The 45,874-nt window shown below is 55.6% G+C and carries 40 protein-coding genes (1 of these 40 only partly in view); 26 read left to right on the top strand and 14 right to left on the bottom strand.

Annotated elements, in window-relative coordinates:
- Positions 1 to 16: 16 nt before the first annotated feature.
- Together cobF and ACM6IO_RS02365 are read right to left on the bottom strand one after the other, a co-directional pair.
- The gene (gene cobF / locus ACM6IO_RS02370; RefSeq protein WP_223415183.1) at positions 17 to 772 is read right to left on the bottom strand and encodes a precorrin-6A synthase (deacetylating); all 756 of its coding nucleotides are present in this window, start codon (positions 770 to 772) and stop codon (positions 17 to 19) included.
- Positions 772 to 1,344, bottom strand: a complete 573-nt coding sequence (locus ACM6IO_RS02365; protein ID WP_223449696.1) for a histidine phosphatase family protein — start codon at positions 1,342 to 1,344, stop codon at positions 772 to 774. The genes cobF and ACM6IO_RS02365 overlap by 1 nt, the downstream gene beginning before the upstream one ends.
- Positions 1,345 to 1,887: 543 nt before the next feature.
- Here ACM6IO_RS02365 and ACM6IO_RS02360 point away from each other — a divergent pair.
- The 7 genes from ACM6IO_RS02360 (at position 1,888) to ACM6IO_RS02330 (ending at position 7,228) form a co-directional block, all read left to right on the top strand.
- The gene (locus ACM6IO_RS02360; protein WP_414910835.1) at positions 1,888 to 2,904 is read left to right on the top strand and encodes an arginine N-succinyltransferase; all 1,017 of its coding nucleotides are present in this window, start codon (positions 1,888 to 1,890) and stop codon (positions 2,902 to 2,904) included.
- A 61-nt stretch (positions 2,905 to 2,965) separates the two neighbouring features.
- Positions 2,966 to 4,000, top strand: coding sequence for an arginine N-succinyltransferase (gene astA, locus ACM6IO_RS02355; protein WP_008026743.1), 1,035 nt, complete (start codon positions 2,966 to 2,968; stop codon positions 3,998 to 4,000).
- Positions 4,001 to 4,146: 146 nt separating this feature from the next.
- Entirely contained in the window at positions 4,147 to 5,016 is an 870-nt protein-coding gene (locus tag ACM6IO_RS02350) for an isocitrate lyase/PEP mutase family protein (protein ID WP_008026744.1), read from the top strand.
- A 261-nt stretch (positions 5,017 to 5,277) separates the two neighbouring features.
- Entirely contained in the window at positions 5,278 to 5,457 is a 180-nt protein-coding gene (locus ACM6IO_RS02345) for a hypothetical protein (RefSeq protein ID WP_192228750.1), read from the top strand.
- A gap of 48 nt (positions 5,458 to 5,505) precedes the next feature.
- Positions 5,506 to 5,694: a hypothetical protein gene (locus ACM6IO_RS02340; RefSeq protein ID WP_192228749.1), complete on the top strand. Its 189-nt coding sequence runs from the start codon at positions 5,506 to 5,508 to the stop codon at positions 5,692 to 5,694.
- A gap of 119 nt (positions 5,695 to 5,813) precedes the next feature.
- Positions 5,814 to 6,593 carry a hypothetical protein gene (locus tag ACM6IO_RS02335; RefSeq protein WP_192228748.1) on the top strand — a complete coding sequence of 260 codons (780 nt, stop codon included), beginning with the start codon at positions 5,814 to 5,816 and terminating at the stop codon, positions 6,591 to 6,593.
- On the top strand, positions 6,590 to 7,228 hold the full coding sequence (locus ACM6IO_RS02330) for a transposase (protein WP_414910834.1): 639 nt from the start codon (positions 6,590 to 6,592) through the stop codon (positions 7,226 to 7,228). Before ACM6IO_RS02335 ends, ACM6IO_RS02330 begins: the two co-directional genes overlap by 4 nt.
- A gap of 111 nt (positions 7,229 to 7,339) precedes the next feature.
- On the opposite strand, the gene ACM6IO_RS02325 is transcribed toward ACM6IO_RS02330, so the two are convergent.
- Positions 7,340 to 8,413 (bottom strand): diguanylate cyclase, encoded by a 1,074-nt coding sequence (locus tag ACM6IO_RS02325; RefSeq protein WP_008026745.1) that lies wholly within the window; start codon positions 8,411 to 8,413, stop codon positions 7,340 to 7,342.
- Between the two features lie 185 nt (positions 8,414 to 8,598).
- Here ACM6IO_RS02325 and ACM6IO_RS02320 point away from each other — a divergent pair, with 185 nt between their 5' ends.
- The 3 genes from ACM6IO_RS02320 (at position 8,599) to ACM6IO_RS02310 (ending at position 12,518) form a co-directional block, all read left to right on the top strand.
- Positions 8,599 to 10,053, top strand: a complete 1,455-nt coding sequence (locus ACM6IO_RS02320; RefSeq protein ID WP_207286166.1) for a flavin-containing monooxygenase — start codon at positions 8,599 to 8,601, stop codon at positions 10,051 to 10,053.
- A gap of 22 nt (positions 10,054 to 10,075) precedes the next feature.
- Entirely contained in the window at positions 10,076 to 11,032 is a 957-nt protein-coding gene (locus ACM6IO_RS02315; RefSeq protein WP_414910833.1) for an alpha/beta fold hydrolase, read from the top strand.
- 109 nt (positions 11,033 to 11,141) lie between these two features.
- The gene (locus ACM6IO_RS02310) at positions 11,142 to 12,518 is read left to right on the top strand and encodes a VOC family protein (RefSeq protein ID WP_414910832.1); all 1,377 of its coding nucleotides are present in this window, start codon (positions 11,142 to 11,144) and stop codon (positions 12,516 to 12,518) included.
- Positions 12,519 to 12,619: 101 nt separating this feature from the next.
- Here ACM6IO_RS02310 and ACM6IO_RS02305 read toward each other — a convergent pair whose 3' ends face one another.
- A complete protein-coding gene (locus tag ACM6IO_RS02305; RefSeq protein ID WP_414910831.1) occupies positions 12,620 to 13,297 on the bottom strand; it encodes a type 1 glutamine amidotransferase domain-containing protein in 678 nt (225 codons plus the stop codon).
- 410 nt (positions 13,298 to 13,707) lie between these two features.
- On the opposite strand from ACM6IO_RS02305, the gene ACM6IO_RS02300 reads away from it, so the two are divergent.
- From ACM6IO_RS02300 to ACM6IO_RS02230, 15 genes are all read left to right on the top strand, one after another.
- Complete coding sequence (locus tag ACM6IO_RS02300; RefSeq protein WP_007918282.1) at positions 13,708 to 14,223, top strand: Hcp family type VI secretion system effector; 516 nt, start codon at positions 13,708 to 13,710, stop codon at positions 14,221 to 14,223.
- A 131-nt stretch (positions 14,224 to 14,354) separates the two neighbouring features.
- The gene (gene tssI, locus ACM6IO_RS02295; RefSeq protein WP_414910830.1) at positions 14,355 to 16,397 is read left to right on the top strand and encodes a type VI secretion system tip protein TssI/VgrG; all 2,043 of its coding nucleotides are present in this window, start codon (positions 14,355 to 14,357) and stop codon (positions 16,395 to 16,397) included.
- The gene (locus ACM6IO_RS02290; RefSeq protein WP_414910829.1) at positions 16,390 to 17,277 is read left to right on the top strand and encodes a DUF4123 domain-containing protein; all 888 of its coding nucleotides are present in this window, start codon (positions 16,390 to 16,392) and stop codon (positions 17,275 to 17,277) included. Before tssI ends, ACM6IO_RS02290 begins: the two co-directional genes overlap by 8 nt.
- Positions 17,278 to 17,446: 169 nt before the next feature.
- The gene (locus ACM6IO_RS02285; RefSeq protein ID WP_414910828.1) at positions 17,447 to 20,887 is read left to right on the top strand and encodes a toxin VasX; all 3,441 of its coding nucleotides are present in this window, start codon (positions 17,447 to 17,449) and stop codon (positions 20,885 to 20,887) included.
- On the top strand, positions 20,880 to 21,932 hold the full coding sequence (locus ACM6IO_RS02280) for a hypothetical protein (protein WP_414910827.1): 1,053 nt from the start codon (positions 20,880 to 20,882) through the stop codon (positions 21,930 to 21,932). The genes ACM6IO_RS02285 and ACM6IO_RS02280 overlap by 8 nt, the downstream gene beginning before the upstream one ends.
- Before the next feature lie 26 nt (positions 21,933 to 21,958).
- Complete coding sequence (locus tag ACM6IO_RS02275; RefSeq protein WP_414910826.1) at positions 21,959 to 23,053, top strand: DUF6708 domain-containing protein; 1,095 nt, start codon at positions 21,959 to 21,961, stop codon at positions 23,051 to 23,053.
- A gap of 400 nt (positions 23,054 to 23,453) precedes the next feature.
- Positions 23,454 to 24,551, top strand: coding sequence for a DUF6708 domain-containing protein (locus ACM6IO_RS02270; protein ID WP_414910825.1), 1,098 nt, complete (start codon positions 23,454 to 23,456; stop codon positions 24,549 to 24,551).
- A gap of 22 nt (positions 24,552 to 24,573) precedes the next feature.
- Complete coding sequence (locus ACM6IO_RS02265; protein ID WP_414910824.1) at positions 24,574 to 25,626, top strand: hypothetical protein; 1,053 nt, start codon at positions 24,574 to 24,576, stop codon at positions 25,624 to 25,626.
- Positions 25,627 to 25,652: 26 nt separating this feature from the next.
- The gene (locus ACM6IO_RS02260; protein WP_414910823.1) at positions 25,653 to 26,756 is read left to right on the top strand and encodes a DUF6708 domain-containing protein; all 1,104 of its coding nucleotides are present in this window, start codon (positions 25,653 to 25,655) and stop codon (positions 26,754 to 26,756) included.
- Between the two features lie 86 nt (positions 26,757 to 26,842).
- A complete protein-coding gene (locus ACM6IO_RS02255; protein ID WP_414910822.1) occupies positions 26,843 to 27,676 on the top strand; it encodes a hypothetical protein in 834 nt (277 codons plus the stop codon).
- Between the two features lie 102 nt (positions 27,677 to 27,778).
- The gene (locus tag ACM6IO_RS02250; RefSeq protein WP_414910821.1) at positions 27,779 to 28,765 is read left to right on the top strand and encodes a hypothetical protein; all 987 of its coding nucleotides are present in this window, start codon (positions 27,779 to 27,781) and stop codon (positions 28,763 to 28,765) included.
- Between the two features lie 18 nt (positions 28,766 to 28,783).
- On the top strand, positions 28,784 to 29,743 hold the full coding sequence (locus tag ACM6IO_RS02245; protein ID WP_414910820.1) for a hypothetical protein: 960 nt from the start codon (positions 28,784 to 28,786) through the stop codon (positions 29,741 to 29,743).
- 40 nt (positions 29,744 to 29,783) lie between these two features.
- Positions 29,784 to 30,719: a hypothetical protein gene (locus tag ACM6IO_RS02240; protein ID WP_414910819.1), complete on the top strand. Its 936-nt coding sequence runs from the start codon at positions 29,784 to 29,786 to the stop codon at positions 30,717 to 30,719.
- A 195-nt stretch (positions 30,720 to 30,914) separates the two neighbouring features.
- Positions 30,915 to 32,018 (top strand): DUF6708 domain-containing protein, encoded by a 1,104-nt coding sequence (locus ACM6IO_RS02235; protein WP_414910818.1) that lies wholly within the window; start codon positions 30,915 to 30,917, stop codon positions 32,016 to 32,018.
- Positions 32,015 to 33,100 carry a DUF6708 domain-containing protein gene (locus tag ACM6IO_RS02230; protein ID WP_414910817.1) on the top strand — a complete coding sequence of 362 codons (1,086 nt, stop codon included), beginning with the start codon at positions 32,015 to 32,017 and terminating at the stop codon, positions 33,098 to 33,100. The genes ACM6IO_RS02235 and ACM6IO_RS02230 overlap by 4 nt, the downstream gene beginning before the upstream one ends.
- Before the next feature lie 32 nt (positions 33,101 to 33,132).
- On the opposite strand, the gene ACM6IO_RS02225 is transcribed toward ACM6IO_RS02230, so the two are convergent.
- The 6 genes from ACM6IO_RS02225 to ACM6IO_RS02200 form a co-directional block, all read right to left on the bottom strand.
- The gene (locus ACM6IO_RS02225; RefSeq protein WP_414910816.1) at positions 33,133 to 33,954 is read right to left on the bottom strand and encodes a VanW family protein; all 822 of its coding nucleotides are present in this window, start codon (positions 33,952 to 33,954) and stop codon (positions 33,133 to 33,135) included.
- A gap of 355 nt (positions 33,955 to 34,309) precedes the next feature.
- Complete coding sequence (locus ACM6IO_RS02220) at positions 34,310 to 34,888, bottom strand: hypothetical protein (protein ID WP_008043603.1); 579 nt, start codon at positions 34,886 to 34,888, stop codon at positions 34,310 to 34,312.
- A 168-nt stretch (positions 34,889 to 35,056) separates the two neighbouring features.
- Positions 35,057 to 36,124: a lipocalin-like domain-containing protein gene (locus tag ACM6IO_RS02215; protein WP_414910815.1), complete on the bottom strand. Its 1,068-nt coding sequence runs from the start codon at positions 36,122 to 36,124 to the stop codon at positions 35,057 to 35,059.
- Entirely contained in the window at positions 36,114 to 38,585 is a 2,472-nt protein-coding gene (locus tag ACM6IO_RS02210) for an FtsX-like permease family protein (RefSeq protein ID WP_414910836.1), read from the bottom strand. The genes ACM6IO_RS02215 and ACM6IO_RS02210 overlap by 11 nt, the downstream gene beginning before the upstream one ends.
- Before the next feature lies 1 nt (position 38,586).
- Positions 38,587 to 39,255, bottom strand: a complete 669-nt coding sequence (locus tag ACM6IO_RS02205) for an ABC transporter ATP-binding protein (RefSeq protein WP_008034147.1) — start codon at positions 39,253 to 39,255, stop codon at positions 38,587 to 38,589.
- Positions 39,256 to 39,417: 162 nt separating this feature from the next.
- Positions 39,418 to 40,224 carry a class I SAM-dependent methyltransferase gene (locus ACM6IO_RS02200; RefSeq protein ID WP_414910814.1) on the bottom strand — a complete coding sequence of 269 codons (807 nt, stop codon included), beginning with the start codon at positions 40,222 to 40,224 and terminating at the stop codon, positions 39,418 to 39,420.
- A 169-nt stretch (positions 40,225 to 40,393) separates the two neighbouring features.
- On the opposite strand from ACM6IO_RS02200, the gene ACM6IO_RS02195 reads away from it, so the two are divergent.
- Positions 40,394 to 40,789, top strand: a complete 396-nt coding sequence (locus ACM6IO_RS02195) for a hypothetical protein (RefSeq protein WP_414910813.1) — start codon at positions 40,394 to 40,396, stop codon at positions 40,787 to 40,789.
- Here the strand turns inward: ACM6IO_RS02195 and ACM6IO_RS02190 are convergent.
- The 4 genes from ACM6IO_RS02190 to ACM6IO_RS02175 form a co-directional block, all read right to left on the bottom strand.
- Positions 40,780 to 42,207 carry a sigma-54-dependent transcriptional regulator gene (locus tag ACM6IO_RS02190; protein ID WP_008043613.1) on the bottom strand — a complete coding sequence of 476 codons (1,428 nt, stop codon included), beginning with the start codon at positions 42,205 to 42,207 and terminating at the stop codon, positions 40,780 to 40,782. The genes ACM6IO_RS02195 and ACM6IO_RS02190 overlap by 10 nt on opposite strands.
- A complete protein-coding gene (locus tag ACM6IO_RS02185) occupies positions 42,176 to 43,672 on the bottom strand; it encodes a sensor histidine kinase (RefSeq protein ID WP_008034155.1) in 1,497 nt (498 codons plus the stop codon). The genes ACM6IO_RS02190 and ACM6IO_RS02185 overlap by 32 nt, the downstream gene beginning before the upstream one ends.
- A 104-nt stretch (positions 43,673 to 43,776) precedes the next feature.
- Complete coding sequence (locus ACM6IO_RS02180) at positions 43,777 to 44,793, bottom strand: SCO family protein (RefSeq protein ID WP_008043625.1); 1,017 nt, start codon at positions 44,791 to 44,793, stop codon at positions 43,777 to 43,779.
- Between the two features lie 17 nt (positions 44,794 to 44,810).
- Positions 44,811 to 45,874: the final stretch of a multicopper oxidase domain-containing protein gene (locus tag ACM6IO_RS02175; protein WP_223480509.1), read on the bottom strand. It continues 1,744 nt past the right edge of the window; only the last 1,064 of its 2,808 coding nucleotides appear in the window; its start codon lies beyond the right edge, outside the window; it ends in the stop codon at positions 44,811 to 44,813.

The following is a 45,874-nucleotide window of genomic DNA, read 5'->3' as shown; positions in this document are numbered from 1 at the left end:
GCCCGCGAAGGCGGTTTCATGGCTTACGCAAAAGGTACGTATCCATAATCCACCCATTAGCCAGCCGCGCCGCCTTGCGCACTCGCTCGATCTCGTCCGCCACGTCCTTGAGCTTGCCGCTGATGAGGATTTCATCCGGTGTCCCCAGGTAAGCCCCCCAGTAAATCTCTGTCTCCTGATCCGCCACCTGATGGTAGGAATCTTCCGCATCGAGCATCACCACCAGGCTGTCGGCATCGCTCACCTGCCCTGCCGCCAGCCGCCGGCCCGTCGTGATTTCGAATGAGCGCCCAATCCGGTTCAGGGGCACTTTATGCTGGGCTGCCAACGCCTGAACGCTGGTGATACCGGGGATCACGTCGAACTCGAAGACGCAGCGGCCGGACGCCAGAATCGCCTGCAAGATCCGAATGGTGCTGTCGTACAACGCCGGATCACCCCACACCAGAAATCCGCCACACTGGCCGTCGGACATTTCCTCATTGATCAGCCGTTCGAAGGTCATCTGCTTGGCAAGGTTCAGGTCTTCCACACTGGCCTTGTAGTCCACCTCTCCGCGCTCGCGCTCCGGGCTGTGGGCTTCAACGAAACGGTAGGTGTGATCAGTGATGTAGCGCTGGCAAATCTCACGGCGCAGGTCGATCAGTTTGTCTTTGCTCTGGCCCTTGTCCATGAGGAAAAACACATCGACGAGGTTCAGAGCCTTCACGGCCTGCATCGTGATGTAGTCGGGGTTGCCGGCACCGATGCCGATGACCATCAGTTTTTTCATCAACAGGCTCCCTCAAGGTCTGTGCCCAACACACGTAAGCGCCAGCGACCATTGAAGCGCAATTCGATGGCTGACAGCGGTTCGACATCGATCAGATTGAACGCGGGACTTTGCAGCACATGGGTCAGCGCCGCGCGAATGACAAAAGGGTGAGTGATGGCAACGCAGTGCCCCGGTGTTGCCTCCAGGGTTTTCAGCCAGGCGGCCACCCGCTCGCCGAGTTGCGCTACCGACTCGCCACCGTGAGGCGCCGAATGCGGATCATCGAGCCAGCTCTGCAAGGTCTCGGGTTCGGATTGCTGCAGGTCGTCGATCCGCAAGCCATTCCAGCGCCCGAAATCACACTCCCTCAGCGCCTCGACAATCTCCACGTCATCGGCGAACAACCCGGCGGTTTGCCGGGTCCGCAATTCCGGACCGCAGAACAGGCGCGATGCCTTCTTGAGTCGGGAACCCAACGAACCTCTTGCCGATTGCCAATCCATCTCCACCGGCTCATCCGTAGGAAAACGCGCCAATTTCTGTGCGACGGTTCGAGCGTGGCACATCAGGGTCAAACGGGTCGCCTGCACGAAGGATCACTCGGTAAAAGGAAAGAAAAACAGCGTCACGCCGCCAACAATCACGCAATTGTGCCGTAAGAAACACGATTGGGGGCGTTTCGTTTTACCCCTTGCCAACGCTTGTCGCCCTTAAAAAACCGCTATCTCCGACACCCCTGTAAGCGAGGACCTACAAGGCTGAGCGACTTTGGTGTAGCCCCCGACATACGGGCATTTCGCCCCATTTTAGGGCCAGAAATGGCCGAGTAAAAATTCACTAGACATGGGGCGATCGTTCCATAAATACTGCCGTAACGGCTAATCTAAACAACACCCTCATCCAGCAGGAGCCCGGATGCCCGCTTCCAGCAACATGCACCACCGCCTCCGCACCCAGAACCCGACCGACAGTGTCAGCATGACGCTGCCTGCGGCAAGCAGCGACTGACTGGATAAGAAAAAGAGTGGCGCCTGGCAAACAGCATCAAGCGACCGCCGATTCAATGCGTGGAAACCGACAGTGATAGTCAGGTTCGTGCCAACCGCCGAACCCTTTGATACAGGAGTGCATCCATGCTGGTCTTACGCCCAGTGGAGTTAACCGACCTGCCCCAGTTGCAGCGACTGGCGCAAGAAAGCCTGGTCGGCGTGACGTCCCTGCCGGACGACACCGAATGCTTGCGCGAGCGGATTCTCGACTCCTGCGCCTCGTTCGATAAAAACGTGCAACAGCATGGCCCGGAAAACTACTTCTTCGTGCTGGAGGACCTGACCACCCGGCGCCTCGCGGGCTGTTCGGAAATCCTCGCCACTGCCGGTTTCGGCGAACCCTTCTACAGCCTGCGCAACCGGCATTTCACCAGCGCCTCGCGAGAACTGAACATCGAGCACGGCGTGCCGGCGTTGTCGTTGTGCCACGACCTCAGTGGCCACACCTTGCTGCGCGGGTTTCACATCGATGCGGCACTGGTGCGCACACCGTCCTCGGAATTGCTGTCACGGGCGCGCCTGATGTTCATCGCCGCGCACCTGCCGCGCTTTGCCGAAGCGGTCATCACCGAAATCGTCGGCTTCAGCGATGAAGAAGGACGGTCGCCGTTCTGGGATGCGCTGGGCAAACACTTCTTCGACCTGCCCTACACCGAGGCCGAGCGCCTTTGCGGGCTGGAGAGCCGGACATTTCTTGCCGAACTGATGCCGCAATATCCGATCTACGTGCCGATGCTGCCCCAGGCCGCGCGGGACTGCATCGGCCGTATTCACCCCGATGGCCAGGAGGCCTTCGATATCCTTGAGCGCGAGGGGTTCGAGACCAACAGCTACATCGACCTGTTCGACGGCGGCCCGACCCTGTATGCACGTCTGGCCAACATCCGCTCTATCGCGCAAAGCCAGAATGGCACCGCCACACCGGGCTCGACCATCGATGCCCGCGGACGCTATCTGGTGAGCAACGATTCACTGCGAAACTATCGCGCCATCGTCGCCGATCTGGACTACACCGCCGGGCAACCCGTGGTCCTCAGCGCCGAGATGTGCGAGGCACTGAATGTCACCGACGGCAGCCCGATCCGGGTGATCGCGCTGTGAGCATCCTCGCGTCCAGTGCCCAACGACAGCGCTCGAGCCTGCGCGTAGAAGGAGCTGCATCATGATTGTCCGTCCGGTCCAGATCACCGACCTGCCCGCCCTGTTGGCGCTGGTCCGGCAGGCCGGTCCCGGGTTTACCACCCTGCCCGCCAGCGAGGACCGCCTGGCGCACCGGGTGCGCTGGGCGCAACGGACTTTCGCGGAACAGGTTGAACGCGCCGATGCCGACTACCTGTTCGTGCTCGAAGACGACGATCAGCAAGTGGTGGGTGTCAGCGCCCTGACGGGGGCCGTTGGCCTGCGTGAGCCCTGGTACAACTATCGGGTGGGGCTGACAGTCAGTGCGTCACCGGATCTGGGCATCCGGCGGCAAATCCCGACACTGTTCCTGAACAACGAAATGACCGGGCAATCGGAGATTTGCTCCCTGTTCCTGCGTCACGATCAACGCCACGGCAGCAATGGTCGATTGTTGTCGTTGGCGCGCTTGCTGTTTGCTGCCGAGTTTGCGCACCTGTTCGGCGAGAAGCTCATCGCCGAACTGCGTGGCAGCGCCGACGAGCAAGGCTGCTCGCCATTCTGGGACAGCCTGGGCCGGCACTTCTTCAAGATGGATTTCAACCATGCCGATCACTTGTCGGGGCTGGGCAGCAAATCGTTCATTGCCGAACTGATGCCACGCCAACCGCTGTATACCTGCCTGCTCACCGAACAGGCCCAGGCCGTGATCGGCAAGGCTCACCCGAATACCGAACCGGCATTGAAAATCCTCACCGCCGAAGGTTTCACGCACAAGGGTTACATCGACATCTTCGACGCCGGCCCGGTCATCGAAGCACCGCTGTCGAAAATCCGCACGGTGCGCGACAGCCAGGCACTATCGCTGGTCATCGGCACGCCAGACGACCAGGCGCCGGTCTGGCTGATCCACAACCGCCGACTGGAAAACTGCCGCATCACCGCCGCCCCCGCCAGGCGCGTGGGCAACAGCCTGATCGTCGACCGGCTCACCGCCAAACGCTTGCAACTGCAACCCGGCAACTCGGTACGCGCGGTGCCGCTGCTCAATCAACAGCAGCAGGCTGCGGCGGCTTGAAGCAACCTCACGCCTCTCAATGGCGGTTTCGATCAGGCCCGCTCTGCAAATTCGTCATCATTCTTCCCCCCTTAGCGTGATAGCCTTTTGTTTTTTCGGCGTTGACACTTTTGCTCAAGCCCTTCCATTCCATTGGTGGAACTCATATGTCCAGGCTTTCACATCAAGATTTGCGCCGTAACTTCCGTGAACTGTTCGCTTCCAAAACCTGCTATCACACCGCGTCGGTTTTCGACCCGATGTCGGCACGCATTGCCGCGGACCTGGGTTTTGAAGTGGGGATCCTGGGTGGTTCTGTCGCGTCGCTACAAGTGCTGGGCGCACCCGACTTCGCCCTGATCACCCTCAGTGAATTCGCCGAGCAGGCCACTCGCATCGGCCGTGTCGCCCAATTGCCGGTGATCGCCGATGCCGACCATGGCTACGGCAACGCCCTTAACGTGATGCGCACCATCGTCGAGCTCGAACGTGCCGGCATCGCCGCCCTGACCATCGAAGACACCCTGCTGCCGGCGCAATTCGGCCGCAAGTCCACCGACCTGATCGGCGTCGCCGAAGGTGTCGGCAAGATCCGCGCAGCGCTGGAAGCCCGGGTCGACTCGGAAATGGCCATCATCGCCCGCACCCACGCGGGCATCCTGCCGGTGCAGGAAATCATCAGCCGCACCCAGCAGTACCAGAAGGCTGGTGCGGACGGGATTTGCATGGTGGGCGTGCGCGACTTCGACCACCTCGAACAGATCGCCGAACACCTGAGCGTGCCACTGATGCTGGTCACTTACGGCAACCCGCTGCTGCGCGACGACAAACGTCTGGCAGAGCTGGGCGTGCGGGTCACCATCGACGGTCATGGCGCTTACTTTGCGGCGATCAAGGCGACTTACGACAGCCTGCGCGAGCAGCGGCAGATCCTCACCCAGACCTCGGACTTGAGCGCTACGGAACTGACGCATACCTATACGCAGCCTGAGGAATACATCCGTTGGGCAGAAGAGTTTATGAGCGTCAAGGAATGAGTCCTTTCTGATTTCGGCTCCTGAAGCGACTTGTGATTCGGCCGGTAGACGCAATGTTACCGGCAGGATTGCAAGGGGTCTGGAACCATATGGCTGTTATCTGTTTCCGCCAAGAAATACACACCCAAAAACAAACATCAATATTTAATAACAACTCCAGAGTTGATATTAACCATCGCCCCCTCTAATCTAAAAACCGTTAAATAACAACAATATTTAACCCTGATCGCTCACTCAATCTATAATAACAAGGAAGTACTTATGAAAAACACCACTAACAACTGGCAAAATGCTCCTCTGTTACGCGCTGGAGCCAAAGTTATCACTACACCGACAAAAACCGACCATGCGACCAACTGTCCCGGCTATGATGGGCTTCGCTTTAACATAGGTAACATTCATGAAATCAAGGCATTCTGGAACATGCCTACCAAGGATTAATAGCTAATAGCGATTTCCGGGTTTGCAGCCAGACAGAACGAGGTCGTAATGAAAAAAACAAACAACAACTGGTCCAGAACACCGCTCTTTCATGCGGAAAAAAACATCATTCCTGCATCAACCAGAAAACACCACGACATGAACTGCTGGTTAAACACACCTCGACTCAACGTCGGCAATCTCCAGGCAATCAAGCAATACTGGCAGTTTATCGAGACTGCTGAATTCGCTCAGTAACACTGCCTTTCATCAGTAATGGCAGACGTCAGCGGCCACAGCACACAGCCTCTGACGCCTGCTTACAACCGCCTCCGCTGCGCCTGATCAAAAAACATAAAAAACAAAGGCGAACTCATATGATAAAAAACCTGCTCAATTCCGATTTGCAACCCTCCCAAATTATCACCAACATCAAAAAACTGAATATGACTGCCGAAGTAAAAAAACTGGCCGACCAAATATTTCAGCAAACAGCCAGCACTTCCGAGGTATCTTACCGCGCCGCGGTCATGAAGCAGACAAACACCCACACCCGCACATTAACATTACACTGCAACCAGAATGGCAATATCAGCCTAAAAGCACCTGACAATGCAACGGCATCTGAACAACTCTATTCCGTACCCGGCAACAGTATTTTGTTTGCAATCAATGCAGAAGCTTTTTCCATTCAACTTTACGGCATTGAAGGTGAACATCTGATTCTCGGAGAACACGTTATTGTAGATGCCAGCAATCCGTTGTTCATCGACGGTACGAAAACCCTGTTTGACAGCAATCCGAACGGCACTGGACATTGCGCATTTATCGGCAGTCTTAACTTTCCTGACAGGAGTGCCGACATTCACGTATTCGATCGTACGTCATTGCAAAAAATTGCCTGGTTCCCCCATGACGACAGCGCCGCCCGCTACCTGGTCAGCCTGGAATTGCTGCAAGCAGCCAAAGATCCCGGGGCCGGCAAAGTGGCCGAAGAACTGATTTATCACTATCACCCCGCCGTCGCATGGAAAGCGTTCCAGATGATTCATGGGGTAAATCCCGTTAAAGCGCTGGGTTATGCGCCTCTTTTAAGAAACCTGCAAAACACTCGACTCAATGACTTACTGGATCAACACGTGGGTGAGATAGCATGAAATTGGCCACCTTTGTTGAACGCATGGACACGTACGACCTCCATCAAGATAAATCACACATCATTGCGGACCTGCGCGAACTTGCCACCAACAGAACATTGCTGAGCGAGCATCTTTACAACACCCTTCAACGTGACGGGTACAGCACCAAAAACAGCTTGTATAACGCCTACGCCTTTGTGCTGCATTACTCGGATGCCTACACCGTCCGCCTCGGTTTTTGGGCTCCGGTGTCGAGCAAGGACGAAAGCGAAACGTTCATCTACCACCTGAACCACACCCACGATTTCGAGATTTATGCGGTGGGCTACAGCGGCGATGGCTACACCACCGTCAAGCGCAACATCCTCGATCAGACGCAATTAAGCACTGGTATTCGCCCTCCCTTGGGTGAAGAAACAACTTTTAAACTCGCCCAAGGCCAAGTGCTGCACATGCAACCCTATTACGAAGTGCATCGACAACTGCCTCCCCGGGAAATGTCTGCTTCACTAAGCCTGATCATTCATGCGCCGCCAACGACCAGTGCCCAGGCCTGGTGTTTTGACGAGGACTACTTGCCCACATATCCCGGCATCGCAACGCAAGAAACAGCATTCTACGAACACACGTTGTCATTACTGGGGGCGGAGTAGCCTGAACAGAAGGCAGGCAGGGTGACATCCCGATATGAAAACATTTGTCACCCTGCCCGCGTGTCAATCAGTCGCCGCATCACGGCTCCTACAAGGGATTTGTGCAGGCTTTCAAACCGGGTCGAACAGTTCGTGACGAGGCTCGCCCTCGCCGCTACAGATAACGCGATTGCGGCCGGTGGTCTTGGCCTGGTAGAGCGCCTGATCGGCGTCGTTGAGCCAGAGTGTCGCGTCTGTGTGCGCCTGGGTGAAAGCGGCCAGGCCGATGCTCAGGCTGACTTTCAGCGCCGGGCTCTGTTCGTAACTGAGGGTGGCGAAACGATCCCGCAGAGCATCCATGGCCGCCGCGGCGCTGCCAAGCGCAAGGTCCGGGAGAATCACACAGAACTCGTCACCGCCGTAGCGGCCGGCCACGTCAGTCGCCCGAAGGTTCTGTTTGAGCACCTTGCTCAACTGCCGCAAGACGATATCCCCGGCGACATGCCCGTAGGTGTCGTTGATGGCTTTGAAGTGATCGACGTCGATCAACGCAATAGCCCCACCCCGATTCTGTCGTTTACAGCGCTGGAATTCGACTTCCAACTGGTCCTTCCAGGCACCATGGTTGAGCAGGCCGGTGAGGCTATCGGTGCGACTCAGGGCGAGCAGTTCGCGCTTTTGCCGGCCAAGCGTGGTGGCCTGGCGAAAGCAGATCCAGCCCAGCGCCAACGGATACAGGCACAGCAAGGGTAAACAGGCGTACAGCTGCAGCTGACTGGTTTCAGGAATGAAGGCCGGCGCAAACAGAAAGTATCCGACGCAAACGCCCAGAAGTTGCGCAACCGTGCCCACCAGCAGGAATCGCAAACCGCCAATGGCCACATTGTTCATCGCCATCATGGCAATGGTGGTTGCGCTGGGCAGCGGATTGAATTGCATGGCGGCGACCCAGAAGCCGCCGAGAAAGGCGTCGACCAGCAGGTTGCGGTGTTCGGCGTGGTAGGGAACCTTCGCCCGACGCGCCCATTGGTAGGCCACGTGTGGCCAGAAGATTCCGTTGAAGAGCATCATCGCCCAGACCCACAATGGCGGATCAAGCGGGTACATCGCGGCGGCCACACACACCAGTCCCGCGGCTAGCCCCAGGCTTCGCGATGCATAGAGCCTCCTGGCCAGTGAAAGTCCTTTTCCTCCCGTTTTTCCCATAAGGCCTCTGTACCGCTGAACGGAACCTGATCACACCTGGGGTTGCGGGTGTGCTCGAAGTCTAACAGGGCAACGTCAAATAGCCATCACCGGCCAGCAGTCTGAATACCGCGGTATAGACAGGAGGCGGGCCCCGAATGTTTGGCTATACCTGAAGAGACAAATAACGAGAAAAAAGGAGGCCCATGCAGACTTTCCAAGTGTTGATCATCGGCAGCGGTTTCGGCGGCCAGTGCGCGGCGATCAATTTGCTCAAGGCCGGCATCGATGATTTTCGTCTGTTGGAACGTCGGGACTTCTTCGGCGGCACCTGGTGCCAGAACACTTACCCCGGCGCCGCCGTCGATGTGCCCTCGCCGCTGTATTCGCTGTCCTTTGCGCCCTATCGCTGGACGCAAATGTTCGCCGAACAAGCCGAATTGCACCGCTACACACAGCACGTGGTGGAGCAATTCGGCCTGCGCGACAGGGTGGAACTGGAGGCGAACGTCGAACGCATCGAATGGGACGACGACGCCAAACGCTGGGCGGTGCACACCGCGAGCAAAGGCACGTTCTACGCGCAGTTCCTGATCAACGCCACAGGGCCGCTGAGCCAGCCCGTCGTCCCACGCTTCGAGGGCCAGGAGCGCTTTCAGGGCAAGACTTTTCATACCAACCATTGGGATCACGCCTACGACTATCGGCATAAACGCGTCGCCATCGTTGGCAGTGGCGCCAGCGCGGCCCAGGTGATCCCGGCGATTGCTCCGGACGTCGCGCATTTGCATGTATTCCAGCGCACACCGCACTGGGTGCTGCCACGGGGCGACCGCACTTTCGGGCCTTTCCAGCGCTGGCTGCTCGGCCTCAAACCCGCCTACAAGCTGCTGCGCTGGATGATCTACTGGCAATTCGAAACCCGGGTGATTGCCTTCAAATATTCGAAACCGGCCATCCGCATGGTCCAGCAACACGCCCTGCGCTTCCTCAAACGACAAGTGCCCGACCCTGAACTCAGACGAAAACTGACACCGGACTACGCCATCGGCTGCAAGCGGGTCATTGTTTCCAGCACCCTGTACCCGGCACTCGGCCGCGACAACGTGACCTTGCACAGCCGCGAGCAAGGCATTGCCGCCATCGACGAAACCGGCATCGTCACGCAGGACGGGCAGCACATCGACGTGGACCTGATCGTCTGGTCCACCGGTTACGACGCCACTGACGGGGTCATTTCCTACCCGGTCAGCGGAAAAAACGGCAAGCAACTCAGGGATTTCTGGGCGACCTACCCTCGCGCCTACCTCGGCACCAGCCTGCCGGACTTCCCCAACCTGTTTATCGTCACCGGTCCCAACACCGGTATCGGCCATACATCGGCGCTGTTCATCATCGAATCGCAGATGAATTACATCCTCGACTGCATTCGCACGTTAAAAGAACAGGGTTTGCGCAGCATCGAAGTACGCCCCGAGGCAGAACGTACCTACACTGAAATGATCCACCGGGAGATGGAACGCACTGTATGGAAGTCAGGAGGCTGCCACAGTTGGTATCAAAGCAAGAGCGGTCATGTAATCGCCATGTTTCCGGGGTTCAGTTTCAGCTACCACCGATTGACCCGGGCACTGAAACCCGCCGATCACATGCTGTCCTGATCAGAGAGAAGGGAGACGCCTGATGCTTTTGTTGGTTGTCGCTATCGCAGTTTTCGCGGCCTGGAGCTGGTTGAGCTACCCGGCCATCGGTTATTGGCTCTATGACTTGAACATGGCGGCCGAAGCCAAGCTGTATCGGCTACACAAAATCGTCGTGCCCATCGCCGAAATGACCGTCTCGACCTGGCAAGGCGGGCCTTATGAAGCATCAAGCAGTGTGCTGATGCTCCACGGCTACAGTGCCGACAAGAACATCTGGCTGCGTTTCGCCCGGCACTTTGTCGGCACCTACCGGGTGATCATCCCCGACATCGCGGGGCATGGCGAAACCGGCTTCAAGGCCGGCGGCGGTTATGACATTCCCTTGCAGGCCAAACGAATAATCCAGTTGCTCGACGTCTGCGGCGTCGAGAAGGTCCACGTGATCGGCAACTCGATGGGCGGCTACATGGCAGCCTGGCTCGCAGCCACCTACCCGGAGCGCATCGCGTCGGTCGCGCTGATCGACCCGGCCGGTGTCACCGCCCCCGAAATCAGTGACCTGGAACGCCACCTGGCCCAGGGGCACAACCCGTTCCTGGTTCACTCCCGAGAAGAATTTCGGCGCTTCTACGCCATGACCATGGCCGAACCACCGTGGGTGCCCGGCGTGGTGCTGGACGCCATCGCCCAGCGTTATGAACAGTCCCGGGATGAGTTGGCAGAAATCTTCAGCGACTTTCGCGCCAGCCCGCCGATGGAGCCAAAACTGCCCGACATCAAGTGCCCGGCGCTGCTGCTGTGGGGGCGCAAGGACCGCTTGATCGATGTCAGTAGCGTGGCGATCTGGAGCAAAGGCATCGAGGATCTGCGTGTAGAAATCTGGGACGGAATCGGCCATATGCCGATGGTCGAAGAGCCAGGGAGCACGGCGCGGTTATATCGGGAGTTTTTGGCATCCCAACGCTCGGAAAGCCCTCAGGACCAGAGGATGCATTGAGCAAGCAGTCCTTGAAAGAATGAAGTCCGTAAGATTCTTCGTTTGTCGGCGACGCTGAAGGCTGCGATCTTTTCCGCATCCTTTACGTCACCGCGCCAGGAATTTTTTCATGAGCCACCCGAGCTTTGTCAGCCCTGACCTGATCCGCCAACGCTTTTCCAAAGCGATGTCCGACATGTACCGCGAAGAAGTGCCGCTGTACGGCGCGCTGATGGAACTGGTGGAACAGACTAACCGCCATGTACTGGAGAGCGACCCGCAGATCGCCCGACAGTTGAACAGCACCGGCGAAATCCAGCGCCTGGACCTGGAGCGTCATGGCGCCATCCGCGTCGGCACCGCCGCTGAACTGGCCACCCTCGCCCGGCTGTTTGCGGTGATGGGCATGCAACCGGTCGGCTATTACGACCTGACCCCGGCCGGCGTGCCGGTGCATTCCACGGCGTTCCGCGCGGTGCATGAAGCCGCACTGCAGGTCAGCCCGTTTCGAGTGTTCACCTCGTTGCTGCGTCTGGAATTGATCGAAGACCTTGAGCTGCGCGCCTTTGCGCAATCGGTGCTGAATAAGCGCTCGATCTTCACGCCAAACGCATTGAACCTCATTGATCGTGCCGAAACCGAAGGTGGCCTCACCGAGCCCGAGGCCCAGGACTTCGTCGAGCAAGCGCTGGAAACCTTCCGCTGGCACCACAGCGCGACGGTCACCGCCGAGCAGTACCAGAAACTCAGCGCTCAGCATCGCCTGATCGCCGACGTGGTGGCGTTCAAGGGGCCGCACATCAACCACCTGACGCCGCGCACGCTGGACATCGACATCGTGCAGGCGCAAATGCCGGCCCACGGCATTACCCCTAAAGCGGTGATCGAAGGCCCGCCCCGCCGGCAGTGCCCGATCCTGTTGCGTCAGACCAGTTTCAAGGCGCTGGACGAGCCTGTTGCCTTTACCGATCAGGCCGAAAGTCGCGGCAGCCACAGCGCTCGTTTCGGTGAAATCGAGCAGCGCGGCGCGGCGCTCACGCCTAAAGGACGAGCGCTGTATGACCGTTTGCTCAATGCTGCTCGCGACGAACTCGGGGACTTCCCCAACGAAGGCAACGCCGCACGCTATAACGCGCTGATGACGCAGCATTTCAGCGAATTCCCTGACACCGTCGAGGGCATGCGCCTACAGGAACTGGCGTACTTTCGCTATTTCGTGACGGAGAAAGGCGTCGGAGCGCCGGCGCTTAAATCCTCGTCTCTGGAAGATCTGCTCAGCGGTGGCTATTTGCGGGTTGAACCGCTGGTCTACGAAGACTTTTTGCCGGTCAGCGCGGCGGGGATTTTTCAGTCGAACCTGGGGGATGCCGCACAAACTCACTACGGCGAGCATTCGAACCGGCAAGCCTTCGAGCAAGCCCTGGGACGATCGACCATCGATGAGTTGGGGTTGTATGCCGAGACGCAACGGCGCTCGATCGAGGAATGCTTCGCAACGCTCCGCTGATCAACCTTTGTAGGAGCCGGCCTGCCGGTGATGGGGCCCTTGGATTTGTATTGCTCTTCAGGGCCTTATCGCCGGCAAGCCGGCTCCTACAAGGTTCGTGGTTATTTCAGCTTCGCCAGCAGCGCTTCAGCCGCCGCCTCGGACGACGCCGGATTCTGCCCGGTCAGCAGCAGACCATCGGTCACCACATAACTCGCCCAGTCATCCCCCTTGGAAAAAATCCCGCCCTTCTCCTGGAGCATGTCCTCCACCAGAAACGGCACCACATTGGTCAGTTGCACCGCCTCCTCCTCGGAGTTGGTGAAACCGGTCACACGCTTGCCTTTGACCAGCGGTTGACCATCCGCGCCCTTGACGTGACGCAACACGCCCGGCGCATGGCAGACCAAAGCAACCGGCTTGCCGGCCTTGTAAAACGCCTCGATCAATGCGATCGAAACCTTGTCTTCAGTCAGATCCCACAACGGGCCATGCCCGCCCGGATAGAAAACCGCATCGTAATCTTCGGCTCGCACGCTGCCGAGCAACGCGGTGGACGCCAATGCGGACTGGGCCGCCGGATCCTTGCGAAAACGCTCCGTCGCAGCGGTCTGCGCATCGGGCTCATCGCTTTTGGGGTCCAGTGGTGGCTGGCCTCCCTTGGGCGACGCCAGCGTCAGCTGAGCGCCGGCGTCTTTGAAAGCGAAATACGGTGCCGCGAATTCCTCCAGCCAGAAGCCGGTTTTCTTACCGGTATTGCCCAATTGATCGTGGGACGTCAAAACCATCAGGATTTTCATGTCGCGCTCCTTGAATGTGGGAAATGTACGGTTATCTCAGCGCAGTTTTGACCACCCGGCTGCGCAGTTCGTTGCACTTGTTACACGGGCTCTCCCCGATGATGGCCAACCGCCTTGATGCGCAAGAAGTTGCGCAATCGACCGAGCAAATCCTCCGGTTTCACTGCACAACATCCGGCTAATCAGGGCCTCCAGCCGAGTGCGCAAGAAGTTGCGCAGTGCTGCGCAAGTTCTTGCGCACATTACGCATAGATCCTTGCGCGGGGTTTCAAAAACAGTCGAAAAACAATCTCAAAGCTTTGTTTTATATGGCTTTTATCGTTTATGGCACGGACCTTGATAACAGTCATGCACCCACCGGGCGATACCGCCTCCCGGGCACCTTTATTTATTCAGCAAGGAGAGCATCCATGGCAACACCAGCGTACATGTCCGTCACTGGCGAAAAACAAGGCCTGATCACTGCCGGCGCCTTCACTGCCGACTCCGTTGGCAACACCTACCAGGAAGGTCACGAAGACCAGGTCATGGTTCAGGCGTTCACCCACGACGTGATCATCCCGCGTGACCCGCAATCCGGCCAACCGACCGGTCAGCGCGTACACAAGCCAGTCGTGATCACCAAGGTCTACGACAAGGCTTCGCCTCTGCTGCAAGCGGCTCTGACCTCCGGCGAGCGCATGAGCGAAATCGTTATCCAGTGGTACCGTACTTCGGCTCAAGGTACTCAAGAGCACTACTACACCACCAAACTGGAAGACGCGATCATCGTCGCCATCAACAACAAAATGCACAACTGCCAGGATCCAGGCAACTCGCACTTCACCCACCTGGAAGAAGTGCAGTTCACCTACCGCAAAATCACCTGGACCCACGAAGTATCCGGTACTTCGGGTTCCGATGACTGGCGTGCTCCAGTCGTTTAATTACGGCTGATCGTTACAAGCATCGGCCAGCTCTGCTGGTCGATGTTGTTTACGCCCCTCCAGAATTTCGCGTGCGTTGATCCGCTTTGCGGTTGTCGACGAACGCCGCTCCACAGCACGAGGAACAAGGGATGTTCGCGCCGGCCAATCAGACTCACTTTGCCCTGACCATCGAAGGTCTTCCCAACGACTTCCAGGTGCTTTCCCTGCAAGGTCGGGAAGCCATCAGCCAGCCGTTTGTGTTTGAGGTGGAACTGGTCAGTGAAAAGCCGTCCCTGGACCTCGAAAGCCTGCTGCACAAACCGGCCTTTTTGCAGCTCTCGCCCGACGGCAGCGGCATTCATGGCCAGATCTATCGCGCCGCCCAGGGTGATTCCGGCAAACGCCTGACCCGCTACGCGGTGACCCTGCGCCCGCAACTGTCCTACCTCGCGCACCGCATCAACCAGCGCATCTTCCAGAACCTCACCGTGCCGAAAATCATCGGCCTGGTCCTCGAAGAGCACGGCATCCAGAGCAATGCCTACCAGTTCAAAGTCGGGGCGATTTATCCCGAGCGCATCTACTGCGTTCAGTACGATGAATCGGACCTGCAATTCGTCCAGCGCCTGTGCGAGGAAGAAGGTATCCACTACCACTTCGAGCACAGCGCCACAGCCCACAAACTGGTGTTCGGCGATGACCAGACGGTGTTCCCGAAACTCGCGCCCGTGGCCTATCAGCAAGATTCCGGCATGGTCGCCAGCGACCCGGTGATCAAGCGCTTCGACCTGCGCCTGGAAACCCGCACCAGCCGCATCACCCGCCGCGACTACGACTTCGAAAAACCGCGCATCAACCTCGAAAGCGAACACCGTGGCGACGCCCTGCCCGACCTCGAAGACTACGACTACCCTGGTCGCTTCATCGACCGCGAACGCGGCAAGCACCTGGCCAAACGTGCCCTCGAACGTCACCGCAGCGACTTCCAGCTAGCCGAAGGCAAAAGCGATCAGCCGTTGCTGGTCAGCGGCCACTTCCTGGCCCTGACCCAACACCCGAAAGCTAAATGGAACGACCTGTGGCTGCTCACCGAAGTCCTGCACGAAGGCAAACAGCCGCAAGTGCTGGAAGAGTCGGTCACCAGCAACACGACCAACCTGAAAGACGACTTCCATCAGGGTTATCGCAACCGCTTCCAGGCCACCCCGTGGGACGTGCCGAACCGCCCGCCGCTGACGCAGAAGAAACCGCGCATTCTCGGCAGCCAGAGCGCCGTGGTCACTGGGCCCAAAGGTGAAGAAATCCACTGCGATCAGTACGGCCGCGTCAAAGTGCAATTCCACTGGGACCGCGAAGGTCAGGCCGACGACAAGACCAGCTGCTGGCTGCGCGTCTCCTCCGCCTGGGCCGGTGCTCACTACGGCGGCATCGCCATCCCGCGAATCGGCATGGAAGTGCTCGTCACGTTCCTCGAAGGCGACCCCGACCAGCCGCTGATCAGCGGCTGCCTGTACCACAAGGAAAACGTCGTCCCGTACGCCCTGCCGGCAAACAAGACCCGCACCACCTTCAAAACCCTGAGCTCACCGGGCGGTGCAGGCTTCAACGAACTGCGCATCGAAGACAAGAAAGGCCAGGAACAGATCTTCCTCCACGCCCAGCGCGACTGGGATGAAAACGTCGAACACGACCAGAAGATCCGCGTCGGCAACGAACGCCACGACACCGTGGAGAAGAACAGCTACAGCGAATTCAAGGCCGAAGAACACCACACCGTTTATGAGGACCGCAAAGTCGAGGCCCGCGCCAACGACCACCTGACCGTGGGCGTGAACCAGCACATCAAGATCGGCACCGGGCAATTCATCGATGCGGGCCAGGAAATCCACCTGAACAGCGGCATGAAAATCGTGCTCGAAGCCGGCAGCGAACTGACCCTTATCGGCGGCGGCAGCTTCATCAAGATCGATGCAGGCGGCGTCACCATGAGCGGGCCGGCGATCAACATGAACTCCGGTGGCGGACCGGGCAGCGGGACGGGGGCGGCACCGATATTGCCGGGGCCGTTGAAGCAGGCGGATGCGGATAAGGCCGGGCAATTGCTGGTGCCCGCGCAGCGCCAAGCGTTGATGCAGAAGAAGCCGATCTGCGCGATTTGCGAGAAGGCCAAACTGGAGGCGCAAAATGCTTAAGTCCGACTGGACGCTGGAAAACGGGTTGCCCCAAGGCCTGCCGTGGAATGGCACCGTCGGATTGTTGCTGGATGGCGTCAGCGTCGAGAAACTGCCCCAGCACCTTTATCAATGGTCGGATGACCCGGTGTTCGAGCCGCTCTACCTCGGCACTCAGTGGGCGGAATTAGGCGACGTCTCGCCGTGCCTGGTTCAGATCAACGCACAGAGCAATCCCATCCTCGCGAAGTTTCTCGCCGAGCCCCGCCAGGAGTGGGGCTACCTGGTGTTCAGCGATCAACCCTGGACACAAATGGTCGAGCACTTCCGCTGGCTGACCAGCGTCATGCACCCTCAGGGTGAAGAAGTCCTGCTGCGCGTCGCCGACCCTGCCGTGGCCCACGCATTGCTCGGTCACGCCGAGAGTATCAAGGACCCTACCCTGTTCGGCCCCTGCTCGCAGATCGTTGCCGCCGACGCGGCATTGGGTTGCTGGCACATCAACCAGCGGCCGGGCAAAGCCCCTGAGCCGAACCACAGCAAACGCTATCGCTTGAGCGACGAGCAACTCAGCCAACTGGATGAAGTGAATTTCCGCAGCATCGTCCTGCGTCTCGACCAGCACATGCACGAATACTTCCCGTCCTATCAGGCACAATCGATGCCGCTGCACCGCTGGGAACACCTGCACGCACTGGCCTCGACCTCCTACGATCGCGGCTTCAACACCGAACTCGACATCACCCTCTACGCCAACATTCACGGGTTCCTCGGCGAGCGAGCGCTGGAGGAGCATCCGGACCTGGATGCGATACTCAAGACCCCGTCGGAACAAACGCCCGCTCAGAGACTCGAACGGGTCGCTGATATTGCCCAGGAACGGGCGGCAAAACCGAATTGAAAGAGAACGCTCAAGAGAGCTTCACTCTTTGCCTAAAAGGCAGCTTTTTGTGAGACTGCGCCGCGCGTTAGTAAAACCCGCCGGTAGCGACACTCACGTCATCACCAAGAACTGAGCAAACGGGCGAATCGATCCGCCCTTGCTACCCGATGCTGGAAAGGAATTCCGTATGAGCCAGACAGGAAAAAACCCCAACGCAGTCGACCTGCCCCGCAGCGATGCCAAGTGCTCCACTGGTGGCTGTTCGCAGATGAAGCAAAAACTTCAGCTGATTCCCCTGCGCTATGGTCTTGTCGAACGGCTCGACCCGTCTTCTGAATTGTCGCTTCCCTACAAAACCGCCTCGCGCCCGATGGGGATTCGCCTGCTGCGCGATGGCTGGCTTTACGTAATCGACAACACGACGGGTTACTTGCACGAGTACGAAGTGAAAAACGGCGTGGTCACCAAGTGCATTTGGAAAGGCAAAGAAGCCACCCAGAACAAGCGCACCGGTTCCGCAGGCGAAAACGCCTTGATATTCACCCGTGGCAGCTCTCTGCACATAGCCTATGCCGAAGTGCAATGGACGGCTGCCAAGTGCTCGCAAATGCTTAAGTCGAGTAAAGAGCGCGATCTGTTCATGCAGAAAGTAAACCTCGCCAAAGGCGACGTTGAAAAAGGTGGCCCAAACCTGCTGACCGACAAACAGGCTGAAAAATGGATCGCAGAGGTTGCGGAGAAACCCGCCACACAAGCACCGCCTACGGGTGCCCACCCCGAGGAAAGTAAGGACTACATCTGGGAAGACCAGAAGAATCTGTTCAAGGCGACTCAACTCGGCACGATTAAAAAGTCGCTATTGCCAGCCTATGAAAAAGATCATTTCTTTCTGGTGTTCAAAGACAGCATTGGGGTAATGCGTGATCTTGCCGAACAGCAGGACAAAGTGGTTGGCTGGATCGATGAATGGGTGCTCAAGGAGAAGAACGACCTCAAGTATTCCATCGGTAACTACATCGAAACGCTCATGGTAGTCAGCGAAAAGTCTGCCCGTCAGGCAGGTACCAGCGATGCATTGTTCGAAAAAACCACGCCTGAGCAACGTCAAAAAATCTATGACTACGTTAATTCGCGAAATGACTACGACGGAGCCAGAACCAGCACCACTGATCTGCCACAGAGAGTAAGCCGGGTTCGCGTCCCCAACCCCAAGGTCGGCGCCGCTTACAAGGTCATGAACACCAAAAAGCAGGAGATGATCGACTCCCTTGGCAAAAGTCTTTACAGCGATCTGGAAGATGACATCGAGGTGCTGGAAGACAAAAGCCACGCCGCTGTACAAGGTAAAGGCCTGGGCGCTCGTGGCATCCACGACCTCGTCCGCTATGAGGAAATGAACAAATACCTGGAAACCGAGCGCTCGCACATGAAGCGCTGGACCTCTCGTTTGAACCGCATTACTGATGACCGGGTGGGATTGTTTACCAAAAGTGAATACCACATGAGTGCGTGGTATTTCGATGCGGATGTTCCTGATCAGTTAATGGCGACACTAATTACAGAACAAAACTGCGTTCGGGATATCTGTCGGACCGATGAGAGCCTGAGGGCACTAGGCGAATACTTTCATGGAGCGCCATACTTTGTCCTGCCAGGGTTCGCCAGCCGACTTGATACAGATTTTCTATTTAAAAAACACGGAGACCTACTCAAATGGTTCGACGACGCCAGAAACCTGGAAGCCGGCCTTAGCGATGTGCAAGTACGCGTCAACGAAATGGGAGCTCTACTTGGGAATCATTGGGCAAACAGCCCTGATTTAAACCCAAATGCTTTAGCCGCAAGTCATATCGTAAATGCTGCGTACGACCCTGCAATTGCATTGCGCTTGCAGGACTGGCTGGCAGAGTTGCAAAAACAATTAGATGGCCCCGGCCTGCAAGCACACTTGGACAAACTATCAAAATTCAGTAATCGCGGACAACGACTGGGCGCCCTATATGCTTTAAAACAAGGGGGGATCAAATTAAAAGTCGCCAACAAAGAAGATGTAGATCTGTTTATAAAGCGAGTAACCCAACATGCAAAACTTATAGAAAAACATGAGCCATTAATTATCAATCGGGACAAACAAAAGGCCCTTAGCAAAAAAACCAGCCTCAGCCCAGCAGAAAGAAACGTTGCAAACAATGAAAAAATCAGGCTAAACAATCTTCTATTGCCGCTAGAAAACGAAATCAAGGCGTTAAATCACCAAATAAAAGAATCCACTATCCCGACTGACAAACTTGCTAAAGGCCAAATAGGCCTTCAAACACCGCTAAGCCCTGCTCAACAAAAAATGTTCGACGACGAGGTCAATCGTTTGAAAATGGGCGCAGGGAAGAGCTTTGGCGAGAGCGGCGTCGGGGCTGCTGCACTTAAAAGCAGCATGCTTCCAATGGCTGCGCTTTTCATGCAAGTTTGGAATTTAAAAGAGGCTCTCACGACATGGAGAAAAGTCTCTGGAACCCCTTCTCTCAAAGAAAGAGTTATTTTCATCGGCGCAGTAACCGGAGCGGCAGCATCTGCCATTTCTGTTTATCAGAATGTGCATATAACAATCGTAGACAAAGCGTTTCATGCGACAAAAGCAAGTACATCAGGACAGGGAGGAACACTCTTCTCTGTAAAGCTAGGTAAATTGGGGCTTGGACTCGGGGTACTTATATCTCCACTCGCCCTAATAAATTCAATAGGTACGGCGTGGGACAATTGGAACAAGTGGGCTGACGCTCTTCGCACAGGGACAACTGGGGAACAAGCTGGTGCACTTTTGGCTCTGACAGGTGACATCGGCAGCGTAGGTGTGAATGCTGCTATCACTGTTAAAATGTCGAAAGAAATAGGTTCTCTCGGCTGGCAATTTTTCATGTCCCCCCCCGGTTTAAAAGTAAAAGCACTGAGTACTGCTTGGAGTGCTAACGGCCTGCGATTTTTCAGCTTTGCGGGTCGCATGACTCCATGGTCTTTAGGACTGTCTGCCTTACAATTGGCAGGGGAATCTATCTATAACTATTTCAACCTAGACGACCAACAAAACTGGATGATTTCTAGTTGCTGGGGTAAAGAAAATAAAAACTGGGATATGGATACCCACAAGCAAGGCCTGGCAGAATCCAATCTCAGACCAGTTATCACTGACCTAGGTCTTGGCGAAAAAAACAAAGGTACAACGCCCGTACGCACACTGCTTTTGACATTTCCAGGATTAAGCTTAGAAGAACTAAAAGAGCATCCAATACGAGTTCAAGCTGAGCTATCAGCGCAGCTGAATCGTGATGCTGCTGATGTGGGCATTGATGTAAGAGACGGACTAAGCTTGGCAAATATCAATCCACTTATAGCTCGGCTCGTTGTCCCCGAAAGCTGGTGCGGTGAGCAATCACAACTGAAGCTGCGATTGAGCGTTCAACCTGATATTGCAAATGCCCCCCTGAAAGCCAAGGACGAATACCTGTATTACTCCATCTCCTTAAGTTTTCTTGGCGCTGAAAAAAATAGCGTCGTTAAAGGCGAACCATCCGTCCGAGCCAGTCGAACAGCATTACAGTGGGTCGACGTGAAACCGGAGCACCTACATGCTTGAAAACAAATATGATCGATTGCCTCATGCAGGTGATATCGAGAGAGAACCGGGTACTGAGATAGTTTATTTGTCACCAAAGCCAGTACCTACGGGAGTGCTGCCTTTCAGTGCGCGCCAGTTGCACCGCTACGCCAATGAAGTTTTTTTAGACTTTGCCATTTCTCGAGGAAGCTTTGAGTTTATGGCCCGAGCTGGAATCGGGGCAGTGATGTTCCTGTTGATTTTTCTTTTTTTTACAACGGGGCTTGGATCTTGGATAAGAAGAGATATAGAGCCGTTCTGGAGTAGTTGGCTGGATTTCTTTACAAGCATTGCGGTTTGGGGCTTTGTGGGTGCGCTTGCCACTCTTTACCTTTGCGTGTTTTTCTTTGCCATTCGCCAAGTCAGCAATCAACCTCCAGTACGTTTCAATCGCCAGCGCCGGGAAGTTGTTTTTGTTCCCAAGAAGGGAATGTCTCCTCGTTATGTTCCGTGGGAAGAAGTCATTGCGAGCGTTTCAGTGAGCAAGCTGATCACTCAATATGCTGTAATCCCCGAATTCAAACTGATGATCGGACTTCGTGACAAAAATGGCGATGTGCTTTGGGTCAGCGTTCCGAGCGGGAACTTGAACCAAGCCATAGCTGAGTGGGAGGCCATACGCGTCTATATGGAAGAAGGGCCTCAAGCATTACCCATGGGGCAATCAGATGAATTCGAAGCAGGTTCAGTCGCCTATTTTCATATGTGCAGACAAGGATATCGCTCTCATCATTCATTCCTTCGATATATATGGGGCTTTTTGACAATTCAATTTTTCAGTGGCTGGACGATACCCTGCTACATCGCAGCCTGGATCAATAACCGCCCCAAAGCAGGATTCCCCAAGGAAGTACTGGATTGGTCACTATCACGTCCTATTGAAGAACATGCGGTACCTAGCGATGAGTTGATGAAGGAAAGTGCTGAGATCAGAAAAGCATTTGCGAAAGGCCAGAACCTGCTGGATTACTTCAAGGTGAAATTTTCCGAACCGGCTAAAGAGCCCACAGTGGATGCGTCCTAGGCCGAATACCGTTTATGGCTTTCCGAATGACACCTATCTCTGCGCAGCACGACGAGTTCGATATTAAACAGCAGCGCCCTGCCGCCGGTGAAACTCGTCGTTTTGCTACTGGAGAGGCTCTATTTTTGTCGCCACTGCCGGTGCCTACCGGGCAAATACCCTCGGATTTGGGTGGGAGCATTGTTGAGATAAATGACATATATCTGGACATTGGTAGCAGCAGTTTTGGTAAAGCATTTCAAGCCAGAGCAATGATTGGTCGGTGCATGGGTTTCAAAATTTCTTGCCTGCTGGTCTTACCTACAATTATGGGATTATCAACATTCAACAACCCTTTTGGACGTAACTTCTCATGGTATTTCAGCGAGTTTTTTGAATTTGGTCTGTGGATTTCCGGTTGGGGCGGCGCGGCATTTGCCATTATCGGCTGTTATGTTGTCATCAGTTCCACACTCACCAAATCCCGCACCCACCCCATTCGCTTCAACCGCCAACGCCGCGAAGCCTGTTTCTTCCCCAACAACTCCGACGAGCCAGTCATCCAGCCATGGGAAGAACTGGTCGCCTGGCTCTCAGTCAGCACCGGTTCAACAGGCGAAGGCATCATCAGCACTTACACCTTCGGCATGGCCTTCGACGATCCCAAGTCCGACAAAGTCCATTTTGTAAACCAAGGCGTAGCAACAGCCATCCATGGCTTGGGCAAATGGGAGGCCATACGTATCTACATGGAAAAAGGTCCAGAATTCTGCCCTGGCAAAGCACCCTACGAGGGTCGTCACACCTTCGATAAAGAACGACAAGACATGCATGAGGAATACCAGCACAACGAGCGCTCTGCTTTAGGCGTTGGCTGGTGGTACCTGACACACCTGATCACTTGGTGGCGTTTTCCGTACTGGGTAGCGGAATGGGACCATCGTTTCAGCATGAAGTCTCTACCTGAATCCATTGCTGAGTGGTCTAAACCTTTACCGTCTGAGCAATGGGCCAAGCCGAGCCAAGCTTTGAAAGAGCAAAGCGCCAAGATCGAGAAGGCCTTCGCTCAGGGACAAGATTTCATGACTTACTTCAAGGCAAATCTAAATGCAAATAAGACAGAAGAATCGAAAAACAACTAAATGAAAACGATGAGCCGCTTCCTTTAAGCATAAATACGATCGACTACCTCATGCAGGAGACTTTAAAAGTGAATCCGGCGCAGAGATTGCCTACTGAGCACCTCGACCTATATCTACTGGCATATCATTGCAAGGCAATTACATAGAGACACCGACGACGTTTATTTGGACTTCGCTGTCGGGAGTGAAAATTTCAAGTTCATGGTTCGTGCAGGCATCGGCTCGGTAATGTTCATCACCCTTTTCTTCCTTTTTGTATCAAGTTTTGGCTCGTGACTGAGAAGAGACGCTCAGCCTTCCTGGACTAGATGGATAGTTTTTTTACAAACGTTTCCTTGGGCACTCATAACCCATGACTATCTAAACACATCCACCAAACCTCAAACATCCGGTCAATCTGATGCCAGCACCTAACAATGACACAATCGATGAAATCAATATAAAACTTCAAAAACCGATAGCCGGAGAAGTACGTAAATTTGCGACGGGCGAGGCCGTATTCCTGGCTCCACTCCCCGTCCCTACTGGCGACAACCCTATGGACTTAGATGGAAGCTTCATAGAAATCAATGAATCTTATCTCGACATAGGAAGCAGTAATTTCAACAAGGCATTTCAAACACAAGCCATGATTGGACTCGTCATGGCTTTTATAATCACATGCGTTGTAATCGGCCCCCTTATCATTGGCCTAACAGCTTTTGGGGATCCTTATGGCCGAAGCTTTTCAGATAATTTTTTAGAGTTTTTCTTTCCAGGATTGGAATTTGCTATGTGGGGGGCCTTGGGTTTCTCAGCTATGGGGATTTACGTAATTCTCAGCAGTACTTTTAATAAAACTCGAAGCCGTCCAATCCGCTTCCATCGACAACGACGTGAGGTTTGCTTCTTTCCCAACGGGTCCGACGAGCAGGTCATCCAGCCATGGGAAGAAATGGTCTCATGGCTTTCCGTCAGCACGGGTGTTACAGGTGTAGGCGTCATGAGCAGTTACACTTTTGGAATGGCATTCGACGACCAAAAACATAATAAAGTGCACTTTGTTAACCAACAAGTTATGACGCCGACCCATGCATTAAGCAAGTGGGAAGCAATACGTATCTACATGGAAAAAGGCCCGAAATTTTGCCCCGGCAAGGCGCCATATGAAGGTCGACACACATTCGATCAACAACGTGAAACCATTAGTCAGGAATACCGCGAAGGCGACCGCTCCGTGCTTGGAGTTGGCTGGTGGTACTTTTCCCATCTAATCACCCTGTGGCGCTTTCCGTACTGGGTAGCGGAATGGGACCACCGCTACAGCATGAAGTCTCTACCTAATTCCATTGCTGAATGGTCAAAATCTCTACCGCCTGAGCAGTGGGCCAAGCCGAGTCAAGCTCTAAAAGAGCAAAGCGCCAAGATCGAGAAGGCTTTTACTCAGGGACAAGATTTCATGACTTACTTCAAGGCAAATCTAAACGCAAACAAGACAGAAGAATCGATAAATAACTGAATGAAAACGATGAGCCGCGTCCTTGAAGCATAAATACGACCGACTACCTCATGCCGGAGACTTTGAAAGTGACTCCGGCACAGAGATTGTCTACCTATCACCTAGGCCAGTACCCACAGGTCTGCCGCCTTTCAGTGCTCGCCAGCTGCATCGTGACACCAGCGATGTCTTTCTGGACTTTGCAGTCGGCCGTGCAAATTTCGAGTTCATGGCTCGTGCAGGCATCGGTTCGGTAATGTTCATCACCCTCTTCTTCCTTTTTGTATCAGGTTTTGGCTCGTGGCTGAGAAGAGACGTTCAGCCTTTCTGGACCAGTTGGATAGATTTTTTTACAAACGCCTACGTTCAGGGATTCATCTGGTGCCTTTCCGCCGTTTACGTTTGTATATTTTGTTATGCAGTCCGCCAGATCACTGTTCACCCCCCTATCCGCTTTAACCGACAACGCCGTGAGGTTGTGTTCGTACCAAAAAAGGGGGCCGCGCCACGCTATGTCCCTTGGGAGGAGGCAATCGCTTGTGTATCCGCGGGCCCGCTTATTACTCAATATGCGGTGATGCCCGAGTACAAGCTAATGATCGGTTTGCGTGATAGTGCCAGTGGCGATGTCTTGTGGTCCGTAGTGCCGAGCAGCAGTTTGAGTCTGGCAGTGTCCGAATGGGAGGCGATCCGCATGTACATGGAAGTGGGAAGTTTCTCGCTGCCATCTGATGAAACTGAAGAGTTTGAAGAAGGCAGCGTTCCCTTTTTCCACTTGTGTCGACGTAGCTACCGCGCGGATCATTCATTTCTACGCTACGTAGGGGGCTTTCTGGTCATTCAATTTTTCAGCGGCTGGACTTTGCCGTGCTACATCTCTGGTTGGGTCAACAACCGCCCCAAAGCCGCCTTCCCTAAAGAAGTCCTGGAATGGTCAAGACCTCTCCCCCCTGACCAGCACGCTATGCCGAGCGAAGCGTTGCTCGAGGAAAGCGCTGAAATCCGGAAGGCCTTTGCCAAAGGGCAAAACCTGCTGGATTACTTCAAGGTGAAATTTTCCGAACCGGCTCAAGAGCCCACAGTGGGCGCGTCCTAGGCCGAACACCCTTTATGGCTTTCCGAATGACACCAATCTCTGCGCAGCACGACGAGTTCGATATTAAACAGCAGCGCCCTGCCGCCGGTGAAACTCGTCGTTTTGCTACTGGAGAGGCTCTATTTTTGTCGCCACTGCCGGTGCCTACCGGGCAAATCCCCATGGATTTCGGCGGAAGCTTCGTTGAAGTCAACGAGACATTCCTCGACTTGGGCAGTAGTAATTTCGGCAAGGCTTTCCAAGCTAGGGCAATGATTGGGCTCGGTATGATGTTCATCTTCTCATGTCTGATTGTTCTGCCTTTGCTTGCAGGATCTACTACTTGGGGAAATCCATTTTCCGAATCATTTTGGGACAGAGCTGCAGGTATGTTCCATTTCGGTGTGACCTTTAGTCTTTGGGGAGGAGCAATAGCCGCGCTTCTGGGTACTTACGTTATTTTGAGCACTACCAGAGCGAAGTCCCGCACCCGTCCAATTCGATTCAACCGCCAACGTCGTGAAGTCTGCTTTTTCCCCGAAGGTTCTGACGCTCCTGTCATTCAACCATGGGAAGAGACAGTATCTTGGCTCTCAATCAGTACAGGTGTGACTGGAGTGGGAGTAACAAGCGCCTATACCTTTGGTATGGCGTTCGACGACTCCGGAGCTGACGTAGTGCACTTTGTGAGACAAGGCGTAATGACTCCTGCTCATGGCTTGGGCAAATGGGAAGCCATACGCGTCTACATGGAAAAAGGTCCAGAGTTCTGCCCCGGCAAAGCACCCTACGAAGGGCGTCACACCTTCGATAAAGAACGACAAGACATGCACGAGGAATACCAGCACAACAAGCGTTCCGCTTTAGGCGTTGGCTGGTGGTACCTGACACACCTGATCACCTGGTGGCGTTTTCCGTACTGGGTAGCGGAATGGGATCATCGTTTCAGCATGAAGTCCCTACCTAACTCGATTGCTGAGTGGTCCAAACCCTTACCGTCTGAGCAATGGGCCAAACCGAGCTCAGCTTTGAATGAGCAAAGCGCGAAGATTGAAAGAGCCTATGCTCAAGGACAGGACTTCATGACGTACTTCAAGGCCAACCTCAGCAAAACCGAGGCAAAAGAATCTGCGGATAGTTCGGCATTATGAGCGTAGAGATCGAACAGCCCCGCGGTCTCGCACATGCAACTAGCCGGATAGTTCTAAGTGCAGATCAGCCCACAGGCAAGGCTCCTATGGAGCTTTTCATTACGGATGAACACACTGAGCAATACCTATCACTTCAGGTTGGAGGGGACTCTGACCGAGGAATGTTGACCGGTATTCTTGGCGGTATTTGCTCAAGTCTTTGTCTTGTCATGGGGTTGTGGATGGCGCTTCAAGGCCGATGGGAAGCCGTAATATGGCCAGTGGTGTTTGGCGTTCCGCTTTTCCTTGCCCCGTTCCTATGGGAGACACTTCGACCACTTCCTCTACCGATACTTTTCAACCGCAGGACTCGCGAGGTCTATTTTGATCATGAAGGGGCGTTGTTTCACTGTCCATGGGATGGTATCCAAGCCGTTGCATGTGAATTTCAAATAGTCGGCCCCTACACTGCTGGTATGAAAAACGCATCTTTAGAAATTATGGTTCATCGGTATCAAAACCCTGAAAACGCGCTTATGGTGAGCCTAGGATCTCCGGTAGGAAAAACACTGGACATGCAGAAAGGATTCTGGGAATACATTCGCTCCTACATGAATAATGGTCCATGGTTCGATAAAAATGGAAATCATAGTGATTCAGACAACTTTGTAAAAATGCAACTTTCTGCGAACATCGATCAATCCCAGCTCCTTGGTCACTGGCGCCAGACTATCGCAGAAAAAAAAGCTGCGGCAGACGGGAAAAATTACTTAAGTGGTATAGACGCACTTATGTTTCTTGCCCATTTAATGTTTTACCCATCAAACCTAATACAGCACTTTACTTATAAAATCGCAAAAAGGAGATCGCGCAATCGCTGGCCGAACATAGTGCTTGAGCGACTAAGGCATAATGGCCCTGCGACCAGACTGACAGATTAGGAAAATATAGATGTTGTTCTGTATAAGGCGTAAAAGGGCAATCTATTTACTACGACCTCATGAAAACAGGTCGTTCTATCTTTTTCAAGATATGCATTCGGAATGCACATCCCTACCAGAAAACAAGGGAATCACATGGTACTGGGTGATCTTATAAGACAGTCGAATGCAAAATATGGAGCCCCGCCTACGGTAATTCTCAGGGCTGAGAAACCAACAGGCAAGGCCCCTATAGAGCTATTCATTACCGATGAACACACTGAAAATTATCTCACCTTGAAAATGAGCGGCGACGCTGAACGGGGGGCAATGACAGGTTTGCTTGCAGGTATCGCGTCTCCGCTTGGCCTGCTTCTGTCACTATGGATGGCGATGGAAGCTGAATGGGCGCTGGCAGCTTTGTCTCTCGCCATTGCGATCCCGATGTTTTTAATTCCTTTCTTATATGAAGTCTGTCGACCTCTTCCTCTACCCATTCTATTCAATCGCCGCACTCGTGAGGTCTACGTTGAAAATGAAGGTGAGCTATTTCACTCCCCCTGGGATGAAATTCAAGCAATGGCATGCGAGTTTCAAATTATCGGCCCATATACTGGTAGCATTGGAAATACGTCTTTAGAAATAATGCTTCATCGCTTTTTCGCCCCTGACAATTCATTAATGATTAGCCTAGGCTCACCAATAGGTAAAACCCTCGACATGCAGAAGGGATTCTGGGAGTACATCCGTTCCTACATGAATAATGGGCCATGGTTCGATAAAAACGGGAACCATAGTGAATCAGATAATTTTGTTAGAGCGCAGCTTTCGGCAAACCTCAATCAATCGCAAATTCTTGGACACTGGCGCCAAACCATCGCGAACAAAAAAACCACAGCAGGCGGAAAAAATTACTTAAGCGGCATAGATTCACTTATGCTTATCGGCCACCTAATGTTTTACCCATCAAATTTAATACATAATTTCACTTATAACATGGCACAGCGAAGATCACGCAATCGCTGGCCACATATCGTACTTGAGCGGCTAAAACACAATGGACCTACGACCAGATTGATCGACTTGGAAAATACAGATGCTATTCCATAGAAGGAGCAAAGAAATAGCATGACTTTAAAAGATATCATTCAAGAAGCGCGTACCAAGTATGGCGAAGCGTCCAGTATTGTTCTGACCGCAAATGAGCCCACCGGGCAAGCTCCGATGGAGCTCTTTATTACGGATGAACATACAGAAAACTATTTATCACTAAAAACCAGCGCCGATACTGATCGTGGACTGATCACCGGGCTGATGGCCCTAGGAGCTGTTCCTTGTCTACTCATGGCTATTTGGTTTTTTTCTACAGGAAAAACTGAAGGCGGAATAAACGGTCTTTTAGTTGGCCTGCCAATGCTTCTGATTCCATTTCTCTGGGAAATTCTCCGCCCACTCCCTCTACCGGTATTATTTAATCGGCGCACTAAAGAGATTTATTTCGACAACAATGGCGAACTATTTCACTCACCATGGAGTGTAGCCCAAGCGGTTGCTTGCGAGTTTCAGATTATCGGCCCTTATACTACAGGTATAAACAATGCATCTCTTGAAGTGGTCCTCCAGCAATTTGATAAGCCTCAGAACATACTCATGGTTAGTCTTGGCAGCCCCACAGGAAAAACACTGGACATGCAAAAAGGATTTTGGGAATACATCCGATCCTACATGAACAACGGGCCTTGGTTTGATAAAACCGGCGCTCACAGCCAGTCTGACGCCTTCGTCAAAAGCCAGTTAGAAGCAAACCTAAAGCAATCTGACTTTCTAAAACACACTCGCCAGACTATTGCTGAGAAAAAATCCACCTCCGCAGAAACAAACTACCTGAGCGGCATTGATTTTGTAATGATTTCAGCAAACTTATTTTTTTATCCTTCAAGCCGCATTCAAGATTTCACCTACAACATCGCTAAACGTAGATCCCGTAATCGCTGGCCGAAAATCGTACTTGAGCGCTTGCAGTCGGATGGGCCATCTACGAAACTGACCGACATTGAAAATATTGCACGCTTAGCTATTCACCACTAGAAGGTATGACCTTGCCACCAATTGAAATCAAGGAACTCGCATGGTTGTGAAGAATCTGGCCCATCAAGCCCGGACCAAGTACGGGGAGGTGCCTCATGCCAGCTTAAAATGGAATGAAACTACCGGCGAAGCACCAATGGAGTTGTTTATCACCGATGAGCATACTGAGAATTTTTTGTCGTTAAAAACCGGAGGAGATACGGACCGAGGTCTCCTCACGGGCGTAATGGCGTTCGGATCGATTCCCTGCTTGCTTATAGCCCTGTGGTTACTCGCAAATGGCAATTACGCAGGTGCCGGCAATGCTCTGATTGTCGCAACTCCACTGGTTCTGATCCCATTTTTTTGGGAGATTTTTCGCCGATTACCGTTACCTATAATGTTCAACAGACGCACCCGCGAAGTATATTTTGACAACAACGGGGAACTGTTTCATGCCCCCTGGGATGGCCTGGAAGCACTAACGTGCGAATTTCAGATGGTCGGACCCTATACCGCCGGAATGAAAAATACCTCTTTGGAAATCATGGTTCAGCGATTCGGCGACCCAAAAAATACATTGATGATTAGCCTTGGTTCTCCAATAGGAAAAACCCTTGAAATGCAAAAGGGCTTTTGGGAGTACATCCTCGCTTACATGAATAACGGGCCTTGGTTTGACAAAAATGGCAACTCAAGCAAATCAGATACATTCGTAAAAGATTTACTAGCATCGAACCTCAAACAGTCGGAGTTTCTTGGTCACACCCTACAAGTCATTGCAGAAAAAAAAGCTGCTACCGATAGCATAAACTATTTAAGTGGCATTGATGCCGCAATGTTCTTGGGAAACTTGTTTTTCCACCCCCTGAACCTAGTTCAAGATCTCACGTACAAAATAGCTAAACGTCGCTCGCGTAATCGTTGGCCGAAGATTGTGCTGGAGCGCCTTCAATCAGATGGTCCTACCACGAGACTGGTTGATATTGAGAAGTAGAGACAAATAGTTCCTTATGAGGCGCACTAAATACTAGCCAAGCTCATATTAAACAATTTACAGACATCTCACTAAACGCGCAGAATGGCAAACTGCATCCAAGACTATCTAAGTTAAGGACGCGCGCACAGATGCCTCTTGGCTGCGAGTAACAATCGACTCGCTGTAGTCATCCGACTTTTCAATTGAGCTAGCATGCCATCCAAACCTGAACAGCAAGTCGAGCTTGACCTCAAAAATAACCGCCCCATGGCGGGTGAAACTCGTCGTTTTTCCACAGGTGAAGCATTATTCTTCTCACCAGTGCCCGTTCCTACCGGGCAAATCCCAATGGATCTCGGCGGAAGCTTCGTTGAAGTCAACGACACCTACCTGGACTTGGGCAGCAGCAACCTCACCAAATCTTTTCAAACACGCTTAGCTGTGTCGCTTCCTACAGTCGTAGTTCTCGTTTGTCTATTTGTTCTCCCAACCTTGATGGGCTTCGCAGCATTCATAAATCCATTCGGTAGAAGCTTTTGGTTTTACTTCAACGATTTTTTTGAGTTCGGACTATCACTAGCGCTCTGGTGTGGAGGAGGAGCAGCGCTGATCGGCCTGTACGCGATTATCAGCACCACCAGAAGCAATGCCCGTACTCGACCTATCCGATTTAACCGTCAACGCCGAGAGGTCTGTTACTTCCCGGATGGTTTCGACGAACCAGTGATCCAGCCTTGGGAAGACACGGTTGCGTGGATCTCAGTCAGCACCGCGTTTACGGGAGTAGGCGTAATCAGTAGCTACACCTTTGGCATGGCCATTGATAATCCCAAGGCCGATACGGTGCACTTTCTTGTACAAGAGGTCATGACTCCTATTCATGGATTAGGCAAATGGGAAGCCATACGTGCCTACATGGAAAAAGGTCCAGAGTTCTGTCCTGGCAAAGCCCCCTACGAAGGCCGTCACACCTTCGATAAAGAACGACAAGACATGCATGAGGAATACCAGCACAACGAGCGTTCCGCTTTAGGCGTTGGCTGGTGGTACCTGACACACCTGATCACTTGGTGGCGTTTTCCGTACTGGGTAGCGGAATGGGACCATCGTTTCAGCATGAAGTCTCTACCTGAATCCATTGCTGAGTGGTCAAAATCTATACCACCTGAGCAGTGGGCCAAACCGAGCCCAGCTTTAAACGAGCAAAGCGCAAAGATCGAAAAGGCCTTTTCTCAAGGACAGGATTTCATGACGTACTTCAAGGCCAACCTCAGCAAAACCGAGGCAAAGGAATCAGCGGATAGTTCGGCATTATGAGCGTAGAGATCAAACAGCCCGGTGATTGGCGGGACTTGAGCAATCAGCGCCCTGTCGCTGGTGCGACCCGACGTTTTGCCACTGGCGAGACATTGTTCTTTTCACCACTACCCATTCCTACCGGGCAGACACCAATGGACTTGGGTGGAAGCTTTCTTGAGGTCAACGATACTTATCTCGATGTCGGTAGTAGCAACTTCAATAAGGCTTTCCAGGCCAGAGTGATGATCGCAAGTGTAATGCTCTTGTTGATTGTAAGTTTGATAGTAGGACCTTTTATCGCAGGCTTGATGAGTATCGGTGATCCCTACGACCGAACATTTATATACATTTTCAAAGAGTTTTTTCCCATGGGTGCTGCCATCGGTGCTTGGGGAGCGGCAGGCGCAGCGGTTTTAGGACTGTATGCGGTGATCAGTACCACTCTCAATAAATCCAAGACCCGCCCCATCCGCTTCAATCGCCAACGCCGCGAAGTCTGTTTCTTCCCCAACAACTCCGACGTACCCGTCATCCAGCCATGGGAAGAACTGGTCGCCTGGCTCTCAGTCAGCACCGGTTCAACCGGCGAAGGCATCATCAGCACTTACACCTTTGGCATGGCCTTCGACGACCCCAAGGCCGACACAGTCCACTTCGTAAACCGAGGCGTAGCAACACCCATCCATGGCTTGGGCGAGTGGGAAGCGATCCGCGTTTATATGGAAAAAGGACCGCAGTACTGCCCCGGCAAGGCGCCTTACGAAGGCTGCCATACCTTCGATCAAGAGCGTGCCGATATGCATGAGGAATACCAGCACAACGAGCGTTCCGCGTTAGGCGTTGGCTGGTGGTACCTGACACACCTGATCACTTGGTGGCGTTTCCCTTACTGGGTTGCAGAGTGGGACCATGGCTACAGTATGAAAGCGCTGCCGGACTCGATTGCAGACTGGTCGAAACCACTGCCGCCGGAGCAATGGGCAACGCCAAGTGCCGAGTTGGTTGCACAGAGCGCCAGGATTGAAAAAGCCTTTGCTCAGGGCCAGAGCTTCATGGAGTATTTCGACGCCAGTAAGCACCCGATGCAAAAAACAAGTTAAGAAAAACGGGCGATCAAATGATCGCCCGTTTTTTATGCACGCTCAGCCAATAAACTCTCTTCAACCTCATACTTGACTACCACCCGATTCTTATAAAGCCGCGCACTCTCCAATACCTGACTCTCCTGCCCCTTGCTCCTCACATCCCGCCAGATTTCATTCTCCCGAAACACCCGCCCGCCTTCACGCACAAACCGGTGTTCCCGTTGATAAACGTGATACCGAAACGCTCCAACCTGATCACACAACAACTCCCCCTCCAACTGCTGCTCAGCCACTTTCAACTTCAGCTGAAAGTGCCGATCCGTCGGGTTGTGCAACACCAGGTCGATGTAGTTGTAAAAGATCGCCGCCCCGGAACCGAATGGCAGTACGCGCCCCTCGTCAGGAAATGGGTCGAAGCTGTGATTCGATCGTTCGACTACCAGCAGCGGGGAGTGAATCGCCATCCAGTGGATCAGGTTGCTTAGTTGGCAAATCCCGCCACCGACGCCGCTGCGTGCTTCACCAAAGGACAGTTCCATGCCTTCGACGTAACCGCGTTTTCGGGTCGGTCGGCCGACCAGACGGCAGAATGAAAAGTATTCACCGGGGCCAATGACCACGCCGTCTATTGAAGCCACGGCCAATTTCAGGTTCACGACTTTGTTGTGTTGCAGCTGTACATCGGAGTCGCCGAGTTTGCGGATCAGTTTGGAGGTATGTTTGAGGTATCGATACGGCAAGCGCTCAAAGGTGTCGTTCGGGCGAGCGTAACGTTTGCGGGAGAAGCGCCACGCCAGTTGGCGGAACAGTCTTTTTTGCCACACGCGCAGCCAGTAGAGGGCCGGGTGATAAAGGGAGAGAGGTTTCATCCGTGTCAGAACGGCGGCTGCCGTTTTTATCCTTTACAAGAAATGCTGGGCATCCTATCGGATTTATGCAGTGCATATTGCACTTGAAGAAGGTGTTCGCCCAGTGTAATGGCCTCGGCAATCCATGCACTGGTAAAGAGCCCTGACACTGGGCGAACGGGAGGGATTTTAATAGAAGTTGGCGGATATGTCCGTGTGCATAAACATGAAATTTGTGTACACAATGTTTAACAAAATGTCGATTGCAATATCACGCCGACAACTTTTTAAACCCACCAGTTAGACCATTAATTCTGATCATTCCTATACAAGAAACTGTACAGGAATGATCAAGCTGTAGAGCCAAGACTCAACTTTAGTGTTGAGTGGTCACTTTCAATACATCGGTATAGGTCACGACGACGCTCTGCCCTACTTTCAAGTCTTTCAGTTTTTTCTGAACTTCAGGTTTTTCAACGTTGATGGTTTTCGAGTGTCCGCGGGGTCCCTTGAAGGTCACCTGGTTTTTCGCCACATCAATTTTGGTGATTTGCAGTTGTACCTGTACCTGACGGAAGGCTTCACCCCCAGGGTTGGGGTCGTCTTTGGTGGCGCGGATTTCTCCGGTGCGTTCGGTAGAGCCCGGCAGACCTTTGTCGACATCGGTGTCGAGGTAAGCGGCAACCGAGCGGATAACCTCGACAGTGACCTTATCACCGACCTTCAGGTTACCCAGATTCTTGGCTTTGTCGCTCAGTTGTACATTCACCTCACGGCCTTCAGCACCTTCAAGGACGACTTGATGGTTGGCGGCGTCTACGGCCAGGACTTTGGTCGTGACTTGATCGGCTTCAACGACGGCAGACAACGGAATGTCCGCTGCCACGGCGCTGAAGCTGACAGTGGACAGCACGGTGGCGAGGGTGATGGCTTTGGTCAGAGCATGAAGTTTCATAAGCGGAACATTCCCTGTGGTGGATGGCAGCAGACGGCTCTGAATCGAGGTTCGGCGCCGTCTGTGCCACTGAGCATAGACGCTGTTCAGCGATTGTCCGCCGTCTCTTGCACGGGTGGACGCGGTACGTCGGAGTATTTCGAGGCACGCGCTGTCGAGGGCTGCGACTCAATACCCGGTCATTTCCAGATAGCCCTGCCCCGCATGACTGCCGCTCAGGCGAACGGGACCTTCCCAGTATGGAATGCGCAAATTCATCCAGGCATTGCGATTGAGGGCATCGAGGGTGATGTCGAGGTGCTTGGCGGGGATTTTGATTGACCAGCGAACCGGCATCGAACGACCGGCGACTGTCGCGGTGTCTTGTGGCGTGAGGATGATGTCGGCGGCGTGCAATAACTGAGTCTGGCCCTGCGCGTCGATCCAGGTGCCGGTGAGATACGGCTCGCCGTTTTTCTGCCGCATGCGGTACAGCATGACCTGTTCGCCGCTGTCCAGGTGCAGGGAAAACCAGTCCCAACCCGTCTGATTGGCGGTCAGTGGCTGGCTGCTCCACTCGCGGTCAAGCCAGGCTGGACCGCTGACCTGATAGGCCTTGCCGTCGATATCCAACGTGCCGCGGGCCTGGAAAAACGGCTGGCTGTAGTAGTACGACGCCTGGCCCTGTTCGGATTTCTGACTAAAACCCTTGTCGCCCTGAAGCACCAGTGGACGCGTGGACGTCAGCCGCAGCTGGTAGCCGAACGCCTTGTCGCGGGCACTGAGTTGAAGCTCCGCCAGAGGATCGGCGCCCTGGCTGCTGAATCGCCAGTCGTCGATCCACGCATTGAACGGGTCAAGACTCACACCCGCCTGACCAACGCCGCCCCGGGAATAACGCTCGGCAGCATGATGCACCGTGGCAGAGGTCACCGCAGCATGCCCCAACCAGATCACCTGATTGCCCCAACCCGCCACCTCGGGCGCGGCTTTCAACGCACTGCGAAACAGCGTCCATTGCACGCCGAACTCGCGGCCCTGATCGTCCTTGAGGTTAGCCGTGACGTACCACCACTCGATCCGAAAGCCATCGTGGGGACCGTGATCCGCCGGGAAGCTGAACACCCGGCCGGGCACTACCGGTGTGAACGCGGCGGCTTCACCCCCGAGCCCGGCGAAGCCTTTTTCAACCGGCGCCGTGTCATCGCAGCCGCTCAAAAAAAGTGCCAGCAACAACGCGCCGAGCTTAATCCTCATGAGCAAACGTCCTCAGCAGGTCCGCCGGTTGCGAGCGATACAGCGCGTACAGCGGCCACGCCGACGCCAGCAAGGTCGCGAGCAGCGCCAGCCCCATCAACTGCAACAACTGCAACGGAAAGACCCGCAACGGCAGGCGCCAGCCGAACGCCTGAACGTTGATCACCGTGTCCAGGCACCACGCCAGCGCGATGCCCAACGGCAACGCCAACATCAGCGTCAGCACTGCCAGCAGCCAGGTTTGCCCGAGGTTGAGCAGCATCAATTGTCGGCGCGTCACGCCCAGCGCCCACAGGGGCGCGAGTTGTCCGAGGCGGCTCTGACTCTGGGTCAGCAGGCTGATGAACAGCGCCACGCCCGCGACAGCGAGGGTCAGGCTGTTCAGTGCGGCAGTGGCGGCGAAGGTGCGTTCGAACACTTGCGTGGACCAGCCCTTGAGCCGGGCCTGATCGACGATGCGACTGTCATCGAGGGCGAAGCGCGCTTGCAGGGTTTGCAGGAACGGCGCAATCAACGGCGGGTCGATGCGCAGGTTGAAACGGTTCGGCGTCAGTTGCGGCCAGCCGCGCAGCAGGTGATTGACGTTGACCAGGAGGTGGCCCTTGGGGTTGCCGTAGTCGGCGTAGATCCCGACGATTCGCGGCGACCAGGGGCCCGCCGGTGTGGGAATCGTCAGGTGGTCGCCCAGATGCACTTTCAACCGCCGCGCCAGTTGTTCGCTGAGCATCAAGGCGTCGTCCTTGGCCAGCCGGTCCCACGGGTTGTCGCCCAAGGCCTCCAACAGCGGCCAGTGCTGGCGATAGGTCGGGTGATCGATCACGCCGAACACGTCCGCCGGCCAGCCTTGCAACTGGATCGACACCTGCCAGTTGGGCAGCACCGCGCTGAGTGAGGGTTGCTGTTTGAGCCAGCTCTGCAGTTCTCGGGCCTGGGCCGGATTTTGCGGATTCACGTACAGCTCGGCAGTCAGCCGTTGTTCGAGCCAATTGCTGAAGGTCTGGCGGAAACCGGCGGTCATGCTGCCGGCGCCGATGTTCGCCGCCAATGCCAACAGCAGCGCCATCAGCGCCAGGCTCAGGGCCGGCAGTTGCTGGCGGCAATCGGCGAGAAACCATTGGCCGAGCACCGAGCGGCTGCGATGCAGCGTCAGGTTCAGCACGCTGTTGAGCACCACCGGCAGCGCCAGTGCGGCACCGATCAACAATGCCGCCATCAGCACAAATCCACTGGCGAGGCTGTCGCCCCGGATCAGCGCCAGCAACGCGATCACGCCGGCAATCGCCGCGACCCACGCCTGGCGCCGTAACCAGCGAGCGTGAGCCTGATGCCAGGCTTGCGGATCGGCCAGGGCCAGCAACGGCAGACGCGCCGCCCGCAACAAACTGTTGGCACCGGCCAACAACGCGCCGAACAGGCTCAAGCCGACGCCACTGAGCCACCACCATGGACTGAGGCTCAACTGCCCCGCCACTTCGGCACCGTACAAACCGCGCAAACTGGCGGCGACATCCGGCAGCAGCACGCTGGCCAGCAGGTAGCCGCTGGTAACGCCGGCGAGGCCGCCGATCAGTGCCAGGCCGCCCAGTTCAACGGCGAGGCAAGCGATCAACATCCGTGCGCTGACACCACAGGCGCGCAAGGTTCGCAGCAGCCCTCGGCGTTGTTCCAGCGCCAGCCCGATGGCCGCGTGAACGATGAACAGGCCGACCACGAAAGACAGAAAACCCAAGGCATCGAGGTTCAGATGAAAACTTTCGGTGAGGCGCGAGAGGTTGTTTTCTTCGCCGCTGCTTTTGAGTTGGAGCTGGCTTTTGAACTGATCCGGCAAGGTGGCGGTGAAATCCTTGGGCAGCAGCAGACGAGACAGTTGCTCCGGCAGCCCCAGAATCTGCTGGGCGAAGCCGATATCCACCAGCAACACGCCGGGGGCCATGTCGGTTTGTACATGCAGCGGCGGCAAGGCGGCACCGCTCAACGTCAGCGGCTGCTCGCCTTCGCGCATGCCCAACGCTTGCAACGTCTGCGGCGAAATCCAGGTGCTGCCCGGCGGGCTGAAAAACCGGACGATCTGCTCAATGTCCAATGCCCGCCCGGCCACCGCCGAACCGGCCGGCAGCGACACCGGCTCGATGCCCATCAGTTGCAAGCGCTGGTCTTCATGGCCCTTGAGCGTCACCCGCCCTTGCAGCACCGGCGACACCGGCCAACCGGCGCGGCGCAGCTCGATAAACAATGACTGAGAAAAAGTCCCGCCACCGGGTGCGCTGAGGCTGGCCTGCGGCTCACCGCCGATCAGCTGACTGGCTCGCGCGTAACTTTCCCGCGCCTGACTGTTGAGCGCCTGCACACCGGTCAGCAGGCTGGTGGCCAGCCACAGCCCGGTCAGCACACTGAAAAACTGCACCGGGTGCTGCCGCCAATGGCTGAGCAGCGCCCGCAACGTCTCGCGAAAGACCCGCACCTCAGTGCTCGTCCGCGCCAGCCAGACGGCCACGGTGCAGCACCACTTTTTCTGCCAGGCGCGCGGCCACTCTCGGGCTGTGAGTGACCATCAACAACGTCGTCGGACTGTCGTCGAGCAGTTCCAGCAACAACTTCAGCACTTCATCGCTGGTGGCTTCATCGAGGCTGCCGGTGGGTTCATCGGCCAGCAGCAGTTTAGGTTGCGACGCCAGCGCCCGGCCCAGCGCGACTCGCTGTTGCTGGCCGCCGGACAACTGCTCGGGATAACGCCGCAACACATCGCCCAGGCCCAGACGCTTGACCAGATGCGCCTGCCAGCGCGCATCATGCCGCCCCGCCAGCCGCGCCTGGAACGCCAGATTGTCCTCCACGCGCAAACTGCCGATCAGGTTGAACTGCTGGAACACCAGGCCGATTTCGGTGCGTCGCCAGTTCGCCAGTTGCCCTTCACTCATTCGTTCAAGCTGATGTTCACCACTGCGGATGCTGCCGCTATCGACCTTGTCCAGCCCGGCGATCAAGTGCAGCAAGGTGCTTTTGCCGCTGCCCGACTCGCCCATCAGCGCCAGGCTGCTGCCGGATTTCAGCGTCAGGTCGACACCTTGCAGCACCGACAGCGGACCTTGCGGAGTGGCGTAGCTTTTGAAAACGCCTTGGACCGAAAGCATGGGTGAACCTGTTTGAGGGGCGTGGGGCAAAGGATAGCGGGCCAGCGCGGGTTTTGTCCGTTGGGGATTGCGGCGCGGTTGGGGTGTCCTTTGGATTTGGGGTGAATCGAATGGCCTCTTCGCGGGCAAGCCACGCTCCTACAGGACGGTGGTGACCTTGATTCAGCACTTCACCCCCACCCACGTAAAACACAACGGCAACTGCGCCTCTCGCTGCTGATACTGATCATAAATCTCCTCCCGATTGGAGTGCGGATACTCCTTGAAGTGGCTGATCTGCAACCCCGATTCGATGGCGCCGGTAAACATCTCGCTCAGGGTGTGGACGAACCAGTAGGACGTCGCGGCCTGCTGTTCGACTTTGCCTTCGTAGACGATCGGCTGGTCCTGCACGAAAGGTTCACGGCGGAAGTACGAAGTGACCGGGCGAAAGGGATCGTCTGATTCGGGGTCGAACATTTCCAGGAACGGGTGGGTTTCGTACACCACCAACGCCCCGCCGGGCTTGAGGGTGCGGGCGACGTGGCGGAAGAATTCGCCAATGTCCGGCATCCAGCCCAATACGCCGATGGTGATCAGGGCCACATCGAACCGGTGGTGCAGTTCACTCGGCAGGTGATGAATGTCGGCCTCGACGAATTCAGGCGCGTGCGGCGAGCGGGAAGCCAGTTCCCGCGCTTGGTCGAGAAACGCTGCGGACTGGTCAACGCCGACGACGCTGCGGGCACCGAGCGCAAACAGTGCAAGACTTTCGCGGCCGTTGTTGCAGCCCAGTTGCACCACGTCCTTGCCGTCGACCCCGACCTGCTCCAGCACACCGCGCAACGTGTCGTCGATGCAGCAGAAATCGCCCAGTGTCACGGCCTTCAACAGGGACGGCCATTCGGGATTGTCTTTGTGGTGTCGGGCGGAGTCATTCCACGCATCGCGGTTGCTGGCGATGGCTTTTTCTTTGGTCAGCATTTCCATTGCACGCTCCAGAACTCGGGTTTATCAGACCGGCCCGAGTCTAGATCAGCGTTTTTGAAAAACCCATGTGGTGTTTGTTGGAATGTTGTAAGCCGGCAACGCCCCCGTACGGCAGCTATAGTTAATGGCCTTGGGGAATTGCGGGACAACCGATTTCGCAGGTGCTGCCATGAAACACACCGATTTGATGCTGTTGCTCATCTTCTGCCTGACCGCCACCACGGGGGTTCGCGCGGATGACAACCTGACGCCGCCGTCCGGGTACAGCAGCGAGTTCAACTATTACGGCGAAAACCAACCGTTCGCCCACCCCGTTCCGCCGACGCTGAGCACGGTGCCGCCGCGCTCGTACATTCCCACGGCGCCGCAGGATTTCATCCCGATCTCCAGCGAGCACGTGTTCTCCGATTCACGGTTGCCGACCGTCGCGGATGCCACCGTCCGGGTGTTCATCCGCTCCTATGACCCGGAACTCGGCGTCTACGTGAACGAAGAAGTCGTCGACCCGACGTGCCTGCTGGCCTGCCTCAGTCGACAGGGCCAGGCGACGCCTGTCTACCACTGACGCTTGTCCGGGCGGGCGAGGCCGAGTTTTTCGATCCGGTAACGCAGCATGTCGCGGCTCAAACCCAGCAGCCGTGCGGACTTGGTGACGTTCCAGTCGGTCTTGTCGAGCATCTTGCGCACCATGTCGCGCTCGACCTCCGGCAGGTTCATCGACTCGCTGCCGTTGTACGCCGGGCGCACTTCGTTATGGGGCGCCTCGGGCATCGCCACCGGCTCGTCCACCAGGCTCAGGCAGACGTTCAACTGGTGCGCGGCGATAGTGTCGTACTGGGCCAGCAGCACGGTTTGTTCGAGCATGTTGCGCAACTCGCGCACGTTGCCCGGCCAGCTGTAGCTCATGAGCAATTCTTCGGCCTGTTCGCTGAAATGCAGGTTCGGTTTGCCATAGCGTTTGCCGTGGATGGCGAGGAAGTGCCGGGCCAGCAACAGGACGTCTTCGCCACGGGTATAAAGGCGCGGCACCTTGATCGAAATGATGCGCAAACGGAAGAACAGGTCGCGGCGGAACTTGCCCTGCTGGACCATTTGTTCGAGGTTGCAATTGGTTGCGCTGATCACCCGCAAATCGACCTTGCGCTCCTTCACCGAACCGACCCGGCGAATGGTCCGGTCTTCCAGCAGCTTCAGCAGTTTGGCTTGCAGCAGCAGGTCCATTTCCCCGACTTCATCGAGAAACAAGGTGCCGCCATCCGCCGCTTCCACAAGGCCGACGCGACGGTCCTTGGCGTCGGTGAATGCCCCCTTCTCATGGCCGAACAGCTCCGACTCCACGAGGTTGGAGGGAATCGACGCGCAGTTGAATTCAATGAACGGACCCTTGCTGCGCGGGCCGTCGAAATGCAGCGCGCGGGCCACCAGTTCCTTGCCGGTGCCCGTCTCGCCTTCCACCAGCACCGGCGGCAAATCGGCGTTGGCCATCCGGCGCTCGGCATCGAGCAACTGGCCGATGGTGTTTTTCAGGAAGACCATGGGCCCCGATTCGCCGATCAACGCCTGCACCCCCGACTTCTGCGCTTCGCGTTCCTGATAGAACGACAGCGTGCGCTCCATCCGCTCGGTGGCCAGGGCCTTGTCCAGCAACAGCTTGAGTTCCGGCAGCGCCACCGGTTTGGTGACGTAATGGAACGCGCCTTCTTTCATCGCCACCACGGCGTCTTCGACATTGCCGTAGCCGGTCATCATGATCACTTTCAGGTCCGGCGCGCTGATACGCAGCTTCTGGATCAGATCGTGACCGCTCATGCCCGGCAACGAGTTGTCGGTCAGTACGACGTCCGGGGCAAACGTGTTCATTTGCTTCAGCGCATCTTCAGCCGAGTGGCAGACCGTCACCTCGAAGTCTTTGCGTTCCAGGTAGGTCTGAAGATTCCCGGCGAGGATTTCGTCATCCTCGACCAGCAGAATGCTGTACCCCATATTCCCCTCCCGTTGCCACTTTGAAGTTCAGACAAACGCGGGTTCCCTCCTGCTCCTGGCTGGTCAGTTCGACCGAACCTTCAAAACGCTCCATTATTCTTTTGACCAGGGCCAGGCCCACACCCAACCCGCCTTGCTTGGTGGTGAAAAACGGTTTGAAAACCATTTGTTGTTGCTGTTTGGTCATGCCCTTGCCGGTATCGCTCAGGGTCATGCGCAAGAGTCCGGACTGCGGCGACTCGATATCGATGCTCAGCACGCCGCCCTTGGGCATGGCTTCCAGGGCATTGGCGAACAGGCTATTGAGAATTTGCGTGAGCAGCACCTGTTGGCTGACGACCGGTGGGCAAACCTGCGGCGTGAACCGGACTTCGACACCGGAGCGCTTGATCAGCGCGTCAAAGGCACTCAGGGTGTCGTCGATGGCCAGCACCAGGTCCACGGTTTCGTAGTCGTCATTCACCGGCCGCAACGACACCAGCAACTCGCGAACCCAACGCGACATGCGATCGACCTGGTTGATGATGTCGCCGATGTTCTTCTGCGCGCTCTGACTGGCGATTTCCTGGGCCAGTTCGGCGCTGGAGCGAATGTTCGCCAGCGGGTTGCGCAAACTGTGGGCCACGGCCGAAGACATTTCCCCCAGCGCGACGAAGGTTTCGTTGGCAATCAGCTGTTTCTGCTGACTCTCGATCAGCTTCGCCGCACGTCGCACAATCCAGAACAGCCCCAAGTAGATGGCGGCACCACCGAGCACGGTGGCCAGCCAGATGGCCTTGAAACCGCGCTGGATACGTTCAACCAGATCAGTAGGCTCCTTGTAGACCTCGACCATGGCGATGACTTTGCTTTTGTCGGCGTTGAACATCGGGATGTAGTTTTCAACGAACAGGTACTGGGGCTCGTGCAACAGTTTTTGTTCGGGACGTTCTTCATCGACTTCGTGGTAGCTGGTGGAAACGGGCTCCTTCATTTCGAAAGATTCGTCCAGTTCATCGTCGTCTTCGATACGTACGCCGATCAGCTCCGGGTTGGTCGACCAGACCACGGTGCGATCCTGGGCATACACCGTGGCCAACAGCAGGTCCGGCAGGTTTGCCACATGATCGAGAAACTCGATGCGCGCCGCAGCACGTGCGCCCGGGTTCACGTCGGGATGGGCGTTATCCAGGCGAGAATCGAGCATTTCGCCCATGGTTCTTTCCGGGGAAATCGATGCGTGGCGGATTTCGGCAGCACCGATGGCCTGGATAAATTGCGCGGTCAGCATGGAATCGCGTTCGATGCTCTCCTCCACCACGAAACGGGTGGAGATGTACCCCAGCCCCGCCGCCACGGCGGCAATGATCAAAAAACTGGCAAAGGAAAACCAGCGCAGCAGATTGAATTCGCCACGCCAGCTCGTGCATTCCCCCGCCGGAAGGTTCGACGGAGCAGGTACTTTTTGTTGTTCGAGTATCTGCATGGTGGGTCCTGAATTCGGTACTGGCTTGAAGCCTATTCAGTGGCGTTTCGCATCAGTGTAGGTGTCATTGATCGAGTCGGCGGTTCAATGATAGTAATTCGCCGCTATGGCACCTGCGCCGCTTGCAACGATTGCTGACGATCGGTTTCCTCCTGCAAAAAATCAATGATGGACTGCGCCGCTTTCTCATCCAGGCGCAGGTTTGGCATCGGGATTTTGTCGAAGCGTTGAAACAGTTCCAGCGCAATCGGGTCTTTTTCGGCCAGCATGCGATCCGGTTCTCGGATCCAGCGATTGAGCCAGGCGGGATCGCGCACGCGGGTTACGCCGATCAGGTCCGGGCCGATGGCGCGCATGCCGATGCCCTGCCCGTCTTGCGGCCCGAGGCTGTGGCACGAGGCGCAACGGGTGCGAAACAACTCTTCGCCGTTGCTCGGCGGGCGGATCTCGGGCGCATCGGCATAATTTTCTTCAACACTGGGTTGCTTCCAGTTCTGCAAGGTATTGGCCAACTGATCGGCGAGGATCCATGGGTTCTCGAACGGTGAGGCTTTCATCCAGCGACCGGTGCCCTGGTTGCCGACGATCAGGCTCAGGTTGTGGTCCTTGCTGCGACCGTTGTCGACGCCCTCGATAAACAGCCCGAGCTTTTTGCGCAGGTCGGTGACGGCCTCGAACTCCCCGGTGAGGAACTGCCAGCCCGGTCCGACTTTGAAGCGCTGCGCGTAGGCCTTGAGCACCTCGGGTGTATCGCTCAACGGGTCGATGCTGATCGAGTAGAAAAAAATATCCTGACCGACCCGGGGGCCCAACAACTGCTGCACCTGGCGCAGGCGCGCGGTTTCCAGCGGGCAGGAGTCGCTGCACGTGGTGAAGATGAAGTTGATCACCACCACTTTGCCTTTGATCATGTCATCGAAAAAACGCACCTGCCGACCGTCCTGGTCAGTCAGCAAGGTGTTGGGAAAGTAATCGCGCCCCCAGGGGGTCGCCGATTCCGTCGGCGACGGCGACAGTGCGCCTTCATGAGCGAGCAGCACCTGGCTGGCCAGTAAAAACGTCACCAGTACCAGAATCAGGTGCATGCCCAGTGCGCGGGAGCGCGGCGTGTGCAGTGTCATGTCGGCTCCCCTGCGGATCATGGCTTGATCACCACTTGTGGGCCGTAGCCATCGCCAGTGCGGAAGGTTGGCAGTGCAGCAGAGTTCACGTAGCGCACGCCATCCCAGCTCGGCAGCGGAACCGGCATCAATTGCAGTTGCCCCGGTTTCTCAACGTCCCAACGCAACAGCATGGAGTTGTCTTCATGTTGAGTGTTGTGGCAGTGCTCCATGTACGTCCCGGCGAATTCGCGGAAGTGGATCGCAATCTCGACGCTGTCCAGGCCGTCCTTTTCCGGACCAATGCGGTACACGTCCTTACGTGCCCATTTTTCCCATTCCGGTGGTAGCTTGCCGCCGCGACTGAGGATGATCCCCTCCTCGAAGTGCACGTGAACCGGGTGGCTCCAGCCCTCGCCGCCGAGCTTGATGTTCCACACTTCCAGCGTACCGAAGCCCGTGGCGCCGGCATCGGTCGGGCCGGAGGCCAGTTTGGTCGAGACGTTCAGCCGACGAGGGTCCATTCTGAAACCGAAACCGCCGTCGGTCTTGATTGTCCACGGCGCCGAATCGGTGCCGTCGGAACGACCGAAGGTGAAGGTGCGATGACGGGCCTTGGCCAGCAGCGCCTTGTCGGCCACATTATCGCGGTGAATTTTCAGCGGGATCATCACCAGGCCTTCAGCCTTGCCCGGTTTGGCCGGTTCATAGGCCGCCGGGTCCATGGCCAGGTCCTGACCGGTGTAGGCCTTGACGTTGAATTGCAACACTTTGCCTATCGCCGGATCACCGTCCTCCCACTTCGGCCCCTTGCTGGATTGCCTGATGACGGCCTTGTACTTCTCGGACAGCACGTCAGCCAGGGCGACGGGTTCTTCCGGGCCCTTGCCGTCTTCGTGCACCAGCAGGTTGACGAAGAACAGCTTGTCGCCCGCCTTGACCCCGTTTTTCGAGAAGTTGACGACGATGTCGAAACGCTCGGCGATGCCCATGGTTGGCAGGATCGCGTTGTGATTTTGAGTATCGCCGTCGGCATCCAGGTCCATGGTGCCGTCGAATGGCACGGCGTGTTCCATGATGTTGCCGTCGTTGGCAATCATGT

Origin of the sequence: Pseudomonas sp. IT-P44 (genome assembly GCF_949768225.1) — a bacterium.
In the GTDB taxonomy this organism is placed as follows: domain Bacteria; phylum Pseudomonadota; class Gammaproteobacteria; order Pseudomonadales; family Pseudomonadaceae; genus Aquipseudomonas; species Aquipseudomonas migulae.
Note: the sequence above shows the minus strand (reverse complement) of the source record. Positions and strands in the feature narration are given on the sequence as shown.

What these genes read in the sequence shown, in the direction of transcription:
- ACM6IO_RS02225 (WP_414910816.1), bottom strand. Translation starts at nt 33,954, where the DNA reads ATGAAACCTCTCTCCCTTTATCACCCGGCCCTCTACTGGCTGCGCGTG.
- ACM6IO_RS02325 (WP_008026745.1), bottom strand. Translation starts at nt 8,413, where the DNA reads ATGGGAAAAACGGGAGGAAAAGGACTTTCACTGGCCAGGAGGCTCTAT.
- ACM6IO_RS02260 (WP_414910823.1), top strand. Translation starts at nt 25,653, where the DNA reads ATGACACCAATCTCTGCGCAGCACGACGAGTTCGATATTAAACAGCAG.
- ACM6IO_RS02310 (WP_414910832.1), top strand. Translation starts at nt 11,142, where the DNA reads ATGAGCCACCCGAGCTTTGTCAGCCCTGACCTGATCCGCCAACGCTTT.
- ACM6IO_RS02300 (WP_007918282.1), top strand. Translation starts at nt 13,708, where the DNA reads ATGGCAACACCAGCGTACATGTCCGTCACTGGCGAAAAACAAGGCCTG.
- ACM6IO_RS02280 (WP_414910827.1), top strand. Translation starts at nt 20,880, where the DNA reads ATGCTTGAAAACAAATATGATCGATTGCCTCATGCAGGTGATATCGAG.
- ACM6IO_RS02250 (WP_414910821.1), top strand. Translation starts at nt 27,779, where the DNA reads ATGCACATCCCTACCAGAAAACAAGGGAATCACATGGTACTGGGTGAT.
- ACM6IO_RS02190 (WP_008043613.1), bottom strand. Translation starts at nt 42,207, where the DNA reads ATGGGGTACAGCATTCTGCTGGTCGAGGATGACGAAATCCTCGCCGGG.
- ACM6IO_RS02330 (WP_414910834.1), top strand. Translation starts at nt 6,590, where the DNA reads ATGAAATTGGCCACCTTTGTTGAACGCATGGACACGTACGACCTCCAT.
- ACM6IO_RS02240 (WP_414910819.1), top strand. Translation starts at nt 29,784, where the DNA reads ATGGTTGTGAAGAATCTGGCCCATCAAGCCCGGACCAAGTACGGGGAG.
- ACM6IO_RS02350 (WP_008026744.1), top strand. Translation starts at nt 4,147, where the DNA reads ATGTCCAGGCTTTCACATCAAGATTTGCGCCGTAACTTCCGTGAACTG.
- ACM6IO_RS02245 (WP_414910820.1), top strand. Translation starts at nt 28,784, where the DNA reads ATGACTTTAAAAGATATCATTCAAGAAGCGCGTACCAAGTATGGCGAA.
- tssI (WP_414910830.1), top strand. Translation starts at nt 14,355, where the DNA reads ATGTTCGCGCCGGCCAATCAGACTCACTTTGCCCTGACCATCGAAGGT.
- ACM6IO_RS02215 (WP_414910815.1), bottom strand. Translation starts at nt 36,124, where the DNA reads ATGAGGATTAAGCTCGGCGCGTTGTTGCTGGCACTTTTTTTGAGCGGC.
- ACM6IO_RS02195 (WP_414910813.1), top strand. Translation starts at nt 40,394, where the DNA reads ATGAAACACACCGATTTGATGCTGTTGCTCATCTTCTGCCTGACCGCC.
- cobF (WP_223415183.1), bottom strand. Translation starts at nt 772, where the DNA reads ATGAAAAAACTGATGGTCATCGGCATCGGTGCCGGCAACCCCGACTAC.
- ACM6IO_RS02335 (WP_192228748.1), top strand. Translation starts at nt 5,814, where the DNA reads ATGATAAAAAACCTGCTCAATTCCGATTTGCAACCCTCCCAAATTATC.
- ACM6IO_RS02305 (WP_414910831.1), bottom strand. Translation starts at nt 13,297, where the DNA reads ATGAAAATCCTGATGGTTTTGACGTCCCACGATCAATTGGGCAATACC.
- ACM6IO_RS02290 (WP_414910829.1), top strand. Translation starts at nt 16,390, where the DNA reads ATGCTTAAGTCCGACTGGACGCTGGAAAACGGGTTGCCCCAAGGCCTG.
- ACM6IO_RS02235 (WP_414910818.1), top strand. Translation starts at nt 30,915, where the DNA reads ATGCCATCCAAACCTGAACAGCAAGTCGAGCTTGACCTCAAAAATAAC.
- ACM6IO_RS02180 (WP_008043625.1), bottom strand. Translation starts at nt 44,793, where the DNA reads ATGACACTGCACACGCCGCGCTCCCGCGCACTGGGCATGCACCTGATT.
- ACM6IO_RS02360 (WP_414910835.1), top strand. Translation starts at nt 1,888, where the DNA reads ATGCTGGTCTTACGCCCAGTGGAGTTAACCGACCTGCCCCAGTTGCAG.
- ACM6IO_RS02230 (WP_414910817.1), top strand. Translation starts at nt 32,015, where the DNA reads ATGAGCGTAGAGATCAAACAGCCCGGTGATTGGCGGGACTTGAGCAAT.
- ACM6IO_RS02345 (WP_192228750.1), top strand. Translation starts at nt 5,278, where the DNA reads ATGAAAAACACCACTAACAACTGGCAAAATGCTCCTCTGTTACGCGCT.
- ACM6IO_RS02185 (WP_008034155.1), bottom strand. Translation starts at nt 43,672, where the DNA reads ATGCAGATACTCGAACAACAAAAAGTACCTGCTCCGTCGAACCTTCCG.
- ACM6IO_RS02285 (WP_414910828.1), top strand. Translation starts at nt 17,447, where the DNA reads ATGAGCCAGACAGGAAAAAACCCCAACGCAGTCGACCTGCCCCGCAGC.
- ACM6IO_RS02200 (WP_414910814.1), bottom strand. Translation starts at nt 40,224, where the DNA reads ATGGAAATGCTGACCAAAGAAAAAGCCATCGCCAGCAACCGCGATGCG.
- ACM6IO_RS02255 (WP_414910822.1), top strand. Translation starts at nt 26,843, where the DNA reads ATGGAGCTTTTCATTACGGATGAACACACTGAGCAATACCTATCACTT.
- ACM6IO_RS02220 (WP_008043603.1), bottom strand. Translation starts at nt 34,888, where the DNA reads ATGAAACTTCATGCTCTGACCAAAGCCATCACCCTCGCCACCGTGCTG.
- ACM6IO_RS02275 (WP_414910826.1), top strand. Translation starts at nt 21,959, where the DNA reads ATGACACCTATCTCTGCGCAGCACGACGAGTTCGATATTAAACAGCAG.
- astA (WP_008026743.1), top strand. Translation starts at nt 2,966, where the DNA reads ATGATTGTCCGTCCGGTCCAGATCACCGACCTGCCCGCCCTGTTGGCG.
- ACM6IO_RS02320 (WP_207286166.1), top strand. Translation starts at nt 8,599, where the DNA reads ATGCAGACTTTCCAAGTGTTGATCATCGGCAGCGGTTTCGGCGGCCAG.
- ACM6IO_RS02340 (WP_192228749.1), top strand. Translation starts at nt 5,506, where the DNA reads ATGAAAAAAACAAACAACAACTGGTCCAGAACACCGCTCTTTCATGCG.
- ACM6IO_RS02205 (WP_008034147.1), bottom strand. Translation starts at nt 39,255, where the DNA reads ATGCTTTCGGTCCAAGGCGTTTTCAAAAGCTACGCCACTCCGCAAGGT.
- ACM6IO_RS02270 (WP_414910825.1), top strand. Translation starts at nt 23,454, where the DNA reads ATGCCAGCACCTAACAATGACACAATCGATGAAATCAATATAAAACTT.
- ACM6IO_RS02315 (WP_414910833.1), top strand. Translation starts at nt 10,076, where the DNA reads ATGCTTTTGTTGGTTGTCGCTATCGCAGTTTTCGCGGCCTGGAGCTGG.